64 protein-coding genes and 2 pseudogenes (1 of these 66 running past the window's edge) are annotated in these 57027 nt (G+C 44.3%); 36 read left to right on the top strand and 30 right to left on the bottom strand.

Annotation, left to right across the window (positions count from 1 at the left end; translation table 11 throughout):
• On the top strand, positions 1–2608 hold the 3' portion of the coding sequence (locus ABE954_RS05605) for a filamentous hemagglutinin N-terminal domain-containing protein (protein ID WP_166687287.1). The gene continues 1577 nt to the left of window position 1, outside the view; only the last 2608 of its 4185 coding nucleotides appear in the window; its start codon lies off the left edge, out of view; the stop codon is at positions 2606–2608.
• Between the two features lie 79 nt (positions 2609–2687).
• On the opposite strand, the gene hpt is transcribed toward ABE954_RS05605, so the two are convergent.
• From hpt to ABE954_RS05510, 19 genes and pseudogenes are all read right to left on the bottom strand, one after another.
• Positions 2688–3224: a hypoxanthine phosphoribosyltransferase gene (gene hpt / locus ABE954_RS05600; protein ID WP_042848219.1), complete on the bottom strand. Its 537-nt coding sequence runs from the start codon at positions 3222–3224 to the stop codon at positions 2688–2690.
• Between the two features lie 127 nt (positions 3225–3351).
• A pseudogene (cueO, locus tag ABE954_RS05595) lies at positions 3352–4746 on the bottom strand (multicopper oxidase CueO); the annotation flags it as partial.
• A gap of 132 nt (positions 4747–4878) precedes the next feature.
• Positions 4879–5238 carry a Mor transcription activator family protein gene (locus ABE954_RS05590; protein ID WP_210836764.1) on the bottom strand — a complete coding sequence of 120 codons (360 nt, stop codon included), beginning with the start codon at positions 5236–5238 and terminating at the stop codon, positions 4879–4881.
• Between the two features lie 11 nt (positions 5239–5249).
• The gene (locus tag ABE954_RS05585; RefSeq protein WP_371025792.1) at positions 5250–5669 is read right to left on the bottom strand and encodes a phage protein GemA/Gp16 family protein; all 420 of its coding nucleotides are present in this window, start codon (positions 5667–5669) and stop codon (positions 5250–5252) included.
• Positions 5656–5859, bottom strand: coding sequence for a hypothetical protein (locus ABE954_RS05580; RefSeq protein WP_131680113.1), 204 nt, complete (start codon positions 5857–5859; stop codon positions 5656–5658). Before ABE954_RS05580 ends, ABE954_RS05585 begins: the two co-directional genes overlap by 14 nt.
• Positions 5837–6223: a hypothetical protein gene (locus ABE954_RS05575; protein WP_210836760.1), complete on the bottom strand. Its 387-nt coding sequence runs from the start codon at positions 6221–6223 to the stop codon at positions 5837–5839. The genes ABE954_RS05580 and ABE954_RS05575 overlap by 23 nt, the downstream gene beginning before the upstream one ends.
• On the bottom strand, positions 6220–6399 hold the full coding sequence (locus tag ABE954_RS05570) for a hypothetical protein (protein WP_210836758.1): 180 nt from the start codon (positions 6397–6399) through the stop codon (positions 6220–6222). Before ABE954_RS05570 ends, ABE954_RS05575 begins: the two co-directional genes overlap by 4 nt.
• A complete protein-coding gene (locus tag ABE954_RS05565; protein ID WP_210836756.1) occupies positions 6392–6709 on the bottom strand; it encodes a hypothetical protein in 318 nt (105 codons plus the stop codon). The genes ABE954_RS05570 and ABE954_RS05565 overlap by 8 nt, the downstream gene beginning before the upstream one ends.
• The gene (locus ABE954_RS05560) at positions 6702–7433 is read right to left on the bottom strand and encodes a DUF2786 domain-containing protein (RefSeq protein ID WP_371025791.1); all 732 of its coding nucleotides are present in this window, start codon (positions 7431–7433) and stop codon (positions 6702–6704) included. Before ABE954_RS05560 ends, ABE954_RS05565 begins: the two co-directional genes overlap by 8 nt.
• 89 nt (positions 7434–7522) lie before the next feature.
• Complete coding sequence (locus ABE954_RS05555) at positions 7523–7741, bottom strand: hypothetical protein (RefSeq protein ID WP_371025790.1); 219 nt, start codon at positions 7739–7741, stop codon at positions 7523–7525.
• Entirely contained in the window at positions 7713–7928 is a 216-nt protein-coding gene (locus ABE954_RS05550; RefSeq protein ID WP_131680108.1) for an ANR family transcriptional regulator, read from the bottom strand. Before ABE954_RS05550 ends, ABE954_RS05555 begins: the two co-directional genes overlap by 29 nt.
• Before the next feature lies 1 nt (position 7929).
• Positions 7930–8568, bottom strand: coding sequence for a DUF3164 family protein (locus ABE954_RS05545; RefSeq protein ID WP_371025789.1), 639 nt, complete (start codon positions 8566–8568; stop codon positions 7930–7932).
• Between the two features lie 11 nt (positions 8569–8579).
• On the bottom strand, positions 8580–8777 hold the full coding sequence (locus ABE954_RS05540) for a hypothetical protein (protein WP_369103905.1): 198 nt from the start codon (positions 8775–8777) through the stop codon (positions 8580–8582).
• Positions 8777–9049 carry a hypothetical protein gene (locus ABE954_RS05535; RefSeq protein WP_131680105.1) on the bottom strand — a complete coding sequence of 91 codons (273 nt, stop codon included), beginning with the start codon at positions 9047–9049 and terminating at the stop codon, positions 8777–8779. Before ABE954_RS05535 ends, ABE954_RS05540 begins: the two co-directional genes overlap by 1 nt.
• Before the next feature lie 3 nt (positions 9050–9052).
• A complete protein-coding gene (locus tag ABE954_RS05530; protein WP_371025788.1) occupies positions 9053–10216 on the bottom strand; it encodes an AAA family ATPase in 1164 nt (387 codons plus the stop codon).
• A 9-nt stretch (positions 10217–10225) separates the two neighbouring features.
• Entirely contained in the window at positions 10226–11992 is a 1767-nt protein-coding gene (locus ABE954_RS05525) for a transposase family protein (RefSeq protein WP_371025787.1), read from the bottom strand.
• A gap of 10 nt (positions 11993–12002) precedes the next feature.
• Positions 12003–12965: a hypothetical protein gene (locus ABE954_RS05520; protein WP_371025786.1), complete on the bottom strand. Its 963-nt coding sequence runs from the start codon at positions 12963–12965 to the stop codon at positions 12003–12005.
• 11 nt (positions 12966–12976) lie between these two features.
• On the bottom strand, positions 12977–13306 hold the full coding sequence (locus ABE954_RS05515; protein WP_131680101.1) for a helix-turn-helix domain-containing protein: 330 nt from the start codon (positions 13304–13306) through the stop codon (positions 12977–12979).
• 50 nt (positions 13307–13356) lie between these two features.
• Positions 13357–13542 carry a DNA-binding protein gene (locus ABE954_RS05510; protein WP_131680217.1) on the bottom strand — a complete coding sequence of 62 codons (186 nt, stop codon included), beginning with the start codon at positions 13540–13542 and terminating at the stop codon, positions 13357–13359.
• 85 nt (positions 13543–13627) lie between these two features.
• On the opposite strand from ABE954_RS05510, the gene ABE954_RS05505 reads away from it, so the two are divergent.
• The 3 genes from ABE954_RS05505 to ABE954_RS05495 all read left to right on the top strand — a co-directional run bounded on the left by ABE954_RS05505 (position 13628) and on the right by ABE954_RS05495 (position 15347).
• Positions 13628–14011, top strand: a complete 384-nt coding sequence (locus ABE954_RS05505; RefSeq protein WP_371025785.1) for a helix-turn-helix domain-containing protein — start codon at positions 13628–13630, stop codon at positions 14009–14011.
• 200 nt (positions 14012–14211) lie between these two features.
• On the top strand, positions 14212–14733 hold the full coding sequence (locus ABE954_RS05500; RefSeq protein ID WP_371025784.1) for a tetratricopeptide repeat protein: 522 nt from the start codon (positions 14212–14214) through the stop codon (positions 14731–14733).
• 62 nt (positions 14734–14795) lie between these two features.
• Positions 14796–15347, top strand: a complete 552-nt coding sequence (locus ABE954_RS05495; protein ID WP_371025783.1) for a hypothetical protein — start codon at positions 14796–14798, stop codon at positions 15345–15347.
• Positions 15348–15393: 46 nt separating this feature from the next.
• Here ABE954_RS05495 and ABE954_RS05490 read toward each other — a convergent pair whose 3' ends face one another.
• Positions 15394–15753: a hypothetical protein gene (locus tag ABE954_RS05490; RefSeq protein ID WP_371025782.1), complete on the bottom strand. Its 360-nt coding sequence runs from the start codon at positions 15751–15753 to the stop codon at positions 15394–15396.
• Between the two features lie 227 nt (positions 15754–15980).
• Here ABE954_RS05490 and ABE954_RS05485 point away from each other — a divergent pair, with 227 nt between their 5' ends.
• The 27 genes from ABE954_RS05485 to ABE954_RS05355 all read left to right on the top strand — a co-directional run bounded on the left by ABE954_RS05485 (position 15981) and on the right by ABE954_RS05355 (position 41245).
• On the top strand, positions 15981–16337 hold the full coding sequence (locus ABE954_RS05485; protein WP_371025781.1) for a putative holin: 357 nt from the start codon (positions 15981–15983) through the stop codon (positions 16335–16337).
• Positions 16338–16339: 2 nt separating this feature from the next.
• Positions 16340–16981: a transglycosylase SLT domain-containing protein gene (locus ABE954_RS05480; protein ID WP_371025780.1), complete on the top strand. Its 642-nt coding sequence runs from the start codon at positions 16340–16342 to the stop codon at positions 16979–16981.
• Positions 16962–17408, top strand: a complete 447-nt coding sequence (locus tag ABE954_RS05475) for a hypothetical protein (RefSeq protein ID WP_371025779.1) — start codon at positions 16962–16964, stop codon at positions 17406–17408. Before ABE954_RS05480 ends, ABE954_RS05475 begins: the two co-directional genes overlap by 20 nt.
• A 104-nt stretch (positions 17409–17512) precedes the next feature.
• Positions 17513–17821: a DUF2730 family protein gene (locus ABE954_RS05470; protein ID WP_247605298.1), complete on the top strand. Its 309-nt coding sequence runs from the start codon at positions 17513–17515 to the stop codon at positions 17819–17821.
• A gap of 8 nt (positions 17822–17829) precedes the next feature.
• Positions 17830–18126, top strand: coding sequence for a hypothetical protein (locus ABE954_RS05465; RefSeq protein ID WP_070924761.1), 297 nt, complete (start codon positions 17830–17832; stop codon positions 18124–18126).
• Position 18127: 1 nt separating this feature from the next.
• Positions 18128–18679 carry a phage protein Gp27 family protein gene (locus ABE954_RS05460; RefSeq protein ID WP_371025778.1) on the top strand — a complete coding sequence of 184 codons (552 nt, stop codon included), beginning with the start codon at positions 18128–18130 and terminating at the stop codon, positions 18677–18679.
• Positions 18680–18681: 2 nt separating this feature from the next.
• A complete protein-coding gene (locus tag ABE954_RS05455; protein ID WP_371025777.1) occupies positions 18682–20370 on the top strand; it encodes a hypothetical protein in 1689 nt (562 codons plus the stop codon).
• Positions 20367–21866, top strand: coding sequence for a DUF935 domain-containing protein (locus ABE954_RS05450; RefSeq protein WP_371025776.1), 1500 nt, complete (start codon positions 20367–20369; stop codon positions 21864–21866). Before ABE954_RS05455 ends, ABE954_RS05450 begins: the two co-directional genes overlap by 4 nt.
• Complete coding sequence (locus tag ABE954_RS05445) at positions 21859–23115, top strand: PBECR2 nuclease fold domain-containing protein (RefSeq protein ID WP_371025775.1); 1257 nt, start codon at positions 21859–21861, stop codon at positions 23113–23115. The genes ABE954_RS05450 and ABE954_RS05445 overlap by 8 nt, the downstream gene beginning before the upstream one ends.
• Positions 23116–23117: 2 nt before the next feature.
• Positions 23118–23600, top strand: a complete 483-nt coding sequence (locus tag ABE954_RS05440; protein WP_371025774.1) for a phage virion morphogenesis protein — start codon at positions 23118–23120, stop codon at positions 23598–23600.
• Positions 23601–23848: 248 nt separating this feature from the next.
• The gene (locus tag ABE954_RS05435; RefSeq protein ID WP_371025773.1) at positions 23849–24973 is read left to right on the top strand and encodes a hypothetical protein; all 1125 of its coding nucleotides are present in this window, start codon (positions 23849–23851) and stop codon (positions 24971–24973) included.
• Positions 24970–25350 (top strand): hypothetical protein, encoded by a 381-nt coding sequence (locus ABE954_RS05430; RefSeq protein ID WP_371025772.1) that lies wholly within the window; start codon positions 24970–24972, stop codon positions 25348–25350. The genes ABE954_RS05435 and ABE954_RS05430 overlap by 4 nt, the downstream gene beginning before the upstream one ends.
• A 42-nt stretch (positions 25351–25392) precedes the next feature.
• On the top strand, positions 25393–26334 hold the full coding sequence (locus ABE954_RS05425; protein ID WP_371025771.1) for a phage capsid protein: 942 nt from the start codon (positions 25393–25395) through the stop codon (positions 26332–26334).
• Positions 26334–26858 carry a phage protein Gp36 family protein gene (locus ABE954_RS05420; RefSeq protein ID WP_371025770.1) on the top strand — a complete coding sequence of 175 codons (525 nt, stop codon included), beginning with the start codon at positions 26334–26336 and terminating at the stop codon, positions 26856–26858. The genes ABE954_RS05425 and ABE954_RS05420 overlap by 1 nt, the downstream gene beginning before the upstream one ends.
• A gap of 7 nt (positions 26859–26865) precedes the next feature.
• The gene (locus ABE954_RS05415; protein ID WP_371025769.1) at positions 26866–27315 is read left to right on the top strand and encodes a hypothetical protein; all 450 of its coding nucleotides are present in this window, start codon (positions 26866–26868) and stop codon (positions 27313–27315) included.
• 4 nt (positions 27316–27319) lie between these two features.
• A complete protein-coding gene (locus ABE954_RS05410) occupies positions 27320–27550 on the top strand; it encodes a hypothetical protein (RefSeq protein WP_371025768.1) in 231 nt (76 codons plus the stop codon).
• Complete coding sequence (locus ABE954_RS05405; RefSeq protein WP_371025767.1) at positions 27550–28314, top strand: hypothetical protein; 765 nt, start codon at positions 27550–27552, stop codon at positions 28312–28314. Before ABE954_RS05410 ends, ABE954_RS05405 begins: the two co-directional genes overlap by 1 nt.
• Entirely contained in the window at positions 28311–28784 is a 474-nt protein-coding gene (locus ABE954_RS05400) for a DUF6631 family protein (protein WP_371025766.1), read from the top strand. The genes ABE954_RS05405 and ABE954_RS05400 overlap by 4 nt, the downstream gene beginning before the upstream one ends.
• Positions 28785–28942: 158 nt before the next feature.
• Entirely contained in the window at positions 28943–32950 is a 4008-nt protein-coding gene (locus ABE954_RS05395) for a tape measure protein (protein ID WP_371025765.1), read from the top strand.
• Complete coding sequence (locus tag ABE954_RS05390) at positions 32950–34104, top strand: hypothetical protein (protein WP_371025764.1); 1155 nt, start codon at positions 32950–32952, stop codon at positions 34102–34104. The genes ABE954_RS05395 and ABE954_RS05390 overlap by 1 nt, the downstream gene beginning before the upstream one ends.
• A gap of 2 nt (positions 34105–34106) precedes the next feature.
• A complete protein-coding gene (locus tag ABE954_RS05385; RefSeq protein WP_371025913.1) occupies positions 34107–34235 on the top strand; it encodes a hypothetical protein in 129 nt (42 codons plus the stop codon).
• On the top strand, positions 34202–34906 hold the full coding sequence (locus tag ABE954_RS05380) for a phage BR0599 family protein (protein ID WP_371025892.1): 705 nt from the start codon (positions 34202–34204) through the stop codon (positions 34904–34906). The genes ABE954_RS05385 and ABE954_RS05380 overlap by 34 nt, the downstream gene beginning before the upstream one ends.
• A gap of 11 nt (positions 34907–34917) precedes the next feature.
• Positions 34918–35151, top strand: a complete 234-nt coding sequence (locus ABE954_RS05375) for a hypothetical protein (protein ID WP_371025763.1) — start codon at positions 34918–34920, stop codon at positions 35149–35151.
• Positions 35152–35160: 9 nt separating this feature from the next.
• Positions 35161–35364: a hypothetical protein gene (locus tag ABE954_RS05370; protein WP_371025762.1), complete on the top strand. Its 204-nt coding sequence runs from the start codon at positions 35161–35163 to the stop codon at positions 35362–35364.
• The gene (locus ABE954_RS05365) at positions 35357–37648 is read left to right on the top strand and encodes a phage tail protein (RefSeq protein ID WP_371025761.1); all 2292 of its coding nucleotides are present in this window, start codon (positions 35357–35359) and stop codon (positions 37646–37648) included. Before ABE954_RS05370 ends, ABE954_RS05365 begins: the two co-directional genes overlap by 8 nt.
• Positions 37641–38465 (top strand): hypothetical protein, encoded by an 825-nt coding sequence (locus tag ABE954_RS05360; protein ID WP_371025760.1) that lies wholly within the window; start codon positions 37641–37643, stop codon positions 38463–38465. Before ABE954_RS05365 ends, ABE954_RS05360 begins: the two co-directional genes overlap by 8 nt.
• Positions 38462–41245 carry a phage tail protein gene (locus ABE954_RS05355; protein ID WP_371025759.1) on the top strand — a complete coding sequence of 928 codons (2784 nt, stop codon included), beginning with the start codon at positions 38462–38464 and terminating at the stop codon, positions 41243–41245. The genes ABE954_RS05360 and ABE954_RS05355 overlap by 4 nt, the downstream gene beginning before the upstream one ends.
• A 156-nt stretch (positions 41246–41401) precedes the next feature.
• Here the strand turns inward: ABE954_RS05355 and ABE954_RS05350 are convergent.
• Positions 41402–41650: pseudogene (locus tag ABE954_RS05350) on the bottom strand (twin-arginine translocation signal domain-containing protein); the annotation flags it as partial.
• Positions 41651–41890: 240 nt separating this feature from the next.
• On the opposite strand from ABE954_RS05350, the gene ABE954_RS05345 reads away from it, so the two are divergent.
• Positions 41891–42238 (top strand): YacC family pilotin-like protein, encoded by a 348-nt coding sequence (locus ABE954_RS05345; RefSeq protein ID WP_042848221.1) that lies wholly within the window; start codon positions 41891–41893, stop codon positions 42236–42238.
• Positions 42239–42342: 104 nt separating this feature from the next.
• On the opposite strand, the gene ABE954_RS05340 is transcribed toward ABE954_RS05345, so the two are convergent.
• Positions 42343–43383, bottom strand: coding sequence for an AbrB family transcriptional regulator (locus ABE954_RS05340; RefSeq protein ID WP_042848222.1), 1041 nt, complete (start codon positions 43381–43383; stop codon positions 42343–42345).
• A 185-nt stretch (positions 43384–43568) separates the two neighbouring features.
• Positions 43569–44195, bottom strand: a complete 627-nt coding sequence (locus ABE954_RS05335; protein WP_042848223.1) for a TetR/AcrR family transcriptional regulator — start codon at positions 44193–44195, stop codon at positions 43569–43571.
• A 380-nt stretch (positions 44196–44575) separates the two neighbouring features.
• Between ABE954_RS05335 and ABE954_RS05330 the strand changes: the two genes are divergently transcribed.
• Both ABE954_RS05330 and ABE954_RS05325 read left to right on the top strand, forming a co-directional pair.
• Complete coding sequence (locus tag ABE954_RS05330) at positions 44576–45796, top strand: Tm-1-like ATP-binding domain-containing protein (RefSeq protein WP_042848224.1); 1221 nt, start codon at positions 44576–44578, stop codon at positions 45794–45796.
• A 12-nt stretch (positions 45797–45808) separates the two neighbouring features.
• Positions 45809–46636, top strand: a complete 828-nt coding sequence (locus ABE954_RS05325) for a phosphoenolpyruvate hydrolase family protein (protein ID WP_042848226.1) — start codon at positions 45809–45811, stop codon at positions 46634–46636.
• Positions 46637–46692: 56 nt separating this feature from the next.
• Here the strand turns inward: ABE954_RS05325 and ABE954_RS05320 are convergent, their stop codons facing one another.
• From ABE954_RS05320 to ABE954_RS05310, 3 genes are all read right to left on the bottom strand, one after another.
• On the bottom strand, positions 46693–47388 hold the full coding sequence (locus tag ABE954_RS05320; RefSeq protein ID WP_371025758.1) for a hypothetical protein: 696 nt from the start codon (positions 47386–47388) through the stop codon (positions 46693–46695).
• A 4-nt stretch (positions 47389–47392) separates the two neighbouring features.
• A complete protein-coding gene (locus ABE954_RS05315) occupies positions 47393–48130 on the bottom strand; it encodes a hypothetical protein (protein ID WP_129466341.1) in 738 nt (245 codons plus the stop codon).
• Between the two features lie 176 nt (positions 48131–48306).
• A complete protein-coding gene (locus ABE954_RS05310) occupies positions 48307–49203 on the bottom strand; it encodes a diaminopimelate dehydrogenase (RefSeq protein WP_042848233.1) in 897 nt (298 codons plus the stop codon).
• 197 nt (positions 49204–49400) lie between these two features.
• Between ABE954_RS05310 and ABE954_RS05305 the strand changes: the two genes are divergently transcribed.
• On the top strand, positions 49401–50747 hold the full coding sequence (locus tag ABE954_RS05305; protein WP_042848235.1) for an MATE family efflux transporter: 1347 nt from the start codon (positions 49401–49403) through the stop codon (positions 50745–50747).
• A gap of 210 nt (positions 50748–50957) precedes the next feature.
• Positions 50958–52277 carry a serine dehydratase subunit alpha family protein gene (locus ABE954_RS05300; protein WP_371025756.1) on the top strand — a complete coding sequence of 440 codons (1320 nt, stop codon included), beginning with the start codon at positions 50958–50960 and terminating at the stop codon, positions 52275–52277.
• A gap of 106 nt (positions 52278–52383) precedes the next feature.
• Here the strand turns inward: ABE954_RS05300 and yjiA are convergent, their stop codons facing one another.
• The 4 genes from yjiA to ABE954_RS05280 all read right to left on the bottom strand — a co-directional run bounded on the left by yjiA (position 52384) and on the right by ABE954_RS05280 (position 56722).
• Positions 52384–53346, bottom strand: coding sequence for a GTPase (gene yjiA / locus ABE954_RS05295; protein WP_048608108.1), 963 nt, complete (start codon positions 53344–53346; stop codon positions 52384–52386).
• A gap of 36 nt (positions 53347–53382) precedes the next feature.
• Positions 53383–53586, bottom strand: a complete 204-nt coding sequence (locus tag ABE954_RS05290) for a YbdD/YjiX family protein (protein WP_042848243.1) — start codon at positions 53584–53586, stop codon at positions 53383–53385.
• A gap of 102 nt (positions 53587–53688) precedes the next feature.
• Positions 53689–55842 carry a carbon starvation CstA family protein gene (locus ABE954_RS05285; RefSeq protein WP_042848244.1) on the bottom strand — a complete coding sequence of 718 codons (2154 nt, stop codon included), beginning with the start codon at positions 55840–55842 and terminating at the stop codon, positions 53689–53691.
• Between the two features lie 430 nt (positions 55843–56272).
• Positions 56273–56722 (bottom strand): WG repeat-containing protein, encoded by a 450-nt coding sequence (locus tag ABE954_RS05280; RefSeq protein ID WP_129466342.1) that lies wholly within the window; start codon positions 56720–56722, stop codon positions 56273–56275.
• Positions 56723–57027 lie beyond the last annotated feature (305 nt).

Raw genomic sequence — 57027 nt, 5'->3', positions numbered from 1 at the left:
ATCCAATATTAAGGTCAATAATATTCAGAATAACGGTGGGCATATCTCAGGTGACCAGCTAAATATTGAGTCAAACACCATTGATAATGGACTGGGTTTTATTAATGCAAACAAACTCAATGTTGATGCTAACTCACTAAGCAACAGTGGCGGATATATTCGTTCATATAATGATATAACGCTTAATGTTAATCAGTTATATAACACATACTCGAATAATTTCAATCAAGTTGCATACAAATTTGGATTAGCTAATAACGTTGGTGGGATTGAAACTTTAGATGGCGGTATCACTGTCAATGGTGATAAAATATCCAGCGACTATGGTTTCTTTAAAAGCGAAATAAGAGAAAGAGCTGCTAGCAAAGGTGGAATAGAGTTTAATTTAACAGGAAACTTTGATAATAATAGAGGTGAACTAAACAGCGATAGAGATATCGTTATTAATGCCAAAGAGATATATAACTATGATGCTAAAATAAATTCAGGTGCAAAAATAAAACTGAAAGGCTCTGATGGAATCTATCACCGCTATAGTGAGCTTAATTCTAAAGATGTAACAGAGTTATACACTCCTTATTTTTCATCTACTGATTACAATCAAACTTATAGTCTAGATGGTACAGGTATCATTTATAATACTAATGGCCCTAATATTATTCACATTAAAAAACCAACTGATAAAGGTATTTCACATAATACTTTTGACAGCTTCAATGTGAGTGAAAAGGGTGTTATTTTCAATAACAGTAGTTCAACGACTAACACTCAATTAGCAGGAAGCATCTTCGGTAATAGTAACTTAACTGCTGGTAATGAAGCTAAAGTTATTTTAAATGAAGTAGTTTCTAACAAAACTAGTGTTATAAATGGGATGATGGAAGTTGCAGGCAAAACAGCGCAAGTGATTGTAGCTAATGCTTCCGGTATTACCTGTAATAGCTGTGGGTTTATTAATGCATCACGTGGTGCCTTTGTAGCAGGCACCCCTCTTATGGCTGGTGATAACTTAATTGGATATAACGTCAATAAAGGCAAAATCACAGTTAATAACCACCTAACATCCAATAATACTATTGACCTTATTTCCTCTGCTGTATTGGTTAAGGGTAAGGTCGAAGCCAATGAGCTAAATATATCAGCAGGCGCGAGTCTGTTTGACCCAAATGGTAAGACACTTTCTAGCTTGTCGGAAGCTTCTTATGATCCAAATTTCAATGGTATCACTGTTGACTCTAAAGGCAGCTTAAATGCCAACAAAATAAACCTGAATGTTAATGTTAAACGCAATTATTTAAAGAATAAAGGGTTAATCAATGCTGGAAACGGTGGGTTAACTGTGGATTCTTATTCGATAAATAATACAGGAACCATAAAAAGTAAAGGGGATATTAATATAACTGGCACCCCAGATGTCAACTACCTTCATGGAACTGAAATGGCGCTTCTGAATGATAAAGGAACCATTATTTCAACTGATGGAAGCATCACTATTACCGCTATTACTGGTTACATAGCTAATATGTATGATGGCTTAATCAGTGCAAAGAAAAACGTCAACCTGAATCTTCACTCCACCTCCACCATTAACAATACAGGCGGTTTAGTTTTAGCTGAACAAGGCGATATTAATATTAAGAACGGTTTTGTTTATAACAGGCAAGATAGCAATAGTAAATACGGAAAAAATAGGCTGATCGCAGGCCGAGATATCAATATTACTGATGCTCGGATAATAAATGAACATTCAGCTATAACAGCTGGGAGGGACTTTAGCTTTACGGGCACTGAATTAGAGAATCGTTCTAGTGCCATTAATGCTAATCGTCGTGTGAATATTGACGGTACTTACCTATCAAACAAAGAATCGGTAATTAAAGCGGAAACGGGTCGAATGGACATCACCGCCAGCAGAGAAATCATCAACGATACTGTATCGACTATTAGTAGCGACAAATTGATGAATATCACATCACCGAAGCTAACCAATGTTAAGAGTAGTACTATTGTTTCTAACAATGGTAAGTCCACATTCAACATTGGTAATTTGGTAAACAATTTAAGCTATATTAAAGGTTTTGATCTTAACTTTATCTCTAAGTATCTAGATAATAGTAGTGGATTAATTAAAGCTGACAATAATATAGTGATGAATGCTGAATACGTTAGCAATACCAATGCTGCCGACTTTAAAAGAGGTACCTTCCACCTTGGCTTATCATCATCTCAAAAAGGCGGAATTATCGCTAATGATGGTAGCATTAATATCAAAGGTTATCAGCTGAATAATAATTCAGGGATTATTCAGACAAATGCTATCTTCCCCGCAGCAGGGCAAGCTGACATTGATATTACAATGGGCAACGAAATCATTAATAACTATGCTCAAATTAATAGTGCAGGAAATCTAAATGCGAGTGCGAACAAGATTTCTAACTATGACGGTATTATGAGTGCAGGTCTTGATTTAACGGCTAAAGCAGACGATTCTATTTCTAATTATTATGGAAAAATCAGTTCAGGAGATATCACTACACTGATTACGCCTTACCTTGATAATAAGAATGGAAAGATTACTGGTTATCCTGTAATTATCGAGAATAACTAAAAATAATTCATTGAAATTTCAATGAGAATAAACAAAAGGACAGCATTGCTGTCCTTTTTAGTTATTCGTTGTTTATACCTTAATCTTCAAGTAAGGTTACATGACCAATATAAGGTAAATGACGGTACTGTTGAGCGTAATCGATACCATAACCAACCACAAATTTGTCTTCAATTGAATAGCCAATCCACTCGACAGGGACATCCACTTCTCGACGTGAAGGCTTATCAAGTAATGTACAAATTGCGACTGATTTAGGGCCACGTAATTCGAAAATCTCACGGACTTTATTTAAGGTATTGCCTGAATCGATAATATCTTCCACGATCAAGACATGTTTGTCACGAATATCTTCATCCAAATCTTTGACAATTTTCACATCACGACTCGATGTCATTGCATTGCCATAACTTGAAACAGTCATAAAATCGACTTCATGGGGAACATTAATTTTACGGCACAAATCAGCCATAAAAATAAAGGAACCTTTTAGCAGACCAACAAGGACTAACTCACCATCAACTTGTTGATAATGAGTGCTAATTTTATCTGCTAATTCACTGATTCGTTGTGCAATCTCTTCTTCAGAGATCATGACTTCAAGGGTATGTTTCATCTTCAATTACGCATCTATGGAAATGGAAAGCGCGTAATTTTAGCATAGGCAGAACCTAGATACTAATAAAGGAAAATGCAGTACTAAAATTTAGTACTGCATTTTGTCCTAAAAATTAGGATATCGCTTAACTTACAGTAAAGCCCATCATCATGCCGGTGTCTTCATGCTCAAGTAGATGACAGTGAGCCATAAAAGGATGCTGCTGTGTTGCAGGATGATTAAATTCCACCAAAATTTCACTCACTTGCCCTTCAACTTTAACGATGTCTTTCCAACCTTGCCGGTGTGGCGCTACCGCTTGGCCATTTTCTTTCAAAATACGAAAACGCGTTCCATGCACATGGAATGGGTGTAACATCATGTCACCACGCCCTGAAACAACCCAAATCTCTTGCTTACCTATTGGGGCATTAAATGCAGGATGCGTCATTGAGAAAACTTGTCCATTAATAGTATTTGCATTGTGAATGTCTAAATCACCTGAATTAGTTCCACAATGGCCTCCATTTCCCATCCCACCACGTTTATTTCCTTGTCCCATGTTCCCATGGTTCATTTCTCCATTATTCATCATCGCCCCATGACCCATATTTCCCATCATAGCGCCATGTCCGCCCATATTGCCCATCGCTTGCGGACCATATTTTTCACGTAACATCATCATACCTTGCATATCCAAACGCATATCCATCATTAAATGGAACCGGCGGCGATTTAAACCAGCAAGAGAAGGGATAGCCGGTATTGCAGCAAGCGTTGAAGGCAGTTTTCCTTCACTCGGTGTTAATGTTGTTTCGATACGTAAAACAGGTAATGGCTGGTCAAAAGGTGCGATAGTCATACCCATTTGCCCAACAGGTAAGGTCACAAGATCAAAAGCGCGACCATCTGAAGCATCAATAAGTACTTCGAAGCGTTCGCCCATTAAAATAGGTAATTCAGTTAGAGCAACTGGCTCAGCGAGTAAACCGCCATCACTGGCAACAACATACATTTTACGCCCATCACTGGTCGAAATATTTAAGCTACGAGCATTACAGCCATTCAGTAATCTCAAGCGTAGCCAGCCTTTAGGTGCCACATGTTTTGGATAAACAGCCCCGTTAGTTAGCATCATATCGCCAAACCAACCCACCGCAGCACTCATCACATCGAGTTGATAATCAATCTGACCATCATCTTTTAAACGTTTATCTTGTAAAATAACAGGAATATCATCCACTCCCCAAGAACTTGGCAGCCCCTGCTTGGTGCTATCATCGTCTTTAATTATCACTAAGCCCGCTAACCCCATCGCCACTTGGTGGCCTGTTTTTCCATGAGTATGAGGATGGAACCAGCAAGTTGCTTCGCTTTGATTAACCGTAAAATTGACTTTACGGCTTGCTCCTGGTTGGATAATCGCTTGCGGACCACCATCTTGTTCACCTGAGATTTCTAAACCATGCCAATGAACAGTGGTTTCTTCCGGTAGCTGGTTAATAATATTCACATTCACACTTTGCCCGTTTTTTGATGAGAAGTGAGATAAATAATATAAGGGTGTGCGATAATTCTGGTATTTAGTGGTAGGTATGGGGATATATTGGGACACTAAAGTGAAAGAGTATTTCATTTTACAACATCGAAAAATTTATAAAAAACGGGGTTTTCACCCCGCGTCACCAAACATATCTGGTTGCATTTTACTTTTCAACCTTTTTTCCATTCGTTCGACGATCCTCCGTATCGTTCTATCAGCCATATTATATTTGCGAACCAAATCAGGCCAGCGCATTCCACGTTGATAGTCATCATAGATTTGCTGGTTGCGTTTGGCGCGCCTAAACTGCATATCTTTGGGAAAAGAGATAGTTTGGCCTGAAAAGTGCTCACAGATAAAATCGACAATATTGACGGATAGCTGCTCAGATAGGTCTTCCTCCACACCATGATTTTTAGCTTGCTCGTTGATGTGATCTGCAAGTTCGCCAAGGAGGGAGTTACGTGTTTCTTCCATTAATGTTGTCATTATCTTTCTCCTTAAGCCCGTGATAACCATTGCTTGAGCATCTCAATGGCCTGATGCGCTTTCTGTGGCTCCATATGCAGCCACGTCAGCTTTTCAACTTCCAATTCACGCGCTATCCATTTTTCAAGTGCCTTTTCTGAGTTGTCATTAATGAGCTTGGCACTCGCCAGCTTTTGCCATAACACCCATATCTTGCGCCCCATTGGGAAGCTTCGTAATGGCTTTGCTGATTCATCAGATTTAATACTGAAGCCTTGGTTTTTGAATGCAGAAAGCACCTTCGATAACTCTGAGGTGCTCATGGTTTTGCAGGAATCTTTGCCTGTTACCCGTCGTAACATTGCGCGGTAGCTGTCATCGTCCATCAATCCCTTACGGCTTTGCTCCGTTCGAGCAATGTGAATGAGTTGGATAAGTTTATTGCGGTGCATATTGCCCCCTATAATGCTGAATTGCTGTCACACAGCGTTTTTTAAAGCTGTCCATATCGGCTTTGCAGGTGGGGTCATTCAAGCGGATAGCCATCACGGTTAGGAATGAGAAAAATAAAACCACCAACAACAAAGCCAGAAAATAAGGCGCTAAGCGCCTTATTAATTTAATAATCCACCACTTTTTCATATTGAGATTGCTCAGGTGATTTATTTCGGATGTTGTCAATTGTGGCTTCCAAAGTGCGCCTAGATTCTTCATCCAAACCTTGGTGAAATTGCAATATACACCGTACTTGCTGAGCGGCATTTTCACTGAGAAATGTATGTGATTGGCTATCGTCATAATAAATAGTGACTTGGTCTGCTTTAACACCCGTCACTTTTTTGCCTGCATCCATCAATTTGATAGCTGCTTTTTTCAATAATTGAGATTTAAAACTTCGCTTATAGCGGAGGCGATCCCATAACATGAGAAGCCATCTCGTGGCTTGATAACTTGAATAAATGCCACCAATTAAGATTAAAATTAGATAAATAATAGTTGTGATCATTTCTTCATTCTCCACAGATGAATTTTGCCTAGCAATGGCGATACTATGTAGAACATAAAGTACGCATTACAAAAACGATGAAAACCAATCGCTGCAATGACTCCCATTGCAATACCGAACCCTAGTGCCATGCCAGTAGCAATGTATCCCCACATTAAAGTTAGAAATTCAATCATTTGAAGTACCTTCAGATTTACACTCACAAACTCCAGTGAGTGCCATTGTTAGTACATTTGGGGCTGCTGAGAGCGTAAGTGAACCCAGCGGAAACCAGTCTTCATCACCATCTTCACAGGCAATAAATGCGTTTTCTCCCTCAATTTTAAGCACTTCGCCTTCCTCCGCTTGATAGCGTAAGAAACGCTTACCACTTTCATCCTCACAAACTTGCTCAGTCATGTAATCAACCTTATCCCCAACTTGAATAGAAAAATTTTCAGGTGGAAATGGCTTGTCGCACTTAGGGCACCAATATTTTTTACGCATGTTTTTCTACTCCATTATTGAAACCAATATTTGCTGGTTGGTAGCCATCACCCCCTACGCCTTGTGCTAATCGCACTTTTTTACCCGCCCGATACCCATCATTGGCCGCTTGATTTGATTGCTTGTGTTGATGGCTTTCACGACCAGACACATCGGTAACATTGTGTTTTTCTTTTAACCGCGCTAAAAACGTATCCATTTGTTTATCTTCATGCTCAGTGGTTGCAAACTCTGTAATAGCTTGCCAAACCCCATTTACCCATGCCTCACTCCAGGTATCGGCTAAATCTGTTCTTTTAGATGGTTTGGTATTTTTATGTAGACTATTTCTATACTCGGTACGTCCCTTACTTAGCTGTCGAGAGAGAACCTCAAACGCATAACAGGCAATTTGCGGACGTTCCTCAATGCCATAGAACACAACAGAGCGTCGAACTTTAGTGATCCCATGCCAACTTAAGTAATGACGTACACCAAAAGCTTTTGAAATCACATGAATTAAAAAGAGCATGTATTGTGGCGGTTTGGCTGCATTCGATGGTGTTTTATGCGCTTTACACTCTGTAATTTCACTGAGCGCCACATCAGATTCACTTAAACCATGCGCTTGCATTAGCTTTTGCGCCATACGTAAAGCGCTTGCCGCTTCTTCAGCACTGCTATTATTTCGTGCTTTATTCAGTAGCTTTTTGATTTTCTGAAAATAACGTTCTTTATTATTCATAAGTCACCTTGAAATACCGTGTTTCCTGATTTTGGCGTAAGCAATCCTCGACGGGTTTACGCCAAATATTGAAAGTTTTTATTTTTTAATTACTTATGATTATTACCATAAGTCATGATAGTGAGAGAGTTAATATCGACATAGTGCGGATAAATATCGATTTCTACCATCACTCGATTATCTTTCTCTTCTGCTTTTCCCCATGTTCTTGCTGTTGGGCCACCCCGTAAAATGTGGTTCGGTTGGTAAATAAAGAAGCTACCAACCGGATAGCGTTCATTAAATTGTTTTGCTGTCAGTGTTTTCATGGCGATCCCTAATAAAAATAGGTGCTTTCAAACAAAACTCAGCACGCAGTTCAGCCCAAACACGGTTTTCTGATTTACGCGCCAAACGTGAGGCATCAATCCAATGTGTATGGGCTTGAGAATAACGTCCCAGTTGTTCAGCTTGAGAAGCCATTGTTGCACAGTAAATATAGGTTAAACGTGCCATCTTAAACCCCCGTGATATTCAGCGGAATTTGGTCATATTTGTTGTTGTCACCCGTTCGTTTATAGATACGGATATAACGGCAGCTATCGATAACTTTGATTGATTCGCTAATGGCATCCATCGCTCGCAACCATTTTTCATGCGTAATATCTAAATTCCGCAAATTTAAAACGTCTTGTTGGCGTATTTTTCCTTCTTTATCAGTACGAAATGCATCATTAATAATGGCCATGATTTCAGGTCGGGAACCTTCAGACCATTCCATAATGCACTCATCAATTAAAGTTTTTGCTGTTTTCAGTCGTTCATCAAATGAAATGCGGTCATGTATCGCTACTTGAATACGATATTCTCCATCGAATGAATGAAAGGTCACATTTCCTTTTTCACCACCAATAGGCGCGTTATATTGCTCAGCTGACAGAGCGCGAAAAGCATCAGTTTCACCAAATGAAAATGATTTAAATTCCTTAAGTGTTTCTGTTATAGCAAGGGCTGGCTCAATGATGCGACCTACTAACTCATCTCTTAAACGATCAATCGGTTTAATCATTTCAATGGGGATATAACGGCCTTTAGCATCGCGCCAGTAACCCTCTGGGGCTTCATGTTTTGTGTATTGTTTATCATTAACAGACATAGTTAGATCCTTTATTTGTATTGGTATGACGAGGCGATTTTTAAGGCACTGGTCGCCACTTCAACGTGATAATGCTCAGCACAGTGTGGGCACGCTAAAATCACATCCACAAAAAGCACACCGTACTCATCCTGCTTCAAGGGGGCAGATTGCCCTTGCAATGCTTCTACTGGGTGCTCACAAGTCTTACAGCTAAATTGATGATTCATCACAAAGTTTCCTTCCAAACCACACGACAATTATTCAAGGGGTATTGATATTTCACGGTATGCTTCCCATCTTTGTGATCATCAAAAAAACGGGCTGCTTGACCTAACTCAACGAGCTTTTTGCAAATACTCGTTGATACAACTGTAAATGTCGGGCGACTGTGCTTACCAATTTCTAAATGCAGTACCACAAACCCCATATTGATGACCGTATTTAATGCTTTATTGGCATTTTCCATCTCATATTGAATAGGTTGAGTGTGCTTTTTCATGGCTTAGACTCCTTTAATCACATCCGCATCAACCACCGGAACGCCGATTTGTGCCGCTAAATTCATGCCTGCAATGATTAAGTTACTCACGGCCAGTGGATACAGTAGGCTTACGGCTTCACGACGACCGCTTTTCACTTGGCTCAGTCGATTGCGTATCGCTTCAATGGCGCAATCAGTTAACACCTCATTGATAGGTTTGCCTGTACGCCCAAATTTAAAGGTTAAAAACTCATGTAACTGATTATCGAGTGGTGGGAGCTGCACCACCTCACAGCGTTGAACCACTTCACGTACTGCTTGGTTACGCTCAGACAGCTTGAGAGACAATTCAGGCTGCCCAATCAACACAATAGAAAGCAACTTTTTAAAGCCGTTCTCCAACTCAAAAAAGCGTTTTAGGTGCTTCAGTGTTGGGATTGGCAACGCATGAGCCTCTTCAATTACTAATACATGCTGGTAACCCGCGTTGCTGCTGTCTTTTAAAACACGGTGCAACTGGCGATAACGGGCCTCTTGGCTACGTTTCACATTTTCCAGTGGTGTGATGGTATTGATAATCGCTTCTGCAATCGAACCCGCTTTTAAGGTCTTCCCTTTAATATCGTTATCTTCCATCGCAATAATATACGGCTCTATCACGATAATAGGGTCATTTTCACGGTTAATGCGGTCAATTAAGTCACGGCGTAGCGTCGATTTACCTGCACCCGATTCACCGACAATCGCCAAAAAACCGCCGTAACGTGCTGTTTGGTACAGGGCTTCACGCACATAACGTATGTCAGGGGTAACAAAGACGTCGTCCGCACCCTGTAAGGCTTCGTCCGAGAACGGATCACGGAATAAACCAAAATGTTTTTTTGTTGCTGGTAATAACACCTGTTTTGCTAGTAACATAGTCTCGTCCTCTGATTTTGTGCTATCTGGGGCAGAGGTGTCGCAATCATTGGTTTGGGGCGACACCTCATTAAACACCTCAGCACTGTCTAATTCATGGTTATCCAAAAACTCACAAATACGCTGGCGAACTTGCTCGGTATGCTGTTTAGGCCATTTACCGTGGTTCACTAGCTGCGCGATAGCGGGTTGAGAAATGCCTGCTGCTGTCGCCAGTATTTGCTGTGAAATTTGGTGTTCTTTCATCACTTCTTTTAATCTCAACATGATGTTTCCTTAGCGTAGGTTGACCACGTTGGACGCCGTTTCCGTCGTCAATAATTGGATCAAGTCCTCAATGGCATTTTCCGGTACACCGTCAGGGTATAACCGTGTAATTTGTTGATAATGCTGCGCTGTCCACGTGAAATTCAGAGTAAGTAGTTTTTCGCGTAGCAATTTAGCCGCTTCAACATGTGTTAATGGGCGCTGCTCTATGCGAGGGCTACGCACCTCTGACTCTTGGCCTTGCTTCGGCAAGTAACTGGGTAATGCAGCCTCATCCAAGGATTTGTAAGGGTTAAACTCCCCACCAAACGGTATCGATTTGGCTTTACGGGCGGCGATGGCATCCGTACTGGATGTGGTGCCTGTAACCAATTGTTCGATTTCGGCTTGGGTCTTCTGTGCCTCGGTTGTAATGGGTTTCTTGTAGCTTTGCCCAATGATGGAGGCATCTTCAGCGAACCCAAATTCATTAAATTCAACGCGTTCAGCTAAATGAAAATACTCATGCCCATTTTCATCATGTAACACGATTTGTGCTGCATCCTCACGCCACGGGGTTTGCGTCACTAAAATGCTGTCACCCACCATGATGCCGGGTACATCCGCCACACTGTATTTATGCCCCTTAAATTTGATTTCTAAGGTTGCCTCGACCACACGTGATACAGGTGTCGCAATCGCTAATTCTTTACATATTTCAACACTTGGTGCTTTCACTAACTGTTCAGACGTGATTTTTAGCCAAATATTGGTGCGTGTGTCGCCGTGGCGGCTGTGTTTTTCGGTGGCGTTAAACACGCTGCGCCATTTTTTGGCTAACGCATTCAATTCCTCCAAACTGTTAACAGGCTGGTACACTAAACCCGGCTCAAACTTGCGCTCAATAATGTCACGGGCTTTTTCCACAGAGCCTGTTGCCCGTGCGCTGCCTGGCGCATGGGAAATAGCATTAATTCCCAATGAACGGCACAGATTTTTAGTCGTTGATGCGGTGTTGGCTGACCCCGGATCCATATACAGAATCTTTGGTACACCGTGCAACACATCCGCATTACCGCGTTCTTGCATCGCATTGATTAACACACTGCACAGGTTTTCGCCTGATTCTGCGCCTAAAACATATTCCACATAAATCCAGCCACTAGTGTGATCCGTGATTTCATAGCTCCATACCCGCTCATTGGCGATTTTTGCCAAGTTTTTGGGTTTGTTTTTATAAAATTGGTCGTGGTGCATGACCCGTAACCCGCTGGTTTTAGCCCCATTTTTCAGGTAATACAGCACACACAACGAGGCGTCGATTTGCCAAACATGGTTTGGGTGAAGGCTGGCTAATCGGCTATGCGGTGCAGGTTTGTCCAGTTGGTCTGGATGCACTTTATAAGCCCGTAATGCACGGCTAATGGCGCTTTCAGACAATAATTTGACTTCACCTGTCGTTTCATCAATTGACTCTGCACGTATCATGTTATTGGCGCGCAGCTCGTTCACTGCATCTTTAATGGAATACAGGCGCTTGCCGTTCTTACGTGTTGATTCTTTCAATGCTGCCGATATTAACAAGGCTTCATCGCGGGTTAATGCGCTTTTGCCTGAGTCATTTCGACGTTTACGAGGTTCAGTCATGGCGACTTCCTTGATACGACGTAATAATGTTGCACGTGATAAGTTCAACTCCTCACAGGCAGCCTGGTAAATCGCTTCCTTTTTGCCATGGCCTGCCTTACGTGCAGCTTGTGCAATAGAGACCAGTCGTTCTGTTAAGATTGCGCTCATACGTAAAACCCTACTCAGTAACAGGTTGTTGCCCTAATAGGGTGTTTTCATCCACTTCTAACCATGACGGGCGGTCAGTTCCAGTGGGGGCACTCTCTAGGCTAAATTCTTCACGAAGCTGCAAAACACGACGATCAATTTGACACAGTAAACCCGCCATAAAGTCATCTTGAGGTAAGTTGTGTTCATCTGCATGGCTCGCCAATGCCGCAAAGGCTTCTTTCAATCGCACGGAAACAAAGGTTTCTATTTCATGAGCAATGAGGTTAGTTTCCTTGCGAAGTTCAGCTTCCGTCTGGTCTGGTGTTTCATGGTAAATACGGTGTTTGAGCTTGTTATTCAGTTCTTCATTGGCTTCCTGAAGTTGAGATACTTGCTCTTTTTTCTCGGCCACATTTTGGCGACTAATTTCCAAGTCGGCTTTAAGCGCTTCTTTTTCTTTAACTTGTTTAGCAATGAGCTCTTCAGCTAATTCCATTAAAGATTCTTTATCACCTTCTTTTGCCACTTCAATTAAGGCTTGTTGCTGATCTGCGGGTAATTTGCGGTATTGGCGCATTTCACGATAGCCAATCCCCATGCGTGACATAGATTCAAGAGCTTCTTCACCAAAGGTTTTTAAGTTGGCTATATCTTGATTAGCTTTTTCGTCTGAAATACCTAATAAACTACAGAACTCAACCCAAGTTCCATTTAACTCCAAACCGTTTGGAGTAATTTTTCCTTTAAGTGACTGATAAAGTCTGTTTTCCTTGACGAACGCTAATTTAGAACTCCAAACCGTTTGGGAAAATTTGCCAAACGCCTCTGCCATTTGAGCCTGACCAAGAAGCTGATTAAGTAAGTCTCGGTCTTCTGCATCCTGAGCTTCTTTATCAGCTATTTTACTTGGTGTTGCTGATACTGGGATACGTTGCCCAATAACGTCGGAATCATCTATTAATTCTGAAATATCAACTTGTGTTTTATTCATTTATATATTCCTTAATTATTTTGGCTACCAGCACGAATGCGGTGACGTTTTTCTTCTAACCTTGCTATAAGGCGTTCATCTTCAGCCATACAGGAATGGGCGATTTGAAGCATTTGAATACTGAGGGCAAATTTGTAATGAGAGCCCCCACCATTGTCATGGACTTGGTCAACAAGACCTTCTTCAATAAGTGTAGTGAGCGCACGACTAACATTAACTGGGGTATCATTTATTGCTGTTGCAATTTCTTGGTTAGATAAACCGTAATTAGTATGCCCTTTTAGGACTTTTAGAATTCTCAGCGCTCTGACTGCGGCTGATACACGGGTTTTGTCATTCATTGAATTAACCTCTTTTTCTAAAATGAAATGCTGTTACACTTAAGGTGTGGCTAAATAGTGGTTTGGGGCTTTAATCCAAGTTTGACCGCTATTTCATGAGCTTTACCGTATTTGGCTTTAACTACACCATTAAGAACTCGGTAAACCTCGTTACGGGAATACCCGTTATCTTTTGCCCATTGAGTAATTGTAATTCCTGATAAATTTAAATTTGCTTTAACTTGTTCAGGACTAATGGCCTTCGTCATATTGCCTCCTTAAATAATGCAATGATGTTTGGCTTATGTATGATAGATTATATACACAATCGTGTATAATGCAATGAAGAAAACGCAAATGTGTATATCGGAAAGATTAAAAAAAGCAATTGAGCTGAAAAAAATCAGTTCTATCAAGAAATTTGCTGAGATTGCGGACTTGCCTTATCGAACTGCTCAAAGCTATTTGAATGGGGATAGAGAGCCTAATATTTCAGGGCTCACCAAGATATGTACACATTTGGGTGTAAATTTGAATTGGTTGTTGTTAGGTACGGGAGATGTTTTTGTAACAAATAATATCTTTGATCAAGATTCTGAGCCTTTATTAAAAGATAAAAAAGAACTAATCAATGTTCTAGAGGAGCTAACTCCGGAACAGCGGAGGGCTATTCTTGAGGTTGGGAGAATCTTTGCTCAACCAAAATCCGATAAAAAAACAGGTTAATAACGTCGAAAAGCAATCTATAAATGACGTTCAAAAAAAACCAAAACTCAAACAGAACAAAATAGTAATGTTGTTTATTTGGATCAATTTAGGAAAAGAACGCCTAACAATTTATAATTGTTATATTTAAGTCTGATGATAAAGATACTTGAGATCTATTTCTCTTTGCGTTACTCAACCACTTATGGGATTTAAGTTATATGGATAGTCAAATTAAAAAGGTAATTACTCTATTTGTCGGTTTAACCCTTTCAGCAATGAGTATTGCGACGGAAGTAGAACCTGATGAATCTGTCATGATTGGAGGGCGAGTATATTCTATAACTACATGGAAGAAAGCTGCAAAAGAAGGAATGCCATTCCCACAGTACATGTTAGGCACGCTGTATTTAACTGGTGAAGGCGTCCCCAAAGACGTTGATTTAGGGATTGAATACCTAAAAAAAGCCGCAAAACAAAAGGAGCTAGCAGCTCAAGAGGCTCTTGCTGGGTTATATATGTTCGGTAGTTCCGACATAACAAAAGATCCAGTTGAAGCTAGGAAGTGGTATGAAATGGCAGCTAAGCAAGGTAGTGCAAAAGCTTATTATAGTTTAGGTCTTATTTATAACGGCGGATTAGGCGTAGAGAAAAATAAATCTAAAGCTAAATCATGGTTTGGTCAGGCTTGTAACAATGGAATTGATGCAGGTTGTGATGAATATAAAAAAATAAGTCAGTAACTGTACTAGCTAACGTATTAAAACCTTACTTATAGCCATTATTTTATTTAAAAGGATTAGCCATGACACCAAGCAGTATCATTTCCACAATCAAATCATCTATAGATATCATTGATTCTCTTATCAATGTGAAGAATAAACTGAGTTCATCTAAAACCAACGATGATGAAGTTAATTCGCACCTGATTGACCTTCGCAGCAAGTTAAATGAAGCACTTAAAGAACACTACGAATTGATAATCGAGCACAATAATCTTCGAGCGGAGTACAATGAATTAAAAAGAAATTTTGAGGCTAATCAGTCATGGGATGATAATGAAATGAGTAATCACGAATTAGTTACTCTTCCCGCCGGAGGTGTTGTTTACCAACTGAAAGATCTAAATGGTACACAAGAAACAAAAACATACTTATGCCCACAATGTTTTATTCAAAAAACTAAGTCCATCTTGCAGCCAACAACGATTGCTAATCATGCTTATATGCTCCGCTGCCATCAGTGTTCTAGTGAGTATCGCGGTGAAAAATATGAAGATGCCAATTTTGGCTCTATAGGCAGAAATTCTTTATATGATGAGCTAGATAATTATACGGGGCCAAAGCTAAAGTGGTAAAGGTAGTAAGTGCGCCATATTAGTGAGTAGTTATGGCGCATACATTTTATGGTATTGGTTGATTTGTGGGGTTGCGCTCGATTTCATTGATTTTGATGGCTTTAAATAGTGCGCCTATTGCAAAAATTAACGCCAATACAAACCATCCAGAATAAGCCGCAAATATCACAAAAGCGGCATCAGTTACAATGTCATAGCCTCGAAAGAACCTAGGACGGTGATGGGAATGCTTACGGATAGTGGCGGTATCAAGAAAAACAAATCCCAATAAATTAAAGCTCCCAAACAACCACCCTGCAAAGTAGCCAATATTAATTAGCCCCTCCATGTTATAAACCGTACCGCAATAAAGTGAAGCAATAACAATGATGTCAATAAAGACACCCAAAATACGTTGAGTGAACATGGTTTTTCCTGTGTTTTCAATCTGGATTAAGGTAGCTAAGCAACACGTGGGTGAAAGCCTATTGACATCCCGTATCACCTGAAACATGCTATGGCTCTCGCCGTCGTTACCCTGCATACCCTGAAACAAAACCACGCCAATATCACTTGAGCGTCGTCCAATGCGTTAAAATCTTCCCTTTTTTATAGTCATACACCTTAACTCTCACAATGAAAAAAGGTGTTGCTATGTCTCTGTCTCGTTTTTTTACCCGTTATCGTCTGCTAGGTTGGTGGTTTGCGGCCATCGCATTACTGGTTGTCATTGCCATTCTCTCACCTCAACAAGTCGGTGTTGTCCTGTATAAGCTCTCACTCGTGTGTTTGGCAGTGGTGCTCGGTTACACCTTGGACAGAGGGCTCTTTCCGTATGCGAGCCCAGGTTCGTACCTGTGCCATGACTGGAAACAATCCAAGCCCTATGAGGGCGAGGACAAACCCGAATACCCCGTGGTGCAAGGTTATCAACGTATCTTTGCCGCGGTCATTATCCGGCGTGCCTTGATTGTGCTGGCTGTTGTGCTTGGGATGACGTTGGGGTTATAGCCATGAAAACAATCCGAAAAGCCTTATTAGGGTTTGCGGTCATGGCATTGATGTCCTGTGCGGTGCCTGTGAGCACCGCCATTCCCCAAGAAGCCCACCAACATCAACGCGAGCTGACGCGCAATGCCCGTGCCATTTGGGGGATGGATGCGCCTATCAGTACCTTTGCAGGGCAAATCCACCAAGAATCAGGCTGGAAAGTCAATGCGCGCTCACCCGTCGGGGCGCAAGGCTTAGCGCAATTCATGCCGGATACGAGCCGATGGATAGCCCAAATGTACCCGCAATCATTAGGTGACCAAGCCCCTTATAACCCCAGTTGGGCATTGCGTGCCTTAGTCACGTATGACCATTGGCTCTATCAACGCATTCAAGCCAATACCGAGTGTGATCGCTGGGCCTTTGTCCTGTCTGCCTATAACGGGGGATTGGGTTGGGTGCAACGTGACCGCAAGAAAGCCGCGCAGATGGGATTAGACAGTGGCCGTTATTGGTCAAGTGTTGATGGTGTCAATGCGGGGCGTGGTGCCGCGTATTTTCGTGAAAATCGTGGCTATCCACAGCGCATCATTACCCGATGGCAGCCACAATACCAAGAGGCTGGCTGGGGTTTGGGGGTATGCCATGACCGCTTTACTCCGTGAATCCCTCAAATACGTTCTGGTGATTGCCTTGTTTATTTCTGCATTGGTTGCCGTGGATCACCTGGCTTATCAACGTGGCACTGCCGATGCCTTACTGGCGGTGGCCGAGCAGAAAAATGACGACAAAGACCGTGAATATGCGGCCTTTCAAGCCGAGCTAAAAAAACAGTTTGCTCAAACGCAGCAATGGAATGAGCGGCTTTCCAACCTGTTGGCTGAACGTGCAAAAGACAATGCTGATACCACGAAGGAGCTTAAAGATGCGCTCAAAAAAACACAGGGGTCTCGTCGTTCTTGTGTGCTTGATGATGACGTCATGCAGCAACTTGGACGCGCCCAAGCCCGCGCCGCCAACACTGCCCGTGACGGTTTTACCCGGCCAGCTCACCAACCCATGCAGCGAACCGAAGCAAGCGGAGAACGGTGAAATGGATGAAATCACCGCCACGCTCAAAATTCTTTATGACCAATACGGTGACTGTGCGGGCAAAGTCATTGAATTGATCCGCTGCGCGCAAGGGGGAAGCTGTGATGGGCTTCAATGAACTGATGTTTGATTTACCCACCACGCAAAATATTTTGATGTTGGTGATAGGCGTCTACGCCTGGATGGTCAAGCGGCAATCCGCTAGTCAGCAAGAATTGACCGCGATGCAAATTCGCTTGGCTGAAATGGAAGTGAAAATCTCCCAAATGCCGACGCAGGCCCAAGTGAACCGCCTCATTGACACCATCAGTCGCAATGATGCTGTTTTGCAGTCTCTCTCTGAACGTTTAGGCGGCATGTCGCGGCAGTTAGATAACCTCAATCAATATTTATTGCATCAAAAAAAGGAGTGAGCCCCATTATGTCTTATGCGGATTTTTTACGGGAAGATGCCCGTTTAGTGACATTGCGGTTGTTATCTGAAATGCCCGCGTACACCTCAAACAGCTCCATTTTGTATGATGCGCTCTCACGTTTTGGGCACAACCCAAGCCGTGACCTCGTCAAAACCGAGTTACGTTGGTTAGAAGAGCAAGGCTTAGTGCAATTGGATGACATTGGCCCTGTGCTTGTAGTGAAACTCACCGCCCGTGGTGCGGATGTGGCTTCTGGGCGTGTTGTGACACCGGGTGTCAAACGTCCAAGTGCGGGAGGTTAATATGGGGCGCAAATCCTCCATTCATAAGTTGCCTGTCGAGGTGCGTTCACACCTTGAGAAGCGATTGCGTGAAGACCAAATGACCTTGGATGAGCTGATTGCGGACTTGCAAGCCCACTTTCCCAAGGAAGACACGTTACCGAGCCGCAGCGCGTTAGGCCGTTATAAAAATTCCTTCAGTGAAGTGGTTGAGCGGATGAGAGCCCAAGACCAAATGGCCCGATTATTGGTCAGTGAATTGGGTGAAAACCCCGATGAACGCGCGGGTGCCTTGATGGTGCAAGCCGTGACCACATTAACCGCCCATGCGGCTTTAGAAGCCCAAGAAACCGAAAAAGCGGACATTGATACCGTGCGTCACTTGGCGCGTGCGGCTAAAGATGTGCTGCAAGCCCGTAAAGCCTCGTTAGATGAGCGACGTGAAATTGAACGTGAAGCCCGTGAGCGCCTCTTGCAAGAGCAGCAAGCCAATTTATCCGAAGTGGCGAGTGTGCAAGGTCTCAGCGAAGAGCAAGTGCAGTTCTGGCGTGAAAAAGTCCTTGGAGTGAAATAGTCATGAAAACGTTAGCGTCAACCGTGCGTGAGGTGGATTGGGATGAGTTACCCGCCCGTGCGCGTGATATCCCCATGAGCCTCAATCCCTTTGAAGACGGGATATTGATGGCGCACCAAAAAGCGTGTTTAGCCATCAATAAATCCATCATTGCCGTCCCTAAAGGGCGACGCACGGGGATCACCTTTGCGTGGGGGCTTAACTCCACGTTGATTGCCGGGGCACAAAAATCCGCAGGCGGCGATAACGTGTTTTACATTGGGGATACCAAGGAAAAAGGCTTGGAGTTTATTGGTTATGTGGGGAAATTTGCCCGTGTAATTGCCCAGCAACAAGCTCAGAATGTCTCTAAAATTGAAGAGTTTTTGTTTGATGATCAGGATGAGGAAGGCAATACCCGCAAAATTACCGCGTATCGTGTACGCTTTGCCAGTGGCTTCCAAGTCACTGCCTTGTCCTCACGTCCTGCCAATATTCGTGGGTTACAAGGCGTCGTCATTATCGATGAGGCCGCTTTCCACCCCGATGTCCAAGGCGTATTGGATGCCGCCACCGCACTGTTGATCTGGGGCGGTCGTATTGTGGTGATTAGCTCGCACAATGGCAAAAATAATCCGTTCTACCAGTTCTGTGCCGATATTGAGGCGGGTCGCTATGGCGAGGATGCGGAGGTACTCACCGTGACCTTCGATGATGCCGTTGAAAATGGGTTGTACGAGCGTCGCTGTGCCATGAAAGGCGAAACGCCAACGCTGGAAGGGAAAAAAGCCTGGTACAACGGTATCCGTAATGCGTATGGCCCGCGTAAAGCGGCGATGCGTGAAGAGCTGGATGCCATCCCCCGTGATGGTAATGGTGTGTGTATTCCGGGGGTGTGGATTGAGCGTGCAATGCCAGAAGAGCGCCCGGTCATCCGATTGGCGTTGGATGATGATTTTATCAATCTTAGTGAATATGAACGCGAATTTTGGGGTAAAGAGTGGCTGGTGCGAGAGTTGGCTCCTGTCATCAAAGAATGCTGCCACCCTGAGCGCCGTCATGTCTTCGGCATGGACTTTGCTCGCCACCGCCACTTTTCGGCCATTGTGCCTCTGGGCATTGACAATGTCTTACGGCGCAGCGCCCCGTTTACCTTAGAAATGCACAACGTGCCGTCAGCGTTACAACAACAAATTTTATTTTACTTAATTGAAAACCTACCTCGTCAGTCTGGCGGGGCAATGGACGCAACAGGCCCAGGTATGGTGTTAGCGGAATATACCGCTGACCGCTTTGGTCGCCCACGCATTGCGGAAATCATGTTGAACCGTAAATGGTATGGGCTTTGGATGCCAAAGTTTATCGGCGCATTTGAAGACGGTGTGATTGAGTTACCTCGTGATGAAAATATTGCTCAAGACTTGCGTGCGGTGGAAGAAGTGGATGGTATTCCGATGATTGCCAATATTGAACGTAAAGACCTCAAGGATGCGGATTTGCTGCGCCATGGTGATACGGCAATAGCCGGTTGTTTAGCTTGGTATGCTTCGCTCAACCTGGCGGCAGAAATTGAATTTTTCAGTAATGGTTCCCGTGATGTGTTTCGTCAACTGTCGCAGTTCGGCGGTAATACCACGCAAAATGAGTCCACCTACAGCAAGGCTGGCTGGGGAACGGTCAGAGGCACGAATAACTTTAAGGGGTTTGTATGAGCCGTAAAACCAAAAAACAACGTCGTCAATCACGCGCTCCCGCCGTGCCTGCCAGTCAACCGGAACTCGGTCGTGAGTTTGCCAGCACAGGCGATGGCCGTGATATTACGCGCCCTTGGTTGGGCGCATTGGCGCTACCCGATGACAGTGTCTTAAATAACGTTGCAGCGGGTAATTTAGATTTGTATCGCGAAGTGCTCAATGATGACGAAGTGAAATCCGCCTTCACCCAGCGTCAAGATGCGGTGATTGAGCGCGAATGGATAGTGGAGCCCGGCGGTGAAGACCCTTTAGATATTGCGGCCGCTGATGCTATGCGCGACCAAATCAATGCATTGGGCTTTGACCGCGTTACCCGTCTAATGCATTTTGGCGTGTTCTACGGGTATGCCGTGGCAGAGCTGATTTATACCGTCAAAGATAATCTGGTGTGGATTGATAAGGTCAAAGTGCGTGACCGTCGCCGCTTTCGTTACTCCCCGCAAGGCGAATTGCGTTTAATTACTCCCAATAACCGTTCACAGGGTGAGCCTTGCTTAGCCCCGTATTTTTGGCATTTTGCCACAGGTGCCGATCATGATGATGAGCCGTATGGATTAGGGTTAGCGCACTGGTTGTATTGGCCAACGTTGTTTAAACGCAATGGTCTCAAGTTTTGGCTGATTTTCTTGGATAAACACGGAATGCCCACCGCCGTGGGTAAGTTTCATCAAGGAGCGACTGAAGAGCAGAAAAATAACCTGTTAGAGCTGACGCACCGCATTCAAACTGACAGTGGGATCATTATGCCGGAAGGCATGGCGATAGAGCTGTTGGAAGCGAGCCGCAGTGGGACGCCCGATTATCAAGCACTTTACCGTGCGATGAACGAAGCCATTCGCCGCGTGGTCGTGGGGCAAATCACCAGTTCGGGGGGCGCATCCAGCTCCATCGGCGGCAATGAATCCTTGCAAGCGGACGTGTTAGAATCCATTGTCAAAGCCGATGCGGATATCATTTGTGAATCATGGAATTTGGGGCCCGCTAAATGGCTGACCGAGCTTAATTTCCCAGGTGCTAAAATACCGCGTGTTGCCCGTGTCTTTGAAGAGGCGGAAGATTTAGCTAAACGCGCGACCCGTGACAAGCTCATCTCTGAAACAACGGGTTATCGACCGACGTTAGCCTGTGTGGAGGCCACCTATGGCGGTGAATGGGAGCCAGTACCTTCGCCTGGTGCGGCATCACCACCACCCGTGACCGACTTTGCGGCACAAGCGATCCAAACTGACCCCGTGCAACAATTACTATTGGATTCTGAAACGGCATTACAAACCCCGTTAAAAAATTGGTTAACCGAGATTGAGCGCCAGCTCAATGAAGCGAAAAGCTTGGAAGATATCGGTGATACGTTAAATCAATTGATGGCGAATTTGCCATTGGATGCGCAAGCGAGCGCGTTATCTAACGTGTTTGCGTTAGCCCGTGATGCGGGATTGGCGGTGCCAAATGACTGAGTCCATCACGACAGCCCGCGTGCCGTTTCAAGAGCAAAACACGTTTTTCGAAAATAAGACCAATCGCCCCACAGGCCATTGGACAGATGTCTATGGCGCTGAACATGACCGTGAATTCGCCGTTGCAGGTGCCATGCGAGAAGACTTACTGGCCGACTTGCGCACTGCCGTCGATAACATCATTGCCCAAGGTGGCACCTTGGCGGATTTTCGGCGTGACTTCCAAGCGATTGTGGCACGCTATGGGTGGGAGTATAACGGCGGTTTTGGTTGGCGAACGCGCGTGATTTATGAAACCAACGTGCGCAGCAGCTACATGGCGGGTCGTTTTCAGCAATTGTGGTCAATGCGTGAGACGCGACCTTATTGGGAATACCGTCACAGCCACGCCGTGGAAACGCCGCGTGAAGAGCATTTAAAGTGGCATGGGATGATATTGCGTTGGGATGATCCGTGGTGGATAACCAACTTCCCACCCAATGGCTGGGGGTGTCAATGTGGCGTGGTGGCGCGTCGTGCGTCAGATTTGGCTCGATTAGGTAAACCTGGCCCTGACGTTGCACCCGATTTGCAGTGGCAAACGCAATTGATTGGGCAGCGTCGTCCCGATGGCCCCATTGCGGTTTCCGTGCCGGAAGGGGTTGACCCGGGTTTTGAGCATACACCTGGCCGCAGTTTGTTAGCGCCGTTTATTCCTGCACCGCGCACCAGTGAGTCAATCTGGCAAGCGCTGGATGCACAGCGGGTTATCCCTGTTATGCTGCCCATCCCCCGAAAAGTGTTACCTCAACAGGTTTTGCCTGCTAAAACTTTACCCACTGAAGCGACGACACAATTTTTGCAGCAGTTTGGCGCAGTAGCAGAGCCCGTTGTCTTTAAAGATGCGATTGGTGCACCTGTGACGATTGGGGCGTCAATGTTTGATGTGGCGGCGACAGGCTCAACGGTCTGGGCGCAAGAAAAACTGACACCGTATGCACTCTTACTGGCGCAAACGCTGCAATCACCGGATGAAATCTGGACGCGCATTGTATCGACATCGGGTGTCAGTAAAGCCCAATCTCAGCGTTATTATGTGGCACGTTACCAGTTACCAGACAGTGTTGAGCCACTTTGGGTGGTGGTCGAATGGTCGCGTTCGGGTTGGTCAGTATTAATGGTGCTGTCAGAAAGTGAACGTGATGAGAGCCTGCTAAACAGTATTCGTCAAGGCTATTTAGCCTATGCACGACCGGAGAATGAGGGGTAACGATGGCCAGTATCACAATTAATTTTCAGGCGCAAAGTGCATTAACGATGCTTCGTGTCTTGAAAGCGGCGGCGTATGATGTCACACCGATGCTGGAAGATATGGGGGAAGAGTTGCTCATTCTCCATCAAGACCGATTCCGTGCGCAGCAAGCTCCCGATGGCACACCGTGGGCGGCATTGCGCCCGTGGTATCGAGACAGTAAAAGCCGCAATGCTGATAAGATTTTAACGCTCACCGGGCAACTTCAAGATACACTACGTTGGCAAATTCAAGGCGATATCTTGTATTTTGGTACAGACAGGCCCTATGGTGCTATTCACCAATTTGGTGGTACGATAGTGCCGAAGAACGCGAAAGCCTTAAATGTGGGCGGTCGCCCCGTCAAGAAAGTGGTGATGCCCGCGCGGCCTTGGTTGGGGTTATCCCGTGATGAAAGCAATCGCCTGTTAGACATTGCGCGTGAGCACCTTCAGGGGCGTTAATGAAATAACTGCCTCTAACGCATTTTAAGCAGTTTTTTGTTTTCCACGACTCGTTATTCAGTTCTTGCCGCCTTAATGGCACCAAGGGTTATTATAATAGGTTTTAATAACCCTTTACTTCAGTCTCTTTTCCACTTCCTGTTTTCCACCTCGACTCAAGGCTATTTTTGACTTGAGCGCAGTCCAATGACCTCTTGCGCTCCCTTTTTTACACTGGCCATCATTCTGGTTATTTTGAGATTGTCAGCATGCCAAATACCTCCACTGCTACTTTACCTGTTTTTCGCCCTGGCACTCACACTGCTATGGACGGCCGACAAGTGACCTTCACCCTAGAAGATTGCTTGGATTTAGCCGCAAGTTATGACCCAACACTGATGGAAACCCCGTTTGTCATTGGTCACCCCAAATTAACGGCCCCTTCATATGGTTGGGCAAACCGTTTTGAAGTGCGTGATGGGTTGGTGTATGCCGAACCCAAACAAGTGGTGCCGGAGTTTGCCGAAGCCTTTAACAAAGGCATGTACAAAAAACGCAGTTTATCTATTTACCTCCCCGATTCACCAGGCAACCCAAAACCGGGGCACTTCTACCCACGCCACATTGGTTTTTTAGGTGCAACCCCGCCTGCGGTAAAAGGTTTGCCCGATGTGAGCTTTTCCGAAGGTAGCGGTGATTCGGCTCCTGTCGAATTTGCATTGCCATGGGAAGTTGCGTCTTTGGTGGATTCACTCCGTGCACTGCGCGATTACCTCATTGAAAAAGAGAGCCTTGAAAAGGCGAACCAAGTTTTACCCCAGTGGCGTATTGATGATTTAGCCGCTGCGATTGCCAATAGCCGCATGGATGATGATGCGGTGAAACCACTTTCCTACTCTGAAGAGGGCAAGATGAAAAACACAGAACCAACACCACCGACTGATTTCGCTGAGCGTGAAGCAAAAATTCAGGCGCGTGAAAATGACTTAAAAGCCCGTGAGCAAAAAATCAAAGACGATGAGGCACAGCGTCATCGCCAAGAGATCACCGACTTTGCCGATGGTTTAGTGAAAGACGGCAAATTACTCCCCGCACAGAAAAATCGCGTGGTTGAGATTTTTATGAACCTACCAAACGGGGCCGTTTCGTTTGCCGATGGCAGTGCCACTGTCAATGAAACACCGGAAGCACTATTGCGTGATGTGCTTCAGTCCCGTCCAGCCTTTTTGGATTTCAGTGAAAAGTCGGCAATAGATGGTGATGAAGCATTGGACTTTGCTGATAGTCAAGCGGTCGCTAATGCTGCCCGAGATTATATGGTGGAGCAAGCGGACAAAGGTCGCATTATTTCTGCCACTGAAGCCGTTAATCACGTGAAAGGAGCGAAAAAATGAATTTACCCGGCATCGTAACGACTTACCTCTCTACTCAAGCGATTGGGCAATACAGTTTAGTGGTGTTTAACAAAGATGACTCACGCCATATTGACCCGGCTGTGGATGGCAAAGCTTTCATTCTTGGGGTTACCACTCTGCTTGAAAGCGATGAAAAAATGCCGACTGATGTTATCCGTTCGGGTTTTGCTGATGTGATGTATGGCGCAGATGTGAAAGCGGGCGACCCGTTAACTGCAAATGCGGAGGGTTGGGCTGTGCCTGCTGCCGCGGGCGACTTTATTGTCGGATATGCCGAAGAATCGGGTGCAGAAGGCGATATTGGTTCCGTGTGGATTGCTGTGGGGCAGTTAGCCGCAGGTGCGACACAACCGTAACTCGGTTGTTTTATTCTCTATTACGTTAAACAGGTTTTTATTATGACAAGACAAATTGCACCATTTCCGGTTGATGCAGAGCTGACTGCTATCACCATCGCCTATCGCAATGCTCGTTTGATTGCTGATGACGTGTTACCACGCGTACCCGTGGGTACGCAGTCTTTTAAATACACCAAATACACGCTATCAGAAGGCTTTACGGTTCCCAATACTTTAGTGGGTCGTACTAGCCAGCCGACGCGTGTGGAATTTACGGGGAAAGAAGAAACCGAATCGACGCAAGACCACGCGTTAGATGCGCCAGTTCCCCAAGCGGATATCGATAATGCGGCAAATCAACCGCACATTAATCCATTGGGGCGTGCCACTGAGCAAACCACCAATTTGATTTTACTCGACCGTGAAGTCCGTACGGCCAACTTGGTGTTTGACAAAAACAGCTATAACGCGAAGAACCGAGAGACTGTTGCGGCGGGTGATTCGTGGAGTAAACCTGATAGCGATCCGGCTGTGAGTATCATGGATGCCCTTGATACCGTGATTATGCGCCCATCCATCGGCGTATTGGGTCGCCGCGTTGCCACGATATTGCGCCGTCACCCGAAAATTGTGAAAGCATTTAACGGTACGCTCGGTGATTCGGGCATGGTTCCCCTCACTTTCCTTGCTGAGCTGCTAGAGCTCGAACAAATCTATGTGGGGGAAGCGTGGGTCAATATCGCTAAACGAGGCCAAAATCCGAACATGCAACGCGCGTGGGGAAATCATGCGGCTTTCCTCTACCGTGACCGTTTAGCAGATTCCCAAAGTGGCACCACCTTTGGTTTCACGGCGCAGTGGAACGGTCGAACCTCGGGCACCATCACCGACCCGAATATCGGTATGCGCGGTGGTCAAATCGTCCGTGTCGGTGAATCCGTTAAAGAAGTGATTGCGGCTAAAGATTTGGGCTTCTTCTTTGAAAATGCGGTGACTGAATAATGGGCGCGGTGACTTACATTACGGCTGCCCAGCTCTGTGACACACCTGGAGCAGTCGAGTTAAGTCAAAACCTGGCACAGGATAATCACTATCCTGTGTCCCCTCTGCTACTGACGGCCAGAGCGAACAGTGAACCCGTTGATGATTGGACACCGGATGAAGTGGCTCAAGCCGATGACGCCTTATCACGTTTGCAAGGGGTCATTGAGGATACGCAATCCATGATTGACGGCTTTTTACGCCAACGCGGGTTGAAATTGCCGTTATCGCGCATTCCTCGTCAGTTGACCGCGTGGGCGCGGGCGATTGCCCGCTATCACACCTTTCGCTATCGCGAGGGCACTGAGCAAACCGACCCGGTTGTTCGTGATTACAAAGCCGCGATGGGCTTTTTACAGAAGGTTGCCGATGGCCGCTACTCATTAGGGCTTGATGACCCGTTACCGCCTGCGGGTGGGAAACCTCGCCATAAAGGGCCAGCAAGAACCTTTGATACCCATACATTACGCCATTTTGGTAAGTGAGGCACTTTTGAACTGGCAACCGTTTGATGTTGGTCTGATCCAAACAAAATTGAGTGAATTAACGGGGCAAACTGCCCCGATAAAACACCTTGGCACAATGGCGGAATACAGCAAAATCACCGATTTGCTCAATACCCCAACGCCAGCGGCTTATGCGTTGCTCTCTCATGAGCGTGCTACCGATGCTACCGCAATCCGTCATGGCATGGTGTCCACATTTGGAGTGGTGATGATTGTGCGGGATGTATCCAGTCAGCAGACGGATATCAACTCAGCAAAAAAAGTCCTTGAACCGCTGATTGGCGAAGTACGGGGCAAGTTGATTGGTTGGACGCCATCGCGTACCGCCAAACCCATTGAATTGGTCGGCGGTCAAGTGGTCGATTTTGTCAATGGTGTACTGGTGTGGATGGACAGCTATCAAGTTTTCCATGTGATTGGGCAACCGAAGAGGTAACACCATGCAAACGCTTATTTTACTTCAGCCACATACCCATGCAGGAAAATTCTACGCCAAAGGCGAATCACTGCATGTGGATGCGGCAACGCAGGCTTGGTTAGAGGCGCAAGGTATCGCAAAACTGCCCTCGACACCCAAATCCAACGTGAACAAAAAAACGATTGAGGAGAGCGCAATTGTGCTTTCCCCCATATCGACAGTTTCTCATACCGATGAGAAAGGAGAACACTAATGCAACAACCTGAAACGTATTACTACGGTCAAGGCCGAATCTTTTTAGCGGAGCGCGATGAATTTGGTCGTGCGTTAGCGCAGCGCTTTATTGGTGATGTGAGTGAATTCAGTGTGTCACTCGAAACAGAGAAAATCGAACACAAAGAATCTTACACAGGCCACAAAGGGATCACCCGTCGCATTTCCTTGGGGAACTCCGGTGAAATCGACATGACCTGGCATGATTTGTCCGGTGAAAACTTGGCGTTATTGCTGTATGGCAAAACCATTGAAACTGCCGCGGGCTCCGTCACTGGGGAAAAATTCCCCACCAATATTAAAGCGGGTGAGCGTTACACCTTGGCTCACCCCAGTGTTTCTGATGTCGTACTGACGGCCTCTGGCTCTCCACTGGTACTCGATGAAGACTATCTGCTCGATGAAGTTTTTGGGGCAGTCACGTTTACCAAAGACCAAACCGCTGCTCCTGAAGCGGCTTATAAGTACAGTGCAAATACCGCTACCTCGCTGTTTACCCAAAAACCGAAAGAGCGTTTCTTGCGTTATGAGGGTGTCAACTTAGCGGAAGAAGACGCGTCCGTGATTTTAGAGCTGTACAAAGTGAAGTTCGACCCCGTTTCTAACTTAGGGCTTATCAATAACGACACCAGTTTAGCTGGCTTACAAACCAAAGCGGGCTTACTGATGGATACGTCCCGTAAGTCAGATGATGCGATGGGTCGCTTTGGCAGCTTAACGTATGTCAATGGACGTTTAGCATGAGTGAGTCATTAGCCATTTTACTCCCCGAGCGCACGTTGACGTTGGCAGGCAAAGAGGTGGTGGTGCATGAGTACACGTTAGCCGAGCAGCTCAAGTACCGCGCGCCGCTTAAAGCCATTAGTGATGGCTTTAAGGCGCTTATGCTCAACTCGCCAGATGCGGAAGTGACACTGGATGAACTGTACGACTTGATGGGCACACTCGCCAATGAAGTGATTCAGGTTGCCGCGGTGTCGTGCAGTGAGTCTGTCGAATGGGTCAGTGCGTTAACAGGTGAAGACAGCGATGCCTTACTGATGGTGTGGTGGGGTGTCAATGCGGCTTTTTTTACCCGGAGTGCGCTGCGCGAGAAAATGGTCGAAATGGCAAGAGCCAAGCAAGCCCTGTTGATTGGGCAAGCGTCTTCGCCTGTCTTATCGACCACGGACACGACTACCGCGCACTCCCCCATTACACAGCCAGACAATTAACCCTGTTTTATGAAGAAGTCCAGAAACAGCAATTAATTGAGCGACAAAACCGCACCCAAGACATTGGGGTCGGTTTTTCTGGGGGTAAAAGCCTGAGCGCATACCTTAATCGTTTTAAACAACTTTTAATGCCCCGTTAACGGGGCTTGGATACCCACATGGCCGACAACAAAAATCTTGAACTTAGCTTAAAAATTCAAGCGGATTTGAAATCGGCTCACACCGAGTTGAAGCAACTTGAAGATGCATTAAAGTCAGTCAGTGACCAACAAGCCTCTCGGGTTGCACAGGAAATTGCCGATTCCCAAGCCTTAACGGCGGCGCAAACGAACAATTTCAACCGCTACCATAAAACTGTCAAAACCAAAGAAGAACTGGAAGCGGAAGCCGCTGCGGCCACCGCCAAACACGAAAAAGAGAATGCCAAACTGGCGGCCAGTCTCGATACACTGTTGGAAAGCATTGACCCGACCCTTAAAGGGTTGAGTAAATTGGATGACATGGAAGCCCAACTGGGGAAATCGTTCAATGCGGGCTTACTGGATGAGCAGACGTACAGTGATAACCTCAAAAAAATCTTGGCGCAGCGTGAAGCATTAAGCAAGATTTCAGAAGGTGCAACAGGCTTTAAAGCCGTTGAGCAAAGTGCAAAACAGGCGGGAAAATCCATTGATGACACCACGAACAAAAGCCAGGCGCTTTCGGAGCAATTTACACGCTTAAAAAATACCGCGCTCGCGTTAACGGGATTATCGTTTGGTGCCAGCTTTATCCGGGGTTTGGGGCAAACTGCCGATGAATACAGTAATCTGTCTGCTCGCATTAAACTGGTATCGGCCTCCAATGAGCAAGCCAAACTCACGTTCCAATCGGTTATTCGCTTATCGAATGAAACCAGCCAAAGTATTGCCTCCACAACGGAGCTTTATACCCGTTTAGCCCGTGCCATGAAAGATTCCGCGAGCCAAACCGAGTTGATGCAGGTCACCAGTACCATTAATAAAGCCGCTATAGTGTCTGGGGCAACCACTCAAGAAGCCTCTGGGGCCATTATTCAGCTTAGTCAAGCGTTAGCCTCGGGCGTTCTGCGCGGCCAAGAGTTTAACTCGGTGGCAGAACAGATGCCGCGCATTATGACCATGCTCCAAAAGTCGTTGGGGAAAACCCAAGGTGAACTGCGTAAAATGGCCGAGCAAGGCCAGTTGACCACGGATGTGGTGTTTAAGGCCTTAAAAGACGGTGCGGCAGATATCGATGCGGAATTTGCCCAAATGCCCCTTACGATTGCGCGCGCGACAGCGCAAATGTCTAACGCCTGGGTCGATTTTGTGGGCGGCACCAATGATGCCCTCGGTGTGACCAAACTGTTTGCGACGATTATTTCTGAGTTGTCCGGTAATTTATCTGCTTTGGCCACTGCCGTCGTTGCGATTTCAGTGGCTGTCGCGGGTCGTAAGGTCGCGGCGTTCTTATCGGCGACCCAAGCCGCTCGCGCTGAGCGCCTTGAAACCTTATTGCTTGCTGAAGCGGAACATGTCCAGGCTAAAGCGGCAGTCGCCTCTGCGCAAGCGGAACTGGCGAGAGCCAGCGCCAGTGGCAAAATTAACTTAGCGCAACGTATCCAAGCCGAACAAGCCTTAACGGCGGCCTTAACCCAACAAGCCGCCGCAGAGAAAAGCCTACAAGCCGCGCAAACAGGCGCGATTGGCGCACAGCGTAACTTGCTTGGTCGTATGGGCGGTGGCTTACTCGGTTTGATGGGCGGCCCAATGGGGCTCGCCATCACAGGTGTCACCCTCGCGGTGGGCGGGTTAACCAGTGCCTATGCAGCGGCGCGAGAGCGCGAAGCCCAACTTGAGCAACAGCACAAACAAACTATTCAAACACTGGATGACCAAACCCAGAAAACCTATGCGCTGATTGATGCCCAAGGGCAACTCCGCCAAGGTGTCACGCTAGGTGACGCCTATTCACAGCAACAGAGTAATGCCGCCACCATTGAAAGCGACGCTAAAAAACTGGCGGAGCTGCAAAAGAAAGCCGATAGCTTGAGAGCGCAAATTGATGGAATGTCACGTAACCCTGCGGAAAGTGGCTTTGGTATCTATCTGTCCAGTAAAAAGCTGGAAGAGACCGAAAAGCAGATCAACGAGCTGAGTAAAAACCTCGATAGGTTAAATGAGGCTCAGTCAAAAGTCAGTACTGGACTCAATGATCAGTTAGCGCGTTCATTGGAGTTTGTTGGAAAAAGTGGAAAAAGCCTAGCAACAGAAGTTGAAGGTAATTTCAAAGGCGTGACGGATAGCACAGGCTTACTGGGTGAGGCATTTACTGACATTATTAATGCTGCAAGTCTTGATATTTCAAAGTTAAAAGAATCTATAAATAAAGGAAATGAATTTGCCCAATTGGAAGGTGAAATTGGCAAAACCAAAGATAAACTGGAAAAAGATCTCGCCAACGCTGCCTATACCGCTTCAGAGAGATTGCAGCTTTTTATTGATAAAGTGATAACTGCCGCAGTAATGGCTGGACGTACTCCTGCTGAAATCGACAAACTCAAAGCCAGCCTTGATGAATTGGCTCAATTGCAAACACAAATCGACAAAGCGAACGAAGATAAAAAGAATCGGGAGTCAGCGAAACGTCAGGCTGAATCCGCCGCCAAAGCGACTGAAAGCTACGTCAAAGGCTTGGAAAAGCAAGCGGCATTGCTGGGTAAAAACCAGCAAGAAGTCCGTGCTTACGAGCTAGCCGAAAAAGGCTTGACTGGGGCTTATAAGATGCGGGCGGAAGCCGCACTTGCGCTTATTGCTGCCGAAGAAAAGAAAGTGCAATCCGATGCTAACGCGGCGAAAAATGCCCAGCTTCAGGCGCAATACCTTCAGGCCACAGGCCAAGAACTGGATGCGACATTGCTGATGCTTCGAACCAGTACCGATGCCATGCGTAAAGAGTTCACTCAGTCCGGCAATCAGGAAGGATTAGCCTGGTTAGATAAACTGTTACCTGCCCAAGAAGCCAAAGCGCGAGCCGATGAGCTGAAGGCGCAGTTTGACCGTATTCAGCAGCTACGCAACCAGCAAGAAAGCCGTATTCAAACTCAAATGGATGCTGGCTTGATTTCGGAGCTGGAAGGTCGCCGCCAACTGGTTGAACTGCATAAACAGACGGGCGCACAAATTGAAGCCTATCTGCCGCTATTGCGTGAAATGACTCAATTACCCGGTGAAACGGGCCAACAAATGCAAGCGATGTTGGTTGAGCTGGAAAATGAGTTACTGGTGCTGCAATCGACGACCGATGAACTGGTGGGTGCATTTAAAGAAGGTTTCCAAGACGGTATTGAAAGCACTCTCAATGGCTTAGCCAACGGCACATTGGCGCTGAGTGATGCCGTATTGAACCTCGGTCAAAGTATTGTTAACAGCATGGCACAAGTGGCCTCCCGTAATCTGGCCAGTATGGCGATGGATGGGATGAGCAACTTATTCAGCACGGGTGCGGATACGGCCGCCAAAACTGCGTCGGATACCGCAGGTGCGAGCATGTACGCCACCTCCATTACTACCTCATCCACCGCGGGCGCTGCCATGTTTGGCACTGCGTTTACCGCAGGCACGACCGCACTGGCCACAGCGTTAACGGCATCGTTTGCCGCAGGGGCGACTTCGCTAGCCACCGCCATTATGACAGCCAGCTCCGCAGGGGGGGCATCCAATGCCTTCAGTGCGGGATTAAAAGGCTTAGGAATGGGCTTTGCGGAAGGTGGCCATGTGATTGGCCCGGGGACAAAAACCTCCGACAGTATTATGACTCGCCTTTCCAATGGTGAGTTTGTGATGCGCGCAGCCGCTGTTGACCAGTTTGGTGTGGGCTTCTTTGATGCGCTGAATAATGGCTTGTTGCCAGGCTTCTCGGAGGGTGGCTTGGTTTCTGCACCCAATTTTACCCAATATTCTGCACCTTCTTTACCATCTTCCGTTGCTGAGTCTCAAGGTAGTGCGGGTGCATCGGCATCCCCTGTCAACCTGCAACAAAAACTCATTATTGACCCCAATGAAGTGCTCAGTGCGGCCATGAATACCCCTGCGGGTGAGCGCACGTTGATGACCTTTATCACTTCAAATAAAGACACGTTACGCCAAGCTTTGGGGGTAGATTAATGAACCCATTATGGATGTATTCACCTGATTGGTCAGAGCGTGTAACCGAAACGCTCTCTTGGAAAACTGACGTGCATATTTCGCCTACGGGTGCTGAGCAGCGCGTGGCAAGACGTATAACGCCCCGTCGTCAGTTTGAGTTTTCCGTATTGGTCGGTGATGGTGAGCGTCAGCAGCTTGAAAATCAACTCGCCATGCATGGTGCTGGCGTTTGGTCACTGCCGTTATTTACGGAAAGTACGTTACTGCAAACCGATTTAGCGATAGGACAAACGACCTTTGCGTATGAGAACGCCGCTGTACTGTTAGAGGGTATCAGCCATCTTTACCTTGTCCAACATGGGCAAGTGGCACTATTGCCGATTATTGCGTTATCTACGGATACCGTTACTGTTTCCCCGTTAAACCAAGCCTGGTACGCGGGCGCGGTGATATACCCCGTTGCGTTGGCCATGTTGACAGACATGCCGCCTGTGACGCGCTTTACAGATTCACTCTCACGTTTGCAATGCCGTTTCCGATTACAGCAAGCCAACCCGTTTTCGGCATCGATGCCATCGGTAAGCTATCGCGGTTTTCCCGTGTGGGATTTTCCTGCCGATTGGCAAGAAGACCGCAAAGCCGAGTACCAACGCCAATTGTTAGAGCTGGATAACGGCTACGGCTTACCATTTCGGACAGATACGGCCAAGCGTGCGTTTTACCTTCAGCATCATCAATGGCTCTTATCTGGCATTGAAAGCCAAGTGTTATTACGTCAGCGCTTGATGTGGTTGCGAGGTCGTCAACGTGCTGCATGGGTCTCCCATCAAACCGATGATTTAACTGCTATTGCGGTGAACGGGTATCAACTCTCGGTCATCAATACGGGGTTATCGCTTATTCAATATCAACAAGGTCGCCGTGATTTGGCGGTGCAGCTCGTTGACGGCACTTTCATGTATGGCCGCATTATCAACGTACAGCAAGTCGGTGAATTTGAGCGGCTTCAGTTAGATATCGCGCCGCCTGCCATTGAGCACATTCAGTGCATCAGCTTTATGACGCTATGCCGCCAAAATACGGATGACATAACGATTACGTATCACAGCGGCCGTGATGGCGTGACTGAGGTTTCAACGGTTTTTAGAGGGGTTCGTGATGAGCTGGAATAAATTTGAATATTCAACCGCCAATGGCTTACCTGTCTCCTTGTATGCCTTTATGCGCAATGACGCGAAAGGGTTTTACTACACCAATGCCGACCAAGCGATTGAGCTGGATGGCAAAACGTGGTTGCCATTAGCTATCAGTGATAACGGCATTCGCACGGGTGAAGGTGGTAGCCTCGAAGTGACAGTGCCGTCCGTATCGGAAGTGGCGCAATTGTTTCGTGGCGTACCGCCATCCAGTCCCCTGAAGGTGCTTATTCACCGTTGGCACGTCGAGGATGACACGGGCGAGTTTCGTACTGTATGGCTCGGCACGATTAAGGAAGTTAAACGCCAAAGTGCAGACCAAACCAAACTTATCACCGCCAGTGTTGGCAGTACCTTTACCCGTAGCGGTTTACGTCTGACCTATGGTCGTGCCTGTCCGTATGCGCTGTATGACCATCATTGCCGTGTTAATCCACTCACCGTGATGGTGCCTTCCGTGCCGATTGTGTCGCTTGATGGTGCCACTATCACCGTTGCGTTCCCTGGCACCTTTACCGATGGGTATTTCAGTGGCGGGTACATCGAATGGGACGATGACGGTTACACCGAACGCCGTGGCTTACGGGTTCATAGCGGCAATCAATTGTCACTCTTTGGGGGCACTGACCGCCTTGCCGTGGGTATGAGAGTGAATTTATTCCCAGGCTGCGACCGTACCATTAAAACGTGCAATGACAAATTCAATAACACCCTGAACTATGGCGGCCAACCGCACATGCCAGGGAAATCCCCTTACGAAATTATGAAGTTATTTTAAGGAGAATCCTTATGTGGTGGACGGTAGCAAAATACGTGGCAGTGATTGTGGCCTCGTATTTTTTAAGCACAGTCATGGCGCCAAAACAACGCACCTCTAAAACAGAAGCGGCATCTTCAGAAGATTGGGATTACCCACAGCCGAAAGAAGGCACGCCGCAATGTGTGTTTTTTGGGGATTGCTGGACGGATGATTGGTTTGTCTTGGCGTATGGCAATTATCGCTATGAAGCTATTCGTAAGTAGAGGTACACGATGAAGATTACCATGAATGACATTCGTCGCGGTGGCGGCTGTGCTTGGGGATTAAGAGCCTTTTTTAAGCGTTATCACCTCGATTTTGATGCCTTTATTAAAGATGGTTTTATTGACGCTGAAGCCTTACGAGGCACAGGTGATGCTCTGGCGATTCAAATTGTTGAACTGGCTGAAGCTCGCCAAGGAGAGAACAATGGGTAGTGGCGGCAAAGGTGGCGGCAGCAAAAAACAAACCGTTGGTTATACCTATTATTGGGATATTCAAGCAGGTTTAGGTCGTGGTCCCGTCGATGAGATTGTGGCGATTTCGGCTGACAAGAAAACCGTGTTTGCTGGCACCCAAGGCCAAATCAGTGAAAGCACCTCGGTCTATATCGATAAGCCAAATCTCTTTGGGGGTACAGACACAGGCGGTGAAGGCGGTATTCGCGGCACACTTGAAGTAATGATGGGTGAGCCTGACCAAGTTCCGACCGAACGTTTACGCAAGCTATTGACAGGTTTGGTGCCTGGCTTTCGTGGCCTCGTTACCACCTTATTTTCAGGGATGGTGAGCAGCTATGCCGCTTCACCCAAACCGTGGTCATACCGTGTACGTCGTGGTCTTAAAGGGTGGGATAGTAATGTCTGGTATCCCGAAAAAGCCTTTATTATGTTGTCGAACCCTGAAGGCCAACTGGATGATGAAGCCAATCTAACGCCTGAACAAATCCAAAACCTACGCACGATTTATGCGTATAACGCAGCCCATATCTTAGTGGAATGCGCCACCAACCGTGATTGGGGTCGCGGCTTATCGCTGGATGATTTAAACCTCGACAGCTACCGTAAAGCGGCAGATACCTTGCACCATGAAGGATTTGGCTTGTGTTTGCGTTATAACCGTCAAACCAGTTTAGATAATTTCGTGCAGCAAATATTAGATCATATTGGTGCAGCCCAATACGGGGATTTAAACACGGGCAAATTGGTGTTAAGGCTACTTCGTGATGATTACAATGTGGATGAGTTACCGTTGTTCACCTATGACAACGGCATTATTGCGGTACAAGATGATGACAGTACCAGCAGTGATGCGGCACCGAATGAACTCGTTATCACCTATCACGACCCTGTGACTCATACCGATGGCGAAGTGCGCGCCCAAAATTTGGGGGCGATTCAATCTGTCGGGTTAATTTCCAGTAGCACCGAATATATGGGTATTCCGACGCATGAACTGGCCGCCCGCGCCGCACAACGTGACCTCCAAGTGAGCGCTTCAGGCTTAACGCGCCTCATCTTAGAGTTTGACCGTCGCGGTGGCGTGTTAGCGCCTGCGTCGGTGTTTCGTGTGCATTTGCCTGACCGCAACATTGATAACATGGTGTTGCGTGTGGGGTCGATTGAAGAGCGCGATAATGGCAGCTTAAAAATCAAAGCGGTGCAAGATGTATTTGGCTTACCAGCGACCTCTTACAGTAGCGGCGGTCAAGGTAGTACGTGGGTGCCGCCCGATGGTGCAGCGCAACCCATTACCGATAGTCAAGCGTTTGAAGTGCCTTATGCGTTATTAGCTCGTCAATTATCCGCTGCTGATTTGGACTATCTTCATGCCGCATCCAGTTATTTGTCAGTCATGGCCACCAAACCCAATAACATGGCCATCAGCTATTTATTGCAAACCCAAAGTGAGGGCATGGAGTGGCAAACGGTCAGTGAACCTGATTGGACACCTAGCGGGATTTTACGTCAAGCGGTGAATGTGCTGGATACGCAGCTCTTGATTGAATCCAATGTGGTGCCAATGGTGGGCAGCCCTGCGTGGTTGGGTGATGAGCTTATACGCATTGATGCGGTGGATGAAGGGAATAAAACCTTGATTGTCGGCCGAGGATGTGGTGACACGCTGCCCGTTCATCACAATGGCGGAACGGTATTACGTTTCTTGTCGGAAGGGATTGAAGGTAGCACGCAAGAGTATTTAGAAAGTGAGTCGCTTAACTGGCGCTTGCTCACCAAAACGACCGCCGAAACCTTAAAGCCTGGATTGGCGCAAGTGTCTTCACTGACTTTCACGGGACGACAGTCTCGGCCGTATTTACCAGGGCGCATTGCCATTAATAACCAGCACTATCCCGTAACTGTCGCAAAAGCCGATGAGTACGTCATGACCTGGGCACACCGTGACCGCGTGTTACAAGTCGACCGCCTCATTGATTGTTCGATGGACGATATTGGCCCCGAGCCTGGCACGCAATATCACCTGACGCTAACGGCGCTTGGGGAAACTGAGCCCGTATGGTCGTTAATACTCACTGATAACCATGTTGTGTTGCCTTATGACTCCAGTACCTCATCGCGAGATGCGCAAGCGCATTATTTACAGATTTGGACTGAGTGTAACGGCCGTCGTTCGCTAGAAACCTTTACCACGTTACTGCCTGCGGGACTCATTGTGATTGAGCCTGAAGAACCGATTGAAATGGAGGTGACCGATGTCTGATTACTTCTATGGGCAAGGTAAGGTGTCGCTGGCTGTTCGTCAGCCAGGCAAGCCGCTCAACTTGCGTTGGGTGGGCGACGTTGACCAATTCACCGTCTCTTTTGCGAGTCGTTCGCAGATGAAACAGCACGCGCAGCAAGGCATTGTGCATAACACCCAAAAGCACATCACGCATCAATCATGCCAAGTGAGCGCGAACTTTTTCACATTTTCACCAGACAATATCGCGTTGGCTGTTTTTGGTCGAACGCTCTCAACCAAAGCGCGTGCAACGAAAGAAGTCTTACCCATCGGCTTGGTTGCGGGCGGCCGTTACGCATTACAGCAGGTGAATTTATGGGATGTGGTGATACCTGGGTTAGCTGATGGTGTTGATTATCGTATTGACGGAAATTTCGGCACGTTAGAAATCATCAAAACCCCAATCGTTCAACCCATTACCGTGCATTACAAATATGCAGGCAGTGACACTATTCCATTTCTAACCAACAAACCGCTAGAGCTGGTGTTGCGTTATGAGGCGGTCAATCTCGCTGAAGATATGTCACCTGTGCTGGTTGAATTGTATCGCCTGCAATTTGATGTGACGGATGTGTTAGAACTGATTAATAACGCGACCACACTTAGCAGCTTTGAACTCAATGCTGACGGGCTACTGGATACGACTCGACCCGTTAACGATTTATTTGGTCAATATGGTCGCTATGTCATTAGCCGTCCAATCACGCATTCATCACAAGGCTCATTAGAGCCAATCATTACAACAGGCGCCGTAGGCGGCACGATTACCACAGTTTACCCCAAGGATGCATTATGAAACCTTTTTACACTATTTTGACTAACTACGGTAAAACCGCCTTAGCAGAAGCGCTTGCTGCTCAAAAGCCCCTTGAAATTCCGCACATGGCGGTGGGTGATGGTGGAGGTTCCTACTATGAGCCTGTCGAAGAGCAGACTAACCTGCGTAATGAGCGGTGGCGTGGTGATTTAAATGATTTGCGTACTGATGATGAACTTCAAGGCCAAGTCATAGCAGAAGCCATTATCCCCCACGATATTGAAGATGGAGACTGGACAGCTCGTGAGATTGGGTTATTTGATGCAAAAGGTGGTTTGGTTGCGGTGGGCAAGTACCCAGAAACCTATATCCCATCAGCAGATTCAGGCGCAAAAACCCAAGTTTATATTAATATTGTTGTTAAAGTTGACAATGTTGCTGCGGTGCAACTGATTGTTGACCACGGGCAAGTGCTAGCCAGTAAATTATTTGTCTTGGGTAAGGGATACGGTATAACGGGGAGTTTTGAATCGGGCTTACTCGAAATAAAGTCACTCACCCAACCTTTTCAACTTGTTTTATTTGAGAAAGAAAACGTCCTTTATCGTTGGGTTGGTGAATTTCCAAAATCAGTACCCGCCAATTCATCGCCAATGGAATTAGGTGGCATTGGCATTGGTGCTTGGATGCGAGTTGGGGGGCTGAGTACGGCTCAGGTCGATTCGATTAATGATTTACGGCAACTAGATACACGTATCTTCAATGATCAAGATCGCCTTCTCGTCTTGTCTTATCATCAAGAAAAGAACTACGGTGGTGGCTTCTTTAGATATGAAGCGAATAATTCTGATGTTGATGATGGAGTTATGATTATAGCGCCTATCAGTGGAACAGGTCGATTTGTCAGAGAAGTACTGGATAATCAACTGTACATTTCTTATGAAATTGCCGGCGCTGATATCACTGGCATAGAGCCGTCAGAAGATGCAATAGTCCGCGCCCATTTAGCAGCTAACCGTCTTGGCGTGCAGCTAAAGCAAAATCGCGGTAAGTTTCGTATATCTAAACCCGTTGAAGTCAGTGTAAAAACGGATGTGGACTTAAAAGGTTCAGAGTTCGTTTTCGATGATAACTTGAATATTAACAAGATGTTCAGCGTTAAGCCTACAACCGACCTTGTAACAGTGAATGTTAATAATCAAAACTTTGTCGGTGGAAACACTGTTGTTCCTGAGCTGGCTATTTACGAAAACGCTGTCGTATCAATTAACTCGAAAGATATTGATATTTACAGAAACGGTGATAGAAACTCGCCCGTTTATAAGCGAGATATTGTTGAAGTAAGGAAAGGGGGTACACTAAGTCACCCATTGGTTTACACAATGACAACCCAAGTCTCAGTTGTTGTTAACCAACTTGAAAAAAGCAAATTAATATTTAATGCGCCTTCGATCACAATCGGAAACTCACTGATTGCATCATTCGTCTACTCAACGCGCAATGATGTCACTGTTAACGCAAGCGGAGTTAAAAGAACAGATAGTAGCACTGTTAATCGTATTGTCACTTACTTTGAACCTCATAATTGCAGGGATAATGTCTTAGATGCAATTGCAGTTGATAACAGCAACCACTTTGAAACCGCAAGTGCTTATGGAATTTCAGGCGGCTCAGTGATACGTCAAGGTGCTAGAAACTATCACGGTGCTGGGGATTGGGGGTTAATGGACGGTAACACTATTCGCGATGGCTTCGCTACTGACATTACATGCGCTCGCGTGGGAGTTCATGCACAAGCTTTTAACTTCACTGCTGAGCGTTGCACTCTTAAAGAAAAAGCGATTCAAATCTCAGGCAGAGGCACATTAACAGCGAGAGATTGTAAAAAGTTTTGCGTCGGTATCGGTGGTACTGCGGGATACGTGAACGCATTAATTGATTTACGAGCAGATTATGGCTCGGAGTGGGTTGGCGATATCATTGTTGACAATCCTGAACTCAACTGTGGGGATTTAGCATTAACGGATGCAGAAACGTGCATCGTTCGCTTGCACGCAGATAATATTGATTTTGGGAGGGAAGTCTTTTACCCACGAAGAATTATCATTAACGGCGGTTCACTAACAGCTTCTGCGAACAATAATGCTGCACCAACGGTGAATGTTGTTGAGTTATTCAGATATCCAACGAGTCAAACGACATTTAGTCGTAAGCTGCCTCAGTTCATTAAAATTGTTGATTTAAATGTCAGAATACCCGCTGGCTCAGGAGTTGTAAGGATTAACCCCATGCGTTTACCGGGTCAAGCCGCGACAGGGTTTTACGGGGATATGTCTGTTGAAGTCACAGGAAACATCTTCCCATCTTCAATCCCATCTGCGGTTATTGCAAGAACGGGCATTACATTAAACGTTGATATTGCAGATATATATCAAGCAACAACGGGGTATACAGCCAACTTCACTTTTAATAACTCAATAGTTGATGCTGTTTTCGTTAGCCCATCGAGCTTTAGTTTGACGCTAAATAACTGTGACACTTTAAACGTCGATGGATACGCAGGGGATGGCAGAAATGGAAAAGGAATAGTGTGTCACAACGCATCAAGAATACGCGCAGGAAGGTATTCTGGCGCTGGTGTTACCCACATGTATCTTAACTCTCAATTCAAAGCGGGCACTGGGAACATCGAGTTATCTGGAGGAATAGCAAGAGCGTCAGGGAATTCAATAGAAAAAGGTGCACAAATCACTTTTGCAGTAGGTAATACAAAGTCCATGTTAATTAATGGTTATTGTGATAATTCCAAGTTTGATTAACTGAAAATATTTTTGCATAACAAAAGGCCTCGAATTCACACAGAGGTCTTTTGTTATTTATACTTTGTAAATTGAAACATAGTTTCTCCTGATGAAATAAAGTTAGATTTCATTTATCGCGCACGCGTACTTAATTTATCGCGCAGCGCATCAGTTTTTCAAACTAACCGCAGGCCCCAGTAAATTTCCGTTATAGCCCCATGTTGTCGTTTTCTTTCCAGGGACAAATTGAGAAACACCTTGCTGAATTGCTAACTGAATATTTCCCTGCTCATCAGGCTCTAGTAATGGCGGAATAGCAAGAGTTGGGTAATTTTCGGCTGCGACCGCGATGCGGCTCCAAATAGGCAGCGCACTTGCAGCGTATGTGATAGCACTTAACTTAAGAAAATCGCGACGTAGCATTGATAACCTTCCTTTTGTTTATCAAATAAATAATCATTATCAGAGTAAGTTATGGCAAATTACCCTTTCTATGCAAAACATGGTTTAATAAAGGAATGATAAAGCCTCCCCTTACAGGAAGGTCAATAAATCCACTCTGTAATTGTGGGTTTATTACATGGATTTAAGAAAAATATAGTTGACTAACAATTCTATTCTTATGCTAACGTAACTTGACATAGAAAACAGATAGAATAACGAATGCGCAAATTTATATTGATGTCATGCCTGATGACTCTGTTAGGGATAACCAATTCTTCCAGAGCACTTTCTAACAATGAAGCTGAAGATCTCGCTGATCTGACGGCTGTTTTCATTTATCTAAAATATGACTGTGGGTACTCCCAAATCCCTGACAGGGAAATCGAACGGGCTATTGTTTACTTCGCTAAAAGTAATAAATGGGATCTGAGCAATTATAATTCTGAAAAAATGACCGTTCTCAATAAAGAAAGTTATAAAGACTTAAAAGGAATACCACTGACAACCGAGTTTAAATGCCAATCACTTGCTCGGGATTCCCTCGGCCTTTTTGCTTACGTTAAATAACCCTAAAATGAATTAATACAGGTTGTTTAAAACCAAGTATAACAAAAGAAAGAAAACACACCCGTACCTTTTCTGTCTGTTTTCTTTCTTTTTACCACGCTACATTACCCTTGCCTTTTAGCCTTTTTCTCCTGCCAAAATAAAGCAATCGATGGAATACTTTGGATAATAACCATTCTGATAATATGGTTTGACATAACAAAGCCAGCATCAAGGTTCATCGTAATCGCAGCAAAGGTCATTGCTTCCATACTACCTGGAGCCCAAGCCAGTAAGAGTACAGAAATATCATAACCCGTTACCCAAGAGGCAAATACAGTAATCAGGAAAGTTAATGCGATATTAATGATAACCACTTGTGCAGAGGAGTAAATATTTTTAATCAATGAGGAAAGTGGGAAAACAATAAAATGATTACCAATGTTCATCCCAATTAATACCATACTCAGTTCAGTTAACATCAATGGGAAACTTAATGGGATATCTAGAAAACTTTGAATCAACGTTGCTGCAGCTAATGACGTTAGCATAAAAGGGGCTGGAACCCTTAAACGCTGCAAAATAAGCCCTGCCCCCAAACCAACCGCTATAATCACCAATAACCATAGCGTTGAGGTTAAAGTTAGTACTGGTAATTCTATGATAGGTTGCGGATCACCATCACTACCTACAACAATCCCTGCTAATAGAATCAGGATAATTAAGCGAATTGTATGTGAAATAACAATTTTTTGTGGCGGCGTATGGGTATGGTCAGTTAAGGCTAAAATAGCTGCCATTGCCCCAGGCACTGAGCCAAGCATTGCTTCTTGTTTCGTCCAACCAACTTTTCGATAAAACCAAAAAAAACTAAATGAAAATTGTACCGCTAAACATACAACTAACATTAATAATAAAAGAAATAAATTATCTGCCTCATTAAGGGAAACCTGATTAAACATCAACCCAACAGAAGTCCCTAAGGTAACTTGAACGAAAGTAATCGTATGCTTAGGTACAGCAAAAGAAACACCAAAACGATGAAAAATAATAACAGCGATAATCGGCCCAAACATAAGTGCAAGTGGGATACCTAGGTAAGTAAGCCCACCGCCGATCAATGAACAGATGGCAATCCCACCTATCATTTTCAATAACTTCATCATATGGCATTAACCGTTCAGATTATTTATAGCCTTAGTTTATATCATATTAACGATGCCATATGGGGCTAGTATCGATTTAATTATCACCATAGTAATTATTCACTACTAATTGATTATTTATCAGACTTTGATTTTATCTTTTTGACTTCAGTCGATAAAAACCAGTTAAGTCCGTTAACGAATATTTACTTATTCGCATTATCTGCAACGGCTTGGTTCATGATCGCTTTTGCCATCCACTGCGCTAATTCGGTGACTTGGGAATCTTCCATTTTCCAAATATCTTTCAACACTAAAAATATTTCAGAGCCGTAAATAACAGAAAAAGCACGGATCACTTTATCAATAATTTCTTGCGGAAATTCTGATTTCATTGGTGACGTCACCATCGTTAGGATATCTTTACGGTTACCTCTTTCCAGCCGTTTGTCTTTTATACTGAGTGGGGTAGACCGACCTTGAGCCCATTGTTGTAATGATGCTTGTAACGCCGCTCGCAATACTCCTTCATGTTCAAACATTCGAGGAAAAGCATATGTTAATAGCTCATCAATGCGCTCTTCCGTTTTTACGCTTTGTGGGCGCCAAGTTAAAATAGGCCCTAAACTCTCATTAACTACTGCGGTAATTAAATCAGTTTGTGTTGGAAAGTATCGATATGCAGTTGCACGAGAAACTCCTGCTTCTAAAGCGAGTTCCGAAACAGAAGGCATAGCTCCCTTTTCAAATAAATCTAAAGCCGTAGTGACCAATAGTACATAGGTACGTTTTCGAGTGCCCTTATATTGTAGTTCTGAATTAATCTTCGGCATTATTTACCCTTAAAATACTGTTTCTTACCACAAGTTTAGTCAATGTCACTAATAAAGCACAACAACAAGCAAGTAACCATCTCTATTAAAAAGATGAATTTACGCTGTCACCTCGAGCTTTTCCCTGCTCTCCATAAAACAAATTATCATTCATGATAAATTATACTGTAACTTTGTATTACCAACCTAATCATTGATTCACCATCATAAAAAACAATTACTAATATTTATCAATAAGATATAGATACTAACAACTATTTACCTCTACAACAAACCTAAAAATGAGACGACAGTCTCATTTTACATTTATCCAAAATGATACTATAGTCTCATTGTGATGGGAAATTCAACGACCTGCTTCTATCTGAAAGGATTTTTCAATGAAAAAAAATCAGGGTTTTATCTATGTTGCAACAACACTTGATACCAAAAGCGCTGAAGTTTTTTATGTCAGTGAATTAATAAAAAGTGCCGGATTAGCTGTGCGTACTGTTGACCTGACAACACAAAAGACTCAATTAGAAAAAAATGCAGATGTCAGTGCAAGTACTGTAGCAAGTTTTCACCCTCTTGGTGCAAACGCCGTATTCTGTGGCGATAGAGGTAAAGCAATAGAAGCGATGGCACAAGCCTTTAGCTTATATCTTTCAGCCCAAACAGATGTAGCTGCAATTCTTGGTTTAGGCGGCTCAGGCGGTACTGCGCTAATCACACCAGCAATGCAAGTATTACCCGTTGGTATTCCTAAGCTCATGGTATCCACTATGGCCTCAGGAGATATTTCTGGCTATATCGGAGCCAGTGATATTTCTATGATGTACTCCGTAACAGATGTATCAGGATTAAATGTAATTTCCCGTAAGGTATTAAAAAATGCCGCGAACCAAATCGCTGGGGCTGTTTGGTTTGATCAAGACACCGAAGAAAACATTGATTTGAAACCAGCAATTGCCTTAACTATGTTTGGTGTCACCACCCCATGTGTTCAGCAATTAACCGCGCAATTAGAAGAACAATATGACTGCCTTGTATTCCATGCAACGGGCAGTGGCGGTAAAGCGATGGAAAAACTGATTGATAGTAAGCTACTTCATTCCGTATTAGATATCACGACGACTGAGGTTTGTGATTACCTTTTTGGCGGCGTGTTAGCCTGTGATGAAGATCGTTTTGGCGCTATCGAACGCACTCAGACACCTTGCGTTATGTCCTGTGGCGCTTTGGATATGGTCAATTTTGGCCGCCCTTCTACGGTTCCCGAACATTACCAAGACCGCTTATTTTATCATCATAATGCCCAAGTCACATTGATGAGAACAACAAAAGAAGAAAACCAACAGATGGGCCGCTGGATCGCCGAAAAATTAAATCGTTGTGAGGGAGAGATCCGTTTTATTGTTCCAACAGCAGGGTTTTCAGCATTAGATATCGATGGGGCTCCTTTCTGGGACCCAATTGCTGACCAAGCCTTTATTGATGCGCTCAATGAAAATTTAATTAAAACAGAAAAAAGACAGCTTATTTTGAGTCCTTATCACATTAACTCCCAAGAGTTTTGTGAGCAGGTTATTCAACTACACCAGGATATTTTGAACAAATAATAGAGGTTAATTATGAAACATAACCGCGCAGATTTATTAAAAAAATTCAGAGCAATGATTGCTCGTGGCGAACCAATTATCGGCGGTGGTGCTGGTACGGGTCTATCTGCTAAGTGTGAAGAGGCTGGCGGTATTGATTTAATTGTTATTTATAATTCAGGCCGTTACCGTATGGCGGGTCGTGGGTCACTCGCAGGCTTACTCGCTTACGGCAATGCCAATGAAATTGTCATGGATATGGCAAAAGAAGTATTACCAGTAGTTAAGCACACCCCTGTTCTTGCTGGTGTAAACGGTACTGACCCATTCTGCCAATTTGATAAGTTTTTAGATGACATCAAAACAACAGGCTTTGCGGGCGTACAAAACTTCCCAACAGTTGGCTTAATCGATGGTAATTTCCGTGCTAATTTGGAAGAAACGGGAATGGGTTATGACCTAGAAGTCGATATGATCCGTATGGCACATGAAAAAGACCTCCTGACAACGCCATACGTATTTAGCGCTGAAGATGCTGTAGCGATGACTGAAGCAGGCGCTGATATCATCGTGCCACACATGGGGCTAACAACAGGTGGTAATATTGGTGCAGAAACCGCACTGACACTGAAAGATTGTGTGCCACTAATCAATGAATGGGCTAAAGCCGCTAAAGCAGTACGTGATGATGTTATTGTGCTTTGTCACGGTGGCCCTATCGCAACACCTGAAGATGCCGAATATATTTTAGCAAACTGCCCTGACTGCCATGGTTTTTATGGCGCAAGTTCAATGGAACGTTTGCCTACCGAAGTCGCACTCACAAAGACTACACAGCAATTTAAAACAATAACACGTTAATTTTTATTATTTTTTTGTTTTGCCAACACCAGGCGCCTATTTCGATAGGCGCTTTTTTATTTTTTATGCCGTTTTAAAAAACGCCACAACACCCAAAGCAGAGAAGTAGAATAGTACAAAACGCCAAATTGAATAATGATTAATGGGTTTTCTGTCATGCCTGTCATTTTTAACATGCCATAATAATTATTCTCTTCAAGGTATTGCTCAGTGAGCCCCCCTTGGGGTAAATAATGCGTTAGAAATACAGCAATGATAAAACACGCAACATAATGGCGTAATTTTGCAAGCCCTTCATCGAAGGCATTAAAATTATCAAATTGGCTCCCTTGTTGGCGTCCAATGATAATTCGATTAATTAACGTAGCAGCGTAAATATAAAGAATAGCAGAAGAATTAATCTTTGTTGTATGAAAAATATAGGCCACACCGCCTAAAATAGCAGCCACAAAAACAAAGAAAAAACCACGTTGTAACACTGCCATCATCGTGCCCATATGCACTAAAATAAATTCGAACAGCAGAATCAACACCATATTGTAAACAACTTCAACCCCCGACCAATCGGGGAAAAACCATAAAGACAATAAAAAACCGATATAAAAAATAGTTAAGCCGTGATCCACTAACTCAGGTAAAAAACTCATCATTCCTTGCTGTTTGTCTGATGCAACAAAATGACGTTTCCCTTTCGCTGTAAATGATGTCGAGCGTTTATTGGCATGTTTTCTATTTCTGATCTTCCTTGCCACAATATTACTTCTCTTTTTTTTGGTAAATAGAGTGCCCTTTACACAAAAAATGCATTAGGCAGGCCATAAATAACGGCATTCCAAAGTAAAGAACACCAAAAGCAAAAGCCACATGAGGTTTTTCTGGAAATTCACCGCCTGAAGAAATACTGGAATAATAATCAATGGACCTTAAATACTCTGGCGTTAATCCACCATAAGGAACAAGAAAAGACAAAATAATTACAAAGAAAATACAAAACATGAAATTTAATGCCATCAAAGCCGAATAGCCCATATTTTCTCCGCGTTCTTGTTCTGTACGACTACTGATACCAAAAAGCATTCGGTTCGCCACAGTAGCACTATACAAGTATAAGATTAGCGGAGAGTCACCTAATACTGCCATATTAATTGCTAATGCAAATAAACCATATAGCAACGCAAATAGCATTAATATCCGCCAATCACGAAATACCGCCATAAATACACCGGAGTGAACTAAAATAAATTCAAAGATCAGGATCAGCGTTAGGTTATAGATAATTTCCACCGTGTAATACTCAGGAAAAAACCACACTGATAAAATAAAGCCAACATAGAAAAGAGAGAAACCATAATTAATTAGCTTTGAAAAAACGCGAATAAGACTAAAAGAATGTGAACTTTCTTGCACACTTTTTACTGCTGGTTCTTTTGGGAAAAAACCTTGGTTTTTATTTGTTTTGCTTTCCACTTGTCCATTCCCTGACGACTTCGCCATTATCTTACTCCGTTTTCAACAATATATTTTTTCTTTATAAGCTACTTGATAATACAAATAATAAACAGTGCCTTAAATCTGAATAACAAACTTAGCGTAAGAACAACTGTAATAAATTAAGACAAGATGACATGGAATGAACCTCCATGCCATTAATGAAAAATTACCTATTGTGATTAAACCAATTTGGCAATTAATGTATCTAAGTCACCTTGCAGGAAATTCACTGGTGGGATTTCAATCACAGTATAAGCACCCGCAGCTTGCTTCATGGTAGCTCGAGCAGCAGAAACCATAAACTGTGAGGTTAACGCCGGGTTATTAATGCGCATTGAGTATTCAAATAACTGATTATGTGTTGCCCCTGAAACCCCTTTGTGGGTCATATGAACGCCATGACCAACATCTTTTAGTGCATCAATACTATCGACTTGGCGAATATGCGTCTCATCTGATGAAAAATAACTATCCGCTTTAATGGCTTGAGCCACATCATCAAACTTTGCACCCGCTTCAAGTTCAATGTATACCATGCGGCGGTGAACCCCTGTTCCCAACGGAATAGTCACAGATAGAGCATCTTTTACCCCATCAATGGCTTTGGCTGCCACACTGTGCCCCATGCTCATACCGGGACCAAAGTTAGTATAAGTCACACCTTTTGGCGCCATAGCTAACATTAAAGTACGCATGATAGAATCTGAGCCGGGGTCCCAGCCAGCAGAGACAACCGCCACACTATTATGCTGTTTAGCCACGTCATCTAAACGGTGTTTTAACGCCACAATATCTGAGTGAACATCAAAGCTATCAACAGTATTAATCCCCTTGGCCAGTATTTTTTCTGCTAATGGCGCGATCGCACGCGTTGGCGAACACAGTAGAGCAACATCTACCTTCCCTAGCTTTTCAATATCATCAACCACTTTATAAGCGGAAAGTTCAGCAGGAATATCTTGTGTATTACGACGCACGATGCCAACCAGCTCAAAATCTTCAGCGGCTAGAACAGCTTCTAGTGCATAGCGACCAATATTGCCATAGCCCACTATTGCTGCTTTAATTTTTGTCATTTTTACTCCTATACAGTTCTGATGTTGCTTATTAATTAATTTATAGCGAAATTAAATCTAACAGAATAAGTAAAAGTAAACAAAACATTAGCTTTATTCAGATGGAAGCATTTTAACCCTATTTTCATTGTTGGAATCCATGTAGAATTAGCGGTTCAGAATACTTTCCCAAATACTTATGAATATAAAGGTTCTCAATGCATCAATCCGATGTGACTGAGCGATCACTCTTTTCGCTCAGCTGGCCAATTTTTATCGATATTTTTCTCCATTTGGCCACTTTATTAATTAATACCTATATGGTCAGCCACGTTTCTACTGCCTATTTAGCTGCAATGGGTGTAGGTAACCAAGTGTTTGACCTTTTTATTACTATTTTTAACTTTATTAGTGTGGGGTGCAGTGTTGTTATTGCTCAATATTTAGGGGCTGGACGCCGTGAAAAGGCAAGCCAAGCGATCCATATTTCTATCGCATTTAACTTTATTCTTGGCTTTTCTAGTGCCCTCGTCGCTTTATTTTTTGGTTACAGTATTTTAACCATTATGAATATGCCATCACATTTGATGGCTGACGGTTATACTTATTTACGTATTTTAGGTATTTGCTTAATACCTGAAGCCATTTCCATTATTTTAGCCGCATGCTTGCGGGTTTATGGAAAGGCTCAGCCAGCCATGTGGGTTACATTGATTGCCAACGTAATTACTGTTTTTGGAAATATTATTGTACTTTATGGTTTCTTTGGCTTACCTCAATACGGTCTTGAAGGCGTTGCATGGTCGACAGTTGTCGGTCGTGTTGTTGCCGTGATCCTACTCTTTTGCCTGCTGTTTTATGGCCTACGTATCAAATTTGTGCCGATAATGTTGGTCCACTGGTCACGTAAAATGCTGGGCAAAATCTTGCATATTGGTCTCCCCTCTGCTGGGGAAAACCTTGTCTGGATCCTACACTTTATGACGGCTTCTGCCTTTATTGGTTTAATGGGCGAAACCTCACTAGCAGCGCAGACACTCTATTTTCAATTATCCTTATTTATCATGCTATTTGGTATTTCTATCAGTATTGGTAATGAAATTATGGTTGGTCACCTTGTTGGTGCAAAACGTTTTGAAGATGCCTTTAATCGGGGAGTGAAAAGCCTCAAGATGGGGTTCTACGTCACTATTGGTGTGGTGATCGCCTTTTGGTTATTACGTGACCCTATCCTAAATAACATTACTGATGACCAAGGTATTATTGAACTACTATTGCCACTGTTCTTACTGTCTGTCTTTTTAGAACCAGGTAGGACCATTAATATTGTGATGGTGAATGCATTACGCGCATCAGGAGATGCCCGTTTTCCACTGTGCACTGCAATTATCTTTATGTGGGGTGTCGCTATTCCGTTAGGTTATTTCTTAGGCATTAAAATGGAAATGGGCTTACTCGGTATTTGGCTCGGTTTCTTCGCCGATGAATGGTTACGTGGTTTAACCAATGCATGGCGCTGGCGTTCACGCAAATGGCAAAGCAAACGCCTAGACCTTGAAAGTTAGTAACCTACTATGATCACTTTGTCTTGCTCATTTTTAAGCAGCAGGGCAAAGTGACCGAGTTCAACATTGGGAAAATTTATTCTTTATAAATTAAATTAGGGAAAATTTTTCTCTTTGTATCTTATATCCCCCCAAACATAGCGAAGTTTTTCTCCAGCTTGTTGTTTAAAATAACAAAATCAAAAAAGATTTTATTAAGGGGGACTTGCCATGCATGCTCAATCACAACCATTACTTTGGCAATATTTTATCAATGCGGTAAAACAAGAAGTCAAACCAGCCTTAGGTTGTACTGAGCCAATTTCATTGGCATATGCAGCCGCTAAAGCGGCGTCCCTCCTTGATGGGCAAGTTATTCGTGTTTGTGCCTTTGTTTCACCAAACTTAATGAAAAATGGTATGGGTGTCACCGTTCCTGGAACCGGTATGGTGGGTTTGCCTATCGCAGCAGCATTAGGCGCCATTGGAGGTGATGCAGAAGCGGGTTTAGAAGTTCTAAAATCCGCATCAGCGCAGGCCATTGCGCTAAGTAAAACGATGTTAGAACAAGGAGCTATCACCGTTGATATTAAACATCCATGCAGTGACGTTATATATTCAGAAGCAACGGTGTATACACAAACGGGTTCAGCTACCGTTATTATTGCGGGTTCTCACACAAATATCGTTAAAATCATTCATAACCAGCAAATATGCTTCGATGCTACATTAAACAAACCTCAATCCGATGATGCTGCTGACTGTGCAGCAGATGTTGCCCTTCCCCCTGTCACCGCGAAGTCAGTTTATCAATTTGCGACCCAAGCACCATTGGAAGATATTTGTTTCATCTTAGAAGCCGCACATTTAAATGAAGCGTTATCTCAAGAAGGGCTACGTAATGTCTATGGTTTACATATTGGTAAAACACTGCAAACTCAACGTGACCGTGGCTTGCTGTCAAAAGATCTAATGTCAGAAATTATGATCCGCACCTCCGCTGCCTCTGATGCGCGAATGGGAGGGGCCGTTTTACCCGCGATGAGCAACTCAGGTTCGGGTAACCAAGGTATTGCCGCAACCATGCCTGTTGTTGTCACCGCCGATTATTTACAGTCCTCTGAGGAGCAACTGGCTCGTGCATTAATGTTGTCGCACCTAATGGCAATTTACATCCATAATCAACTCCCAGCCCTGTCGGCGCTATGTGCAGCAACTACCGCTGCAATGGGTGCTGCCGCGGGGATAGCCTGGTTATTAGAATCCCGCTATGAAGTTGTCGCTATGGCAATTTCTAGCATGATTGGCGATGTCAGTGGGATGATTTGCGACGGTGCATCAAACAGTTGTGCAATGAAAGTTTCCACGAGTGCAAGTGCAGCCTATAAAGCCGTACTCATGGCGTTAGATAATAGCTGTGTCAAAGGGTCTGATGGGATTGTTTCTGACGATGTTGACCAATCTATCGCTAATTTATGCTCACTTGCTGCTGGTTCAATGAAATATACGGATGTGCAAATCATTGAGATTATGGCTGCTAAAGCACGTTAACTCTTCGTCTTGAACGCTGATGGTACCTTAAAATTCATTGCTCCCCATCAGCGCTAATGACTTTTCGTTGAAATAAACCGCTTTAAATCCGTTTTTCAGCCATGCTTTATTTGGCTTCTAATGCCGCAAATTTTTCACGGATCATCGCTTCAGGAAGGTCGATGCCAATAAAGACTAACACACTGCTACGTTGTTCACCCTCTTCCCAATCTCTATCCCAATCTGCACTATAAAGACGCTGAACCCCTTGAAATAAGAGCCGCTTAGGTTCATCCTTAATGGATAAAATACCTTTATACCGCAATAGATTATCAGCAAAACTGAGCAACAAATCTTCCATCACTTGGGAAACTTCCATCAGTTCAACAGGGTAATCAAATTCAAGTACAATCGACCCCACCTCGTTTTGTTGTTTAGGTGCAAAACGGAAAGTAGGTTGTTTCACATTCAGTGTTGAATCGAGTAAAAAACCTTCAATATCTAATAATAAATTTAAATTGATGTCCCCATGAATAACAGGGTAAATCGGAGCTCTCGCATTGATCCGTTGTAGGCGTTCAATTAAAGCTTCAGTATTCGGCTCAATATCTGTTTTGGTAAGTAAAATGCGGTCAGCATAACCAATTTGCGCTTGAGCAATAGCAAAATCATTCAGTTGTTTCTCTGCATGAACGGCATCCACTAAAGTAATAATACCATCTAACAAATAACGTTCACACAATACCTCATGGGAAAAAAACGTCTGAGTAATTGGCCCTGGATCTGCCATGCCAGTACATTCAATCACTAAACGGTCAAAGTCTAATTTCCCACTATCCAACCCATCTAATAGGTCTAATAATGCATTTTCTAATTCATTGGAACGACTGCAACAAATACATCCATTACTTAATGTGGTAATTTGTGTCGCTCGATCGCCAATTAATGCATTATCGATAGGCACTTCGCCAAATTCATTTTCAATCACCGCTATTTTATGGCCATGCTCTGTATGAAGAATATGACTAAGGAGTGTCGTTTTACCTGCACCAAGAAAACCGGTTAAAATTGTGACATTAATTGGTTTCATTATTACCCCCACCGCATTCATTTACCGAAGTAATCATTAACAGCAGCGAAACCCGCCTTTGCCACTGCCACCATATCGTGCATCCTGCCTTTCACGAAAAAACTCGTTATACGTCATCACCGGTTTATCGGAATGATTATCTTTCATATGCTGCACATAAGTATCATAGTCAGGGATACCGATTAACATACGCGCAGCTTGCCCAAGGTACTTACCTGTTTTGCCGAGGTTTCCAAACATCAGCCTCTCCAATGTAAATGCCCTACATTATGAATACACAATGTAGGGCGACCTTTCAGTTGCCGAGTACCTTTCGGTAACTCAGCATGATTGAAGGGTGACTTAATGTGAAGATGAAACTTTCACGCCCTCTTTCGGTACAGGAACATAAGGTGTTTCTTTATCTGTACGCTGCGGATTTTTGTGTGCTTTCATCCCGACGCGGATACCATAGAAAATGATACCGTAAACAACCACTAAGAATAGAACACTCAAGCCAGCATTGGTGTAGTTATTAATAATAATGTGATTCATATTAGTAATTTCTTGTGCCGTTAATTCCGCACCACCCGCTGCAATCTTATCTTTATAAGATTTAGCTAAATACATGAAGCCTTCTAATTGTGGATTATCACTGAATAGTTTCAGACCTAGCGCCCAAGTAGTACAGATTAATAACCATACTGCTGGTAATACGGTAACCATTATATATTTACTGCGCTTCATCTTAATCAGAACAACTGTACTTAAGACTAATGCAACCGCAGCTAACATCTGGTTGGAGATACCGAACAATGGCCATAAGCTCTTAACACCACCCAGAGGGTCAACAACACCTTGATACAGTAAGTAACCCCATAGACCAACACACCCTGCGGTACCGATAATACCCGCAACCAATGAGTCCGTTTTCTTCAGGAATGGAACAAAGTTACCTAACAAATCTTGCAGCATAAAGCGGCCAGAACGAGTTCCTGCATCAAGTGCAGTTAAGATAAACAGCGCTTCAAACAAGATCCCAAAGTGATACCAGAAGCCCATATTTGCCGCTGGCATAATTTCATGGAATACAAATGCAATACCGACAGCTAAAGTTGGCGCACCACCCGCACGGTTCAAAACAGACGGCTCACCAATATCTTTCGCCGTTTGCATAATTTGTTCAGGTGAAATTACGAAGCCCCAAGAGCTGACTGTTGCCGCCGCATGAACAGAAACATCTTTCAGTTGAGCCATAATAGCTGCGCCGTCAGGCCCACCGAGTTCGTGCAAGTTAGGCATTGTAATACCTAAAGCCGCTGGCGGTGTATTCATAGCAAAATACAGACCAGGCTCGATAATTGAAGCAGCAACCAGCGCCATAACAGCAACGAAAGATTCCATTAACATGGCACCATAACCGATATAGCGCGCATCTTTTTCGTTTGCTAATAATTTCGGAGTTGTTCCCGAAGAAATTAATGCGTGGAAACCAGATACGGCACCACATGCAATGGTAATGAACAAGAATGGGAATAATGTCCCTTTCCAAACTGGGCCAGTTCCATCAACGAATTGTGTTACTGCTGGCATTTTCAGTTCAGGGTTAAGAATAACAATACCGATGGCTAAACCCACGATGACCCCAATTTTTAAGAAGGTCGCTAAATAGTCACGTGGCGCTAAAATTAACCAAACAGGTAATAATGCAGAAATGAATGCATAGCCAACTAATGCGTAGGTAATAGTTGTATCTTTAAAGGTCAGTGCAGGTCCCCAATATGGGTCATGAGCAATCACCCCACCGAACCAGATTGATGCGACAAGTAATACAATACCAATAACCGAAACTTCACCCACACGTCCCGGCCGGATATATCGCATATATATCCCCATAAACAATGCGATTGGTACTGTAGAACAAACAGTGAATACCCCCCATGGACTTTCCGCTAGAGCTTTCACCACAATCAATGCTAATACAGCAAGAATAATGATCATAATAAGGAAGCAACCAAAAAGTGCTAGAGTACCTGGGATTGGCCCCAACTCTTCCTTAACGATCTCCCCTAATGATGCCCCATTACGGCGTGAAGAAATAAACAACACCATAAAGTCTTGCACCGCGCCCGCAAGCACAACCCCGGCCAATAACCATAACGTACCGGGTAAATAACCAACTTGAGCAGCAAGCACCGGTCCAACTAATGGCCCCGCCCCTGCAATTGCAGCAAAGTGGTGACCAAAAAGAACGTTTTTATTTGTTGGTACATAGTTTAATCCATCATTATTAATGACGGCGGGTGTTGCACGAGTTTCATCCAACTTCATCACTTTTTTAGCGATGTATAAACTGTAATATCGATATGCAATGAGATAGACCGCTACAGAAGCAACAACTATCCATAGCGCACTGATGTGCTCGCCACGTCTAAGCGCGACTACACCTAAACAGACTGCACCAATAATTCCAAGGATCATCCACGGAATATGCTTTAAAATGCCATTTTTGTTCATAGAACACCCTTCTGAGGTAAAACGAACATGCCTTTGATTTTGTATTTACCATCAGTGAAAAATGGATAACTATTTATTGCTAGCGTGTCATTCATCACTGATGATTTTTTATTGGCAGTGGTTGAACGGTAAAAATAAAAATGAGTTCTGCCATGGGGTCTATGGTAATAAATTATACGCCGTCATTGTTTAAAGTTATGCTAAGCGGTGTTATACAGACTTAAGCGGTTTATTTTTTGCTGTGAATGGTTTTTAGGGGGGTTAAACAAGATAAAAACTGTGATCTAAATAACAATTACAATTAGTTTTCAATTAGTTAATTACTATAAATTAATTAACTAAAATGAGTATTATTGTAAATAAATGGCAAATAAAACGTAAAAACAGCCAATCATTCGTAATTAATGTGTTTAAATATCAAAACACGTTACTAGTGAGTAATTGTTGTCCATTTACCACCTGTCCACCAACTGTGCTCGCCATCCGTTTGTGTTTCACAACCAATACCGACTTTCGCTTTCCCACCTTTAAAAGGGTAAGCACAATCATAAATAGCATCGAATACAATTTTCCCTGTGACTTCGTCTGCAAAACCTATTTTGTTCCCTTTACGAAACCGATATAACCCCTCTTGAGGTTCATCAGGCCAATTATCAAAATAATAAAGTTGATAAACCTCATCCCCCTTCTTATCGACCACAACTAACCCCTTATTCGGTAGTTTGCGTAAGCAATATTGAAAATAAGATTGGTTGTCAAAACACTGAATATTGTCTTTCTCACCAGAAACCCATAAACGAAATTGTTCATCAAGGCCTTGCCCAACAGACAAAAAAGAGACAAAAACTAATGAAAGAACACTTATAAAATAATGCATCATGGTTTTCCCTTGTTTTAAGTCAGCCTGTATCAATTGTTCTTTATGATAATCAGACACTATCGCTTAGTGATTTCACTTATACACTAGATACTATAACGAGTATCTCCCCGTGTGAAACTCAGAATAAACAGAAATAGCAAATTTTTATAAGAATAATCCCAGAGAAAAAATAGAAAAACATTGTTTTCACATTTCCCTCTATTTCGATGAGGCTAACAACTATCTTCTTTTAATTAATGGTGTTCTATGTACGTTACCAAAAAAATGATCAAGATTAATTTAAGTGTTAATAGAAAATAAATAAT

It is taken from the genome of Providencia sp. TYF-12 (genome assembly GCF_041344805.1).
Lineage (GTDB): Bacteria > Pseudomonadota > Gammaproteobacteria > Enterobacterales > Enterobacteriaceae > Providencia > Providencia huashanensis.
The sequence above is the reverse complement of the archived record's forward strand: the minus strand, read 5'-3'. Positions and strand labels throughout refer to the sequence as shown.

Coding starts and splice junctions, on each gene's coding strand:
- hpt (WP_042848219.1), bottom strand. CDS start 3,224: ATGAAACATACCCTTGAAGTCATGATCTCTGAAGAAGAGATTGCACAA.
- ABE954_RS05590 (WP_210836764.1), bottom strand. CDS start 5,238: ATGACAACATTAATGGAAGAAACACGTAACTCCCTCCTTGGCGAACTT.
- ABE954_RS05585 (WP_371025792.1), bottom strand. CDS start 5,669: ATGCACCGCAATAAACTTATCCAACTCATTCACATTGCTCGAACGGAG.
- ABE954_RS05580 (WP_131680113.1), bottom strand. CDS start 5,859: ATGAAAAAGTGGTGGATTATTAAATTAATAAGGCGCTTAGCGCCTTAT.
- ABE954_RS05575 (WP_210836760.1), bottom strand. CDS start 6,223: ATGATCACAACTATTATTTATCTAATTTTAATCTTAATTGGTGGCATT.
- ABE954_RS05570 (WP_210836758.1), bottom strand. CDS start 6,399: ATGATTGAATTTCTAACTTTAATGTGGGGATACATTGCTACTGGCATG.
- ABE954_RS05565 (WP_210836756.1), bottom strand. CDS start 6,709: ATGCGTAAAAAATATTGGTGCCCTAAGTGCGACAAGCCATTTCCACCT.
- ABE954_RS05560 (WP_371025791.1), bottom strand. CDS start 7,433: ATGAATAATAAAGAACGTTATTTTCAGAAAATCAAAAAGCTACTGAAT.
- ABE954_RS05555 (WP_371025790.1), bottom strand. CDS start 7,741: ATGAAAACACTGACAGCAAAACAATTTAATGAACGCTATCCGGTTGGT.
- ABE954_RS05550 (WP_131680108.1), bottom strand. CDS start 7,928: ATGGCACGTTTAACCTATATTTACTGTGCAACAATGGCTTCTCAAGCT.
- ABE954_RS05545 (WP_371025789.1), bottom strand. CDS start 8,568: ATGTCTGTTAATGATAAACAATACACAAAACATGAAGCCCCAGAGGGT.
- ABE954_RS05540 (WP_369103905.1), bottom strand. CDS start 8,777: ATGAATCATCAATTTAGCTGTAAGACTTGTGAGCACCCAGTAGAAGCA.
- ABE954_RS05535 (WP_131680105.1), bottom strand. CDS start 9,049: ATGAAAAAGCACACTCAACCTATTCAATATGAGATGGAAAATGCCAAT.
- ABE954_RS05530 (WP_371025788.1), bottom strand. CDS start 10,216: ATGTTGAGATTAAAAGAAGTGATGAAAGAACACCAAATTTCACAGCAA.
- ABE954_RS05525 (WP_371025787.1), bottom strand. CDS start 11,992: ATGAGCGCAATCTTAACAGAACGACTGGTCTCTATTGCACAAGCTGCA.
- ABE954_RS05520 (WP_371025786.1), bottom strand. CDS start 12,965: ATGAATAAAACACAAGTTGATATTTCAGAATTAATAGATGATTCCGAC.
- ABE954_RS05515 (WP_131680101.1), bottom strand. CDS start 13,306: ATGAATGACAAAACCCGTGTATCAGCCGCAGTCAGAGCGCTGAGAATT.
- ABE954_RS05505 (WP_371025785.1), top strand. CDS start 13,628: ATGAAGAAAACGCAAATGTGTATATCGGAAAGATTAAAAAAAGCAATT.
- ABE954_RS05500 (WP_371025784.1), top strand. CDS start 14,212: ATGGATAGTCAAATTAAAAAGGTAATTACTCTATTTGTCGGTTTAACC.
- ABE954_RS05495 (WP_371025783.1), top strand. CDS start 14,796: ATGACACCAAGCAGTATCATTTCCACAATCAAATCATCTATAGATATC.
- ABE954_RS05490 (WP_371025782.1), bottom strand. CDS start 15,753: ATGTTCACTCAACGTATTTTGGGTGTCTTTATTGACATCATTGTTATT.
- ABE954_RS05485 (WP_371025781.1), top strand. CDS start 15,981: ATGTCTCTGTCTCGTTTTTTTACCCGTTATCGTCTGCTAGGTTGGTGG.
- ABE954_RS05480 (WP_371025780.1), top strand. CDS start 16,340: ATGAAAACAATCCGAAAAGCCTTATTAGGGTTTGCGGTCATGGCATTG.
- ABE954_RS05475 (WP_371025779.1), top strand. CDS start 16,962: ATGACCGCTTTACTCCGTGAATCCCTCAAATACGTTCTGGTGATTGCC.
- ABE954_RS05470 (WP_247605298.1), top strand. CDS start 17,513: ATGGGCTTCAATGAACTGATGTTTGATTTACCCACCACGCAAAATATT.
- ABE954_RS05465 (WP_070924761.1), top strand. CDS start 17,830: ATGTCTTATGCGGATTTTTTACGGGAAGATGCCCGTTTAGTGACATTG.
- ABE954_RS05460 (WP_371025778.1), top strand. CDS start 18,128: ATGGGGCGCAAATCCTCCATTCATAAGTTGCCTGTCGAGGTGCGTTCA.
- ABE954_RS05455 (WP_371025777.1), top strand. CDS start 18,682: ATGAAAACGTTAGCGTCAACCGTGCGTGAGGTGGATTGGGATGAGTTA.
- ABE954_RS05450 (WP_371025776.1), top strand. CDS start 20,367: ATGAGCCGTAAAACCAAAAAACAACGTCGTCAATCACGCGCTCCCGCC.
- ABE954_RS05445 (WP_371025775.1), top strand. CDS start 21,859: ATGACTGAGTCCATCACGACAGCCCGCGTGCCGTTTCAAGAGCAAAAC.
- ABE954_RS05440 (WP_371025774.1), top strand. CDS start 23,118: ATGGCCAGTATCACAATTAATTTTCAGGCGCAAAGTGCATTAACGATG.
- ABE954_RS05435 (WP_371025773.1), top strand. CDS start 23,849: ATGCCAAATACCTCCACTGCTACTTTACCTGTTTTTCGCCCTGGCACT.
- ABE954_RS05430 (WP_371025772.1), top strand. CDS start 24,970: ATGAATTTACCCGGCATCGTAACGACTTACCTCTCTACTCAAGCGATT.
- ABE954_RS05425 (WP_371025771.1), top strand. CDS start 25,393: ATGACAAGACAAATTGCACCATTTCCGGTTGATGCAGAGCTGACTGCT.
- ABE954_RS05420 (WP_371025770.1), top strand. CDS start 26,334: ATGGGCGCGGTGACTTACATTACGGCTGCCCAGCTCTGTGACACACCT.
- ABE954_RS05410 (WP_371025768.1), top strand. CDS start 27,320: ATGCAAACGCTTATTTTACTTCAGCCACATACCCATGCAGGAAAATTC.
- ABE954_RS05405 (WP_371025767.1), top strand. CDS start 27,550: ATGCAACAACCTGAAACGTATTACTACGGTCAAGGCCGAATCTTTTTA.
- ABE954_RS05400 (WP_371025766.1), top strand. CDS start 28,311: ATGAGTGAGTCATTAGCCATTTTACTCCCCGAGCGCACGTTGACGTTG.
- ABE954_RS05395 (WP_371025765.1), top strand. CDS start 28,943: ATGGCCGACAACAAAAATCTTGAACTTAGCTTAAAAATTCAAGCGGAT.
- ABE954_RS05390 (WP_371025764.1), top strand. CDS start 32,950: ATGAACCCATTATGGATGTATTCACCTGATTGGTCAGAGCGTGTAACC.
- ABE954_RS05375 (WP_371025763.1), top strand. CDS start 34,918: ATGTGGTGGACGGTAGCAAAATACGTGGCAGTGATTGTGGCCTCGTAT.
- ABE954_RS05370 (WP_371025762.1), top strand. CDS start 35,161: ATGAAGATTACCATGAATGACATTCGTCGCGGTGGCGGCTGTGCTTGG.
- ABE954_RS05365 (WP_371025761.1), top strand. CDS start 35,357: ATGGGTAGTGGCGGCAAAGGTGGCGGCAGCAAAAAACAAACCGTTGGT.
- ABE954_RS05360 (WP_371025760.1), top strand. CDS start 37,641: ATGTCTGATTACTTCTATGGGCAAGGTAAGGTGTCGCTGGCTGTTCGT.
- ABE954_RS05355 (WP_371025759.1), top strand. CDS start 38,462: ATGAAACCTTTTTACACTATTTTGACTAACTACGGTAAAACCGCCTTA.
- ABE954_RS05345 (WP_042848221.1), top strand. CDS start 41,891: ATGCGCAAATTTATATTGATGTCATGCCTGATGACTCTGTTAGGGATA.
- ABE954_RS05340 (WP_042848222.1), bottom strand. CDS start 43,383: ATGATGAAGTTATTGAAAATGATAGGTGGGATTGCCATCTGTTCATTG.
- ABE954_RS05335 (WP_042848223.1), bottom strand. CDS start 44,195: ATGCCGAAGATTAATTCAGAACTACAATATAAGGGCACTCGAAAACGT.
- ABE954_RS05330 (WP_042848224.1), top strand. CDS start 44,576: ATGAAAAAAAATCAGGGTTTTATCTATGTTGCAACAACACTTGATACC.
- ABE954_RS05325 (WP_042848226.1), top strand. CDS start 45,809: ATGAAACATAACCGCGCAGATTTATTAAAAAAATTCAGAGCAATGATT.
- ABE954_RS05315 (WP_129466341.1), bottom strand. CDS start 48,130: ATGGCGAAGTCGTCAGGGAATGGACAAGTGGAAAGCAAAACAAATAAA.
- ABE954_RS05310 (WP_042848233.1), bottom strand. CDS start 49,203: ATGACAAAAATTAAAGCAGCAATAGTGGGCTATGGCAATATTGGTCGC.
- ABE954_RS05305 (WP_042848235.1), top strand. CDS start 49,401: ATGCATCAATCCGATGTGACTGAGCGATCACTCTTTTCGCTCAGCTGG.
- ABE954_RS05300 (WP_371025756.1), top strand. CDS start 50,958: ATGCATGCTCAATCACAACCATTACTTTGGCAATATTTTATCAATGCG.
- yjiA (WP_048608108.1), bottom strand. CDS start 53,346: ATGAAACCAATTAATGTCACAATTTTAACCGGTTTTCTTGGTGCAGGT.
- ABE954_RS05290 (WP_042848243.1), bottom strand. CDS start 53,586: ATGTTTGGAAACCTCGGCAAAACAGGTAAGTACCTTGGGCAAGCTGCG.
- ABE954_RS05285 (WP_042848244.1), bottom strand. CDS start 55,842: ATGAACAAAAATGGCATTTTAAAGCATATTCCGTGGATGATCCTTGGA.
- ABE954_RS05280 (WP_129466342.1), bottom strand. CDS start 56,722: ATGATGCATTATTTTATAAGTGTTCTTTCATTAGTTTTTGTCTCTTTT.